This is a genomic window from Pseudoalteromonas sp. GW168-MNA-CIBAN-0100 (genome assembly GCF_040309225.1).
GTDB classification, from domain to species: Bacteria; Pseudomonadota; Gammaproteobacteria; order Enterobacterales; family Alteromonadaceae; genus Pseudoalteromonas; species Pseudoalteromonas arctica.
This window is the reverse complement of sequence record NZ_JBEOOL010000008.1, coordinates 115,344-173,014: the sequence shown is the minus strand read 5'-3', so window position 1 is coordinate 173,014 and position 57,671 is coordinate 115,344. Positions and strand designations below refer to the sequence as shown.

General features: G+C 39.5%; 52 protein-coding genes, 4 tRNA genes and 1 pseudogene (1 of these 57 only partly in view). 25 read left to right on the top strand and 32 right to left on the bottom strand.

Annotation, left to right across the window (positions count from 1 at the left end):
* Window positions 1-166 precede the first annotated feature (166 nt).
* From mdoH to AAEY62_RS07045, 14 genes are all read right to left on the bottom strand, one after another.
* A complete protein-coding gene (gene mdoH / locus AAEY62_RS07110; protein ID WP_024609386.1) occupies window positions 167-2,128 on the bottom strand; it encodes a glucans biosynthesis glucosyltransferase MdoH in 1,962 nt (653 codons plus the stop codon).
* The gene (locus AAEY62_RS07105; RefSeq protein WP_024589477.1) at window positions 2,100-3,719 is read right to left on the bottom strand and encodes a glucan biosynthesis protein G; all 1,620 of its coding nucleotides are present in this window, start codon (window positions 3,717-3,719) and stop codon (window positions 2,100-2,102) included. Before AAEY62_RS07105 ends, mdoH begins: the two co-directional genes overlap by 29 nt.
* A 329-nt stretch (window positions 3,720-4,048) precedes the next feature.
* Entirely contained in the window at window positions 4,049-6,781 is a 2,733-nt protein-coding gene (locus AAEY62_RS07100) for an ExeM/NucH family extracellular endonuclease (protein WP_024589476.1), read from the bottom strand.
* A 128-nt stretch (window positions 6,782-6,909) separates the two neighbouring features.
* Complete coding sequence (hemB, locus tag AAEY62_RS07095) at window positions 6,910-7,920, bottom strand: porphobilinogen synthase (RefSeq protein WP_007579839.1); 1,011 nt, start codon at window positions 7,918-7,920, stop codon at window positions 6,910-6,912.
* A 12-nt stretch (window positions 7,921-7,932) separates the two neighbouring features.
* A complete protein-coding gene (locus tag AAEY62_RS07090; protein ID WP_024589475.1) occupies window positions 7,933-9,786 on the bottom strand; it encodes a sensor domain-containing diguanylate cyclase in 1,854 nt (617 codons plus the stop codon).
* Window positions 9,786-10,571, bottom strand: a complete 786-nt coding sequence (locus AAEY62_RS07085) for a TatD family hydrolase (RefSeq protein WP_024589474.1) — start codon at window positions 10,569-10,571, stop codon at window positions 9,786-9,788. Before AAEY62_RS07085 ends, AAEY62_RS07090 begins: the two co-directional genes overlap by 1 nt.
* Window positions 10,571-11,089: a hypothetical protein gene (locus AAEY62_RS07080; RefSeq protein ID WP_024589473.1), complete on the bottom strand. Its 519-nt coding sequence runs from the start codon at window positions 11,087-11,089 to the stop codon at window positions 10,571-10,573. The genes AAEY62_RS07085 and AAEY62_RS07080 overlap by 1 nt, the downstream gene beginning before the upstream one ends.
* A 1-nt stretch (window position 11,090) precedes the next feature.
* Complete coding sequence (tatC, locus tag AAEY62_RS07075; RefSeq protein WP_024589472.1) at window positions 11,091-11,831, bottom strand: twin-arginine translocase subunit TatC; 741 nt, start codon at window positions 11,829-11,831, stop codon at window positions 11,091-11,093.
* Window positions 11,832-11,879: 48 nt separating this feature from the next.
* Window positions 11,880-12,212, bottom strand: a complete 333-nt coding sequence (tatB, locus tag AAEY62_RS07070) for a Sec-independent protein translocase protein TatB (RefSeq protein WP_024589471.1) — start codon at window positions 12,210-12,212, stop codon at window positions 11,880-11,882.
* A gap of 5 nt (window positions 12,213-12,217) precedes the next feature.
* A complete protein-coding gene (gene tatA / locus AAEY62_RS07065; protein WP_004334954.1) occupies window positions 12,218-12,466 on the bottom strand; it encodes a Sec-independent protein translocase subunit TatA in 249 nt (82 codons plus the stop codon).
* A gap of 80 nt (window positions 12,467-12,546) precedes the next feature.
* Window positions 12,547-14,151, bottom strand: a complete 1,605-nt coding sequence (gene ubiB / locus AAEY62_RS07060) for a ubiquinone biosynthesis regulatory protein kinase UbiB (RefSeq protein WP_024589470.1) — start codon at window positions 14,149-14,151, stop codon at window positions 12,547-12,549.
* A gap of 9 nt (window positions 14,152-14,160) precedes the next feature.
* Complete coding sequence (locus AAEY62_RS07055) at window positions 14,161-14,844, bottom strand: ubiquinone biosynthesis accessory factor UbiJ (RefSeq protein ID WP_024589469.1); 684 nt, start codon at window positions 14,842-14,844, stop codon at window positions 14,161-14,163.
* Between the two features lie 11 nt (window positions 14,845-14,855).
* Window positions 14,856-15,611: a bifunctional demethylmenaquinone methyltransferase/2-methoxy-6-polyprenyl-1,4-benzoquinol methylase UbiE gene (ubiE, locus tag AAEY62_RS07050; RefSeq protein ID WP_024589468.1), complete on the bottom strand. Its 756-nt coding sequence runs from the start codon at window positions 15,609-15,611 to the stop codon at window positions 14,856-14,858.
* An 83-nt stretch (window positions 15,612-15,694) separates the two neighbouring features.
* Entirely contained in the window at window positions 15,695-16,681 is a 987-nt protein-coding gene (locus AAEY62_RS07045; protein ID WP_024589467.1) for a GGDEF domain-containing protein, read from the bottom strand.
* Window positions 16,682-17,039: 358 nt separating this feature from the next.
* On the opposite strand from AAEY62_RS07045, the gene AAEY62_RS07040 reads away from it, so the two are divergent.
* Both AAEY62_RS07040 and AAEY62_RS07035 read left to right on the top strand, forming a co-directional pair.
* Entirely contained in the window at window positions 17,040-18,821 is a 1,782-nt protein-coding gene (locus AAEY62_RS07040) for a DUF885 domain-containing protein (RefSeq protein WP_024589466.1), read from the top strand.
* A 180-nt stretch (window positions 18,822-19,001) separates the two neighbouring features.
* Window positions 19,002-20,483 (top strand): FMN-binding glutamate synthase family protein, encoded by a 1,482-nt coding sequence (locus AAEY62_RS07035; RefSeq protein ID WP_024589465.1) that lies wholly within the window; start codon window positions 19,002-19,004, stop codon window positions 20,481-20,483.
* A gap of 48 nt (window positions 20,484-20,531) precedes the next feature.
* On the opposite strand, the gene mtnK is transcribed toward AAEY62_RS07035, so the two are convergent.
* Window positions 20,532-21,749, bottom strand: coding sequence for an S-methyl-5-thioribose kinase (mtnK, locus tag AAEY62_RS07030; RefSeq protein WP_024589464.1), 1,218 nt, complete (start codon window positions 21,747-21,749; stop codon window positions 20,532-20,534).
* 129 nt (window positions 21,750-21,878) lie between these two features.
* On the opposite strand from mtnK, the gene mtnA reads away from it, so the two are divergent.
* Complete coding sequence (gene mtnA, locus AAEY62_RS07025; RefSeq protein WP_024589463.1) at window positions 21,879-22,904, top strand: S-methyl-5-thioribose-1-phosphate isomerase; 1,026 nt, start codon at window positions 21,879-21,881, stop codon at window positions 22,902-22,904.
* 63 nt (window positions 22,905-22,967) lie between these two features.
* Here mtnA and AAEY62_RS07020 read toward each other — a convergent pair whose 3' ends face one another.
* From AAEY62_RS07020 to AAEY62_RS07010, 3 genes are read right to left on the bottom strand one after another with little or no spacing between them, the layout of a single operon-like run.
* Window positions 22,968-23,510 (bottom strand): 1,2-dihydroxy-3-keto-5-methylthiopentene dioxygenase, encoded by a 543-nt coding sequence (locus AAEY62_RS07020; RefSeq protein WP_024589462.1) that lies wholly within the window; start codon window positions 23,508-23,510, stop codon window positions 22,968-22,970.
* The gene (gene mtnC / locus AAEY62_RS07015; RefSeq protein ID WP_024589461.1) at window positions 23,507-24,193 is read right to left on the bottom strand and encodes an acireductone synthase; all 687 of its coding nucleotides are present in this window, start codon (window positions 24,191-24,193) and stop codon (window positions 23,507-23,509) included. The genes AAEY62_RS07020 and mtnC overlap by 4 nt, the downstream gene beginning before the upstream one ends.
* Window positions 24,190-24,819: a methylthioribulose 1-phosphate dehydratase gene (locus tag AAEY62_RS07010; RefSeq protein WP_024589460.1), complete on the bottom strand. Its 630-nt coding sequence runs from the start codon at window positions 24,817-24,819 to the stop codon at window positions 24,190-24,192. Before AAEY62_RS07010 ends, mtnC begins: the two co-directional genes overlap by 4 nt.
* Window positions 24,820-24,927: 108 nt before the next feature.
* On the opposite strand from AAEY62_RS07010, the gene AAEY62_RS07005 reads away from it, so the two are divergent.
* The 4 genes from AAEY62_RS07005 (at window position 24,928) to AAEY62_RS06990 (ending at window position 28,936) form a co-directional block, all read left to right on the top strand.
* A complete protein-coding gene (locus AAEY62_RS07005; protein ID WP_197237278.1) occupies window positions 24,928-26,070 on the top strand; it encodes a methionine aminotransferase in 1,143 nt (380 codons plus the stop codon).
* On the top strand, window positions 26,058-26,831 hold the full coding sequence (locus AAEY62_RS07000) for an amidohydrolase (protein ID WP_024589458.1): 774 nt from the start codon (window positions 26,058-26,060) through the stop codon (window positions 26,829-26,831). The genes AAEY62_RS07005 and AAEY62_RS07000 overlap by 13 nt, the downstream gene beginning before the upstream one ends.
* A 75-nt stretch (window positions 26,832-26,906) precedes the next feature.
* Window positions 26,907-28,322 carry a mannose-1-phosphate guanylyltransferase/mannose-6-phosphate isomerase gene (locus AAEY62_RS06995; RefSeq protein WP_350634745.1) on the top strand — a complete coding sequence of 472 codons (1,416 nt, stop codon included), beginning with the start codon at window positions 26,907-26,909 and terminating at the stop codon, window positions 28,320-28,322.
* Window positions 28,323-28,360: 38 nt separating this feature from the next.
* Window positions 28,361-28,936, top strand: coding sequence for a hypothetical protein (locus tag AAEY62_RS06990; RefSeq protein WP_165723036.1), 576 nt, complete (start codon window positions 28,361-28,363; stop codon window positions 28,934-28,936).
* 40 nt (window positions 28,937-28,976) lie between these two features.
* Here AAEY62_RS06990 and AAEY62_RS06985 read toward each other — a convergent pair whose 3' ends face one another.
* The 3 genes from AAEY62_RS06985 to AAEY62_RS06975 all read right to left on the bottom strand — a co-directional run bounded on the left by AAEY62_RS06985 (window position 28,977) and on the right by AAEY62_RS06975 (window position 32,545).
* A complete protein-coding gene (locus tag AAEY62_RS06985; RefSeq protein ID WP_024589456.1) occupies window positions 28,977-31,133 on the bottom strand; it encodes a response regulator in 2,157 nt (718 codons plus the stop codon).
* 167 nt (window positions 31,134-31,300) lie between these two features.
* Window positions 31,301-31,957: a helix-turn-helix transcriptional regulator gene (locus tag AAEY62_RS06980; RefSeq protein ID WP_004334929.1), complete on the bottom strand. Its 657-nt coding sequence runs from the start codon at window positions 31,955-31,957 to the stop codon at window positions 31,301-31,303.
* Window positions 31,958-32,176: 219 nt separating this feature from the next.
* On the bottom strand, window positions 32,177-32,545 hold the full coding sequence (locus AAEY62_RS06975) for a histidine triad nucleotide-binding protein (RefSeq protein WP_007579887.1): 369 nt from the start codon (window positions 32,543-32,545) through the stop codon (window positions 32,177-32,179).
* A 92-nt stretch (window positions 32,546-32,637) separates the two neighbouring features.
* Here AAEY62_RS06975 and AAEY62_RS06970 point away from each other — a divergent pair, with 92 nt between their 5' ends.
* Window positions 32,638-33,237 (top strand): DUF2057 domain-containing protein, encoded by a 600-nt coding sequence (locus AAEY62_RS06970; protein WP_024589455.1) that lies wholly within the window; start codon window positions 32,638-32,640, stop codon window positions 33,235-33,237.
* Window positions 33,238-33,296: 59 nt separating this feature from the next.
* Here AAEY62_RS06970 and AAEY62_RS06965 read toward each other — a convergent pair whose 3' ends face one another.
* The gene (locus tag AAEY62_RS06965) at window positions 33,297-35,138 is read right to left on the bottom strand and encodes a M1 family metallopeptidase (RefSeq protein ID WP_101163118.1); all 1,842 of its coding nucleotides are present in this window, start codon (window positions 35,136-35,138) and stop codon (window positions 33,297-33,299) included.
* Window positions 35,139-35,281: 143 nt separating this feature from the next.
* On the opposite strand from AAEY62_RS06965, the gene murB reads away from it, so the two are divergent.
* The 8 genes from murB to tuf all read left to right on the top strand — a co-directional run bounded on the left by murB (window position 35,282) and on the right by tuf (window position 39,834).
* Window positions 35,282-36,292 (top strand): UDP-N-acetylmuramate dehydrogenase, encoded by a 1,011-nt coding sequence (gene murB / locus AAEY62_RS06960; RefSeq protein ID WP_101163117.1) that lies wholly within the window; start codon window positions 35,282-35,284, stop codon window positions 36,290-36,292.
* Entirely contained in the window at window positions 36,289-37,281 is a 993-nt protein-coding gene (birA, locus tag AAEY62_RS06955; protein WP_101163116.1) for a bifunctional biotin--[acetyl-CoA-carboxylase] ligase/biotin operon repressor BirA, read from the top strand. The genes murB and birA overlap by 4 nt, the downstream gene beginning before the upstream one ends.
* Window positions 37,278-37,988: a type III pantothenate kinase gene (locus AAEY62_RS06950; protein WP_101163115.1), complete on the top strand. Its 711-nt coding sequence runs from the start codon at window positions 37,278-37,280 to the stop codon at window positions 37,986-37,988. The genes birA and AAEY62_RS06950 overlap by 4 nt, the downstream gene beginning before the upstream one ends.
* A gap of 126 nt (window positions 37,989-38,114) precedes the next feature.
* A tRNA-Thr gene (locus tag AAEY62_RS06945) sits at window positions 38,115-38,190 on the top strand.
* Between the two features lie 40 nt (window positions 38,191-38,230).
* A tRNA-Tyr gene (locus AAEY62_RS06940) sits at window positions 38,231-38,315 on the top strand.
* 44 nt (window positions 38,316-38,359) lie between these two features.
* A tRNA-Gly gene (locus AAEY62_RS06935) sits at window positions 38,360-38,434 on the top strand.
* 11 nt (window positions 38,435-38,445) lie between these two features.
* Window positions 38,446-38,521 (top strand) — tRNA-Thr (locus tag AAEY62_RS06930).
* Between the two features lie 128 nt (window positions 38,522-38,649).
* Window positions 38,650-39,834, top strand: coding sequence for an elongation factor Tu (gene tuf, locus AAEY62_RS06925; protein ID WP_024589451.1), 1,185 nt, complete (start codon window positions 38,650-38,652; stop codon window positions 39,832-39,834).
* Between the two features lie 246 nt (window positions 39,835-40,080).
* Here tuf and AAEY62_RS06920 read toward each other — a convergent pair whose 3' ends face one another.
* From AAEY62_RS06920 to AAEY62_RS06900, 5 genes are all read right to left on the bottom strand, one after another.
* Entirely contained in the window at window positions 40,081-41,277 is a 1,197-nt protein-coding gene (locus AAEY62_RS06920) for a dipeptidase (RefSeq protein WP_101162985.1), read from the bottom strand.
* Between the two features lie 64 nt (window positions 41,278-41,341).
* Window positions 41,342-41,596, bottom strand: coding sequence for a YheU family protein (locus AAEY62_RS06915; RefSeq protein ID WP_007582257.1), 255 nt, complete (start codon window positions 41,594-41,596; stop codon window positions 41,342-41,344).
* A complete protein-coding gene (locus AAEY62_RS06910; RefSeq protein WP_007582255.1) occupies window positions 41,593-42,585 on the bottom strand; it encodes a hydrolase in 993 nt (330 codons plus the stop codon). Before AAEY62_RS06910 ends, AAEY62_RS06915 begins: the two co-directional genes overlap by 4 nt.
* A gap of 882 nt (window positions 42,586-43,467) precedes the next feature.
* A complete protein-coding gene (locus tag AAEY62_RS06905; protein ID WP_101162982.1) occupies window positions 43,468-43,890 on the bottom strand; it encodes a TIGR02444 family protein in 423 nt (140 codons plus the stop codon).
* A complete protein-coding gene (locus AAEY62_RS06900) occupies window positions 43,874-45,796 on the bottom strand; it encodes an ATP-binding cassette domain-containing protein (RefSeq protein ID WP_024589507.1) in 1,923 nt (640 codons plus the stop codon). The genes AAEY62_RS06905 and AAEY62_RS06900 overlap by 17 nt, the downstream gene beginning before the upstream one ends.
* Before the next feature lie 132 nt (window positions 45,797-45,928).
* Here AAEY62_RS06900 and AAEY62_RS06895 point away from each other — a divergent pair, with 132 nt between their 5' ends.
* Window positions 45,929-46,132: a YheV family putative zinc ribbon protein gene (locus AAEY62_RS06895; protein WP_007378899.1), complete on the top strand. Its 204-nt coding sequence runs from the start codon at window positions 45,929-45,931 to the stop codon at window positions 46,130-46,132.
* A 32-nt stretch (window positions 46,133-46,164) separates the two neighbouring features.
* Here AAEY62_RS06895 and AAEY62_RS06890 read toward each other — a convergent pair whose 3' ends face one another.
* Both AAEY62_RS06890 and AAEY62_RS06885 read right to left on the bottom strand, forming a co-directional pair.
* Window positions 46,165-46,380 carry a SlyX family protein gene (locus tag AAEY62_RS06890; RefSeq protein WP_007378900.1) on the bottom strand — a complete coding sequence of 72 codons (216 nt, stop codon included), beginning with the start codon at window positions 46,378-46,380 and terminating at the stop codon, window positions 46,165-46,167.
* Window positions 46,367-47,365: a WD40 repeat domain-containing protein gene (locus AAEY62_RS06885; RefSeq protein ID WP_101162983.1), complete on the bottom strand. Its 999-nt coding sequence runs from the start codon at window positions 47,363-47,365 to the stop codon at window positions 46,367-46,369. Before AAEY62_RS06885 ends, AAEY62_RS06890 begins: the two co-directional genes overlap by 14 nt.
* 215 nt (window positions 47,366-47,580) lie before the next feature.
* Between AAEY62_RS06885 and fkpA the strand changes: the two are divergent.
* Window positions 47,581-48,328 (top strand): annotated as a pseudogene (fkpA, locus tag AAEY62_RS06880) (FKBP-type peptidyl-prolyl cis-trans isomerase).
* Between the two features lie 65 nt (window positions 48,329-48,393).
* Here the strand turns inward: fkpA and AAEY62_RS06875 are convergent.
* Entirely contained in the window at window positions 48,394-48,864 is a 471-nt protein-coding gene (locus AAEY62_RS06875; protein WP_007582240.1) for an Rsd/AlgQ family anti-sigma factor, read from the bottom strand.
* A 530-nt stretch (window positions 48,865-49,394) separates the two neighbouring features.
* Between AAEY62_RS06875 and hemE the strand changes: the two genes are divergently transcribed.
* Complete coding sequence (gene hemE / locus AAEY62_RS06870; protein ID WP_002961084.1) at window positions 49,395-50,459, top strand: uroporphyrinogen decarboxylase; 1,065 nt, start codon at window positions 49,395-49,397, stop codon at window positions 50,457-50,459.
* Window positions 50,460-50,554: 95 nt separating this feature from the next.
* Here the strand turns inward: hemE and sthA are convergent, their stop codons facing one another.
* Window positions 50,555-51,985 carry a Si-specific NAD(P)(+) transhydrogenase gene (gene sthA, locus AAEY62_RS06865; protein ID WP_007582237.1) on the bottom strand — a complete coding sequence of 477 codons (1,431 nt, stop codon included), beginning with the start codon at window positions 51,983-51,985 and terminating at the stop codon, window positions 50,555-50,557.
* Window positions 51,986-51,998: 13 nt separating this feature from the next.
* On the bottom strand, window positions 51,999-53,132 hold the full coding sequence (locus AAEY62_RS06860) for an acyl-CoA desaturase (protein ID WP_024589509.1): 1,134 nt from the start codon (window positions 53,130-53,132) through the stop codon (window positions 51,999-52,001).
* A gap of 126 nt (window positions 53,133-53,258) precedes the next feature.
* On the opposite strand from AAEY62_RS06860, the gene fabR reads away from it, so the two are divergent.
* The 6 genes from fabR to AAEY62_RS06830 form a co-directional block, all read left to right on the top strand.
* Window positions 53,259-53,882, top strand: coding sequence for an HTH-type transcriptional repressor FabR (fabR, locus tag AAEY62_RS06855; protein WP_007582233.1), 624 nt, complete (start codon window positions 53,259-53,261; stop codon window positions 53,880-53,882).
* Between the two features lie 129 nt (window positions 53,883-54,011).
* Window positions 54,012-55,199, top strand: a complete 1,188-nt coding sequence (locus AAEY62_RS06850) for a hypothetical protein (protein WP_231388426.1) — start codon at window positions 54,012-54,014, stop codon at window positions 55,197-55,199.
* Window positions 55,200-55,208: 9 nt separating this feature from the next.
* Window positions 55,209-55,865: a PGRP and LysM peptidoglycan-binding domain-containing protein gene (locus tag AAEY62_RS06845; protein ID WP_024589511.1), complete on the top strand. Its 657-nt coding sequence runs from the start codon at window positions 55,209-55,211 to the stop codon at window positions 55,863-55,865.
* 1 nt (window position 55,866) lies between these two features.
* On the top strand, window positions 55,867-56,229 hold the full coding sequence (locus AAEY62_RS06840; protein ID WP_024589512.1) for a hypothetical protein: 363 nt from the start codon (window positions 55,867-55,869) through the stop codon (window positions 56,227-56,229).
* A gap of 94 nt (window positions 56,230-56,323) precedes the next feature.
* The gene (locus AAEY62_RS06835; protein WP_024589513.1) at window positions 56,324-57,394 is read left to right on the top strand and encodes a TolB-like translocation protein; all 1,071 of its coding nucleotides are present in this window, start codon (window positions 56,324-56,326) and stop codon (window positions 57,392-57,394) included.
* A 2-nt stretch (window positions 57,395-57,396) separates the two neighbouring features.
* On the top strand, window positions 57,397-57,671 hold the start of the coding sequence (locus AAEY62_RS06830) for an OmpA family protein (RefSeq protein WP_024589514.1). 4,402 nt of this gene lie beyond the right edge of the window; the window shows 275 of its 4,677 coding nt (coding positions 1-275); it begins with the start codon at window positions 57,397-57,399; its stop codon lies beyond the right edge, outside the window.

Below are 57,671 nucleotides of genomic sequence, written 5' to 3'. Positions count from 1 at the left end.
TGGCAACTTGATGATGAAACGCAATCAGCTATTTGTAAAATGTACTGCAATAAGTTAGCTAACAAAATTGAAAATATTAGCGATAAATGCAATGCTTGATCTTTAATTTAGATAGCAAAAAGGAGCGATTAATCGCTCCTTTTTTGTTTTTGTATTTTATAACGCGCTAATTAAACTTTTTTATAGCCTTAGCTTTTAGCGCTTTCATCTTTAGCCTGCGTGGCTTCTTAAAAGACTGGATAGGCATTGTTACCAACTGCTCTTGTGGTAGTGCCGGTATTGTTTGTGGATAAGCACCTTCCTTTGGTACCGAAATTTCTTTTAGATGTATTTTAAGTGCTTCTAGAGTTGAGTCGTTATCAACTTCACTAGGGCAAATAAATATACCTAATTTTCTTAGTTGTACACCGAGTTTAATGCTACTGGTATAACGGATAATCGGAGCGCCTAATACTAAGCCCAGCAATATAGGTGATAACCACCAAAAGAATACTGGCGTGAAGTAGTAAGCCGTACAACCCCATGCAATAGCCACAATAGTTGAGAATAACGTATAACCAAACGCCTCTTTCCACGGAACCATACGACCTTCGCGCGGTTGTGCATCCCACTTCACTTTTTTACCTAAAAACACACAAAGTACAAAGTAAGCATGAAATACCATCATTAATGGGGCAACAATAATAGCAAATACGGTTTCAATGATTGAACCTAGTATGAGCTTAATTGAACCACCAAAGCGTTTGCTTCTATGTATTAAGGTTACTATTATGCCCATTAGTTTAGGCATTAATAAAATAACAATAGTTAAATACAAGAGTGAATCAATCAGATCGGTTTTAGCTATTTGCCATGTAGGGAATAATTGATAAACACGGTTAAAGTACACATCACTATTTAATGCGCGCGTTACTGCATCAATAGTACTTAGCGCTAGCATTGAGAGCCAAATTAGTGATGAAATATAGGCTGTCGCACCAAGTAAAAAGTGCAGCTTACTCATTAATTTTAATTTTGATGATGACAATAAACCTAAGTGCTGAATATTACCTTGCACCCAGCGTCTATCGCGTACAGCGTAGTCTAGAATGTTACTTGGTACTTCTTCATAGCTGCCTTCAATATCTGATAGCAACAATACATCCCAACCAGCACTGTGAAGTAGTGAAGCTTCTACAAAGTCATGACTTAAAATTTCGCCGCCAAAAGGTGCATTACCTTTTAGTGTTGGCAAGCCACAGCACGTTATAAATGCTTCAACTCTAATGATTGCATTATGACCCCAGTAGTTGGCTTTATCAGTTTGCCAAAAAGCAGAGCCAGTAGCGAGCATTGGGCTATATAGCACTGACGCAAACTGTAAAAAACGGCCAAAAAAGGTATCTTGACGAACAGGGATCGGAATAGTTTGGATCAGGCCTGCTTGTGGGTTGTTGAGCATACTTGTAGTAAGCTCTAGCATACATTTTCCGGTCATTACGCTATCTGCATCAAGCACAATCATATGGTCGTACTGGCTGCCCCAGCGCTCACAAAAGTCGGTTAGGTTACCTACCTTACGGTGTTTGTTATCTTCGCGACGACGATAAAAAACGTTTTTAGTCGTATCACCTAAACGTTCACACAATGCATGCCATGCACTTAGCTCGTTTTTAGCTATTTCTGGGTCTTGCGTGTCGCTTAATAGATAAAAATCGAAGTTTGCAAGTTGACCTGTTTCTTTTAACGATTGCAGACTAACTTCAAAGCCCGCGATAACACGGTGGGTGTCTTCGTTGTAAATAGGCATTACAACGGCGGTTTTTTGGGCGTTAATTGCCTCACTATTGAACTCAATTGGTTTAATACGCTTTAGCGTAAGTGGGTCAATTCGTAATAGCTGTAATACAAAGCCGATTGTTCCACTACAAAATGCCGTTACAATCCAGGCAAAAGTGATTGAGAATAATACTAAAAGAGCATACTCAAGTAATGTCATACCGTTTGAGCTTAAAATCTCAAACATAATAGATATGCCGTAGCCAGATGTGCCAAGCGCTGCAATAGCAAATAGCCAAACTCTTAATGTTTTGAATGGCATTGGAGTGCCCTTACCTTTATTACTTGATGTCATTTGGGTACCAAACATAACTCCATACCTCGCTAATTTCTTTATCACGTAGTTTTAACGATAAACGCATATCAACGGGTTGATCGTCCTGTGGTGCAATTTTAAAGGCTACACGCCATCCTCGTGAATCAGGCAGTTTTTGTACATTCACGTCGGTTACTTCGCCTGTTGTAAGTTGAATGTCGGCATCTAGCTTTAACTGTTCAGAGAGTTGATTTATTTCTGACCCAGTAAAATCAACAGTAAATTGGCGATGGCTTTTTGGTGGTGGATTGTCTTCACCTGGTAAAGCGGCGCTACCGATCCTTGTGCGCAGTACTCTCGCTTTCTCGTGCTGAGTTAAAACTGCATTAAAGGTCGTCATTTTGTAGCTTAGCTTTAATGAATCACCGGCTTTCATTGGCTTTTCTGGTACCCAGTAACTTACGATATTGTCGTTAGTTTCTGTATCAGTAGGTATTTCTACAAGTTCTACACGGCCACTTCCCCATTCACCTTGTGGTTCGATCCATAGGCTAGGGCGGTTGTGGTAATGTGCTTCTGTGTCCAGGTAGTTATTAAAGTCTCGGTCTCGTTGAGCTAACCCAAAACCTTTTGGATTATTATATGAAAACGAAGTTACACTTAGCTGTGAAGGGTTGTTAAGAGGGCGCCATACCCATTTATCATCAGCTGATTGAGTTAATAGGCCATCTGAGTCATGAACTTCAGGGCGATAGTCATCAAAAAATTTGGTACTGTTTTCACCGTGGTAAAACATACTCGTTAGTGGAGCTACACCTAGCTTTTTAATATCTTTACGCGCAAATATCTGCATATCAACATCAACTAGCATATTAGTTGTAGGGTCAACACTAAACTTGTATGCACCCGATATAGATGGGCTATCTAATAATGCAAAAATGGTGATTTGGGTTTGGTCGGCCTTTGGTTTAACTAACCAGAATTCTTTGAACATTGGAAATTCTTCACCCGAATTTTCTGCTGTATCAATGGCAAGGCCTCTAGCTGATAATCCATAAACTTGCTGAGGGCCAACGACTCTAAAATACGATGCTCCCTGAAATACCATTACTTCGTCTTTATACTCGTTAGTATTTAACGGGTAATGTAAGCGAAATCCAGCATGGCCTAGTTGAGTATCCGCAACACTTTTAGCTATTTCTTCTTGTAGTGGTGCAGCAGTGCCATCGTATTGGTAAAAGTCGGTACTGAAAGGTAAGCGACTGCGTTTAGAGTCGCTATCAACGGTATTTATTGTCACAGGTGTTTTATATAAAAAACCAGGATGGAATAATTGCAGCTCGTACAGGCCTTCATCTTTCCATACTGCTTTGTCTTTTTTAAATCGAATTGAACGGTAATCTTGATAATCAATATTGTTAAGTGCTTCAAGCTCAATGTTTTTAGGCGCCACGTATTCTTCGCTTGCTAACTTTTTAGCGCGGGCGCTAATTACGTCAAATAAGCTACTTTGTGGGATTGCTACATCAACGGTTGCAGCAATCGCTTGGTTGCTATTGCCCCAAGTCGAAAAAATAATAAGTAGACCCAGTAGTGGTGCTGACTTCTTTTGCCATTTAGGCAGATTTTGGGTTAGTTGTTTCATTCTCATTCCTTTATAAAAACACGACTTATTTTTACGTTTAGGGTAAATATTGATTTTATTTTGTAAGTATCTTCTAAATAACTTAGAGCAAAATTTAAACCTTAATAAAAGTTCATATTTTTCAATAGGTAATATTTATATACATAATTCACTGAGGTTTTGTTGTGTAAAATTCACTCAAATGTATGTAGTTGTTACTGATTAATTACTAGAAGATTCACAGATCGTCTGAACATATTACGGGGGGTTTAATGAAGCTTGTCTGAATTACATTTGTATAAAATAAAAAAGCCGCAAGAGCGGCTTTCAAATGTTTAGATTTAACTTAGTTATTTCTTTTTAAATCGACGCACTATTGATAGTGGTGCTAAAAGAAGTGATAACCATAATAATGAACCTGCATCATTATCATCATCTGAGCGTAAGTTATTTACTTTCACGGCTACTTTTTCAACGTTAGATAAGTTACCCACGCTATCCTGAGCTTGCACTGTTAAAGTAATACGATTTTCAAATTCGTAATCAATCTCTCCAGCAACAATTAGCTGCCCCTGATTGTTAATAGAAACGCTGTCATTATCAGATGTAATAAATTTAACAACTGGTGATTCATCGGCATTTGGATCACTAAAATCGAGTGTGCCGATAATTGTTCCAATTGCGCTGTTTTCATCGACTGCAAAAACTTGATCAGCTTTAATAACTGGCGTTTGTTCTTCAGGTGTTAAAGTGATTTCAGATTTAATATCAATAATTACAGGGTCGTGATCTGATGCGCGGTATGCACTTTCAGAATACAAACTAGATTGTTGACCTTCGCTTTTAAACTCTACATTGTAATCAAGAGAAATAGGTTCATCTGCGTTGATGTGCCAATCTGTTGCTGCGACAATTTTGCTAAGTAGTGATTGGGTAGCTACTGCATGATCTAAACTACCTGCGCGACCAGAAAAACTGTAAGAATAACCAAGCGTATCACCATCAATTTCTGCAACTACATTTTTGTAGCCTTTATCAGCAAATGCACGTATAGGATCTTCCATTGCGTAAGCATTCATATCGCCGACTAAAATAGTATCTTCGTCGTCAACACCGGTTGGTTTGCTATCAAGCCAATTTGCGAATGCATTAGCACCTTCTGTGCGTATTTCATTCCAACAGCCTTGTCCATCACCTGAATCTGCATTGTTTCCAGAAGCACTACCACAGCTTTTAGATTTAAGGTGTGACACAGCAACAGTAAATACTTCATCAGTTTCTAATGATTTAAAGCTTTGTGCAATTGGAGCACGGTTACTAAAATCAAATGGAGCCTCAGTCGTAATAGCAGCAGTACCTATTTCTTCTACTTTGTTAGCACGATAGATAAGTGCGGTAGTAATTGCATCGGTACCAATTTGATCTACGTTAAAATCAACAAATGCATAGTTGTTAGCACTATCAGCGTCATTTAATGCATCTACTAAGCTTGCAATTGCACTAAATTCGCCAAAACCATCATTTTCAATTTCCATTAAACCAACAACATCGGCCTGGATAGCGCTAATGGCACTTACAATTTTAGCTTCTTGGCGAGTAAATTCAGCTTCTGAATCTGCACCTCGGGCTGTCGGGAACCCTCCGCCTTGGCCATCACCATTAAAGTAATTAAGTACGTTAAAGCTAGCTACACGTAAATCTGCTTCAGCATTAAGTTCAGGCGCATTTTCACGTGCATTTGTTGCAATAAACGAAGGTGCTACAGTTGGGTGGATTCTGTAAAGGCTAAAGCTATAAGCAAGTGCCCCCGTAACCGTATTAACTGTATCGCCAGTACGTAATGTATTTTCTGCTGATAAGCCTGGAGTTGGGTAGGCTGTAGGGTCTAAGTTTTGTACTGTAGAGCCATCATCTAGTAAAATCTTTTTAAGTAGATTTTCAGTTTCAACTGCATTAGCTGCATCTCCAGGTAATGCAACTTGGGTACCTTGATACAAGCGTTCTGTTGCTAATTCAACTTCACCATATCGACCAAGGCCAAAGTTATTAGTTACTACTAATGGTTGTTCTAATGTAACTAACATACCTTCAAAAGCTTCTAAATCAGTTGTATCAGCTAAAGGTAAAGTGATTTTTGTAGCTGCTGCAGCTAAACCAGTGCCACATACGGCAACTTGGCTAACACTGCCGATTTGTGTTGCATCAAAATATTCTTCTACAGTACCTTGTACACGTACATGGTCGCCTACGTTTACGTCAATATCTGCAAAATAAACAAATACACCTTCAGAGGTGAGAGGATTTGCATCTATGTCAGCAGCAAGTGAGCTAACAAAAAAGCCTTTTAATTGATCATCATCTTGGAAGTCTGCGGTTACAATACCCTCAAACTCTACTAAAGTATTAACAAGCGGGCTTGCAGAGCTATCGCCTTGTATAGCGTTAATTAGTACTTTTTCTGCGCCACAAACAAGTGGTTCAAGTGGTTCTGGTTCTGGAATTGGTTCAGGAGCACTGCCTTCAGAACCAGAATGAGAACCTAATCCATCGAATGTATCTATATCAAATTGAACCCATTCATCGCTAGGGCTAAACGCTGATGTTGAATCAGTGCGGCCTGTTGTAATACTGTCTTTTCTACGGAGTGTTTTGTTTTGCGTTTGTGCTGAGGCATCAGACCAAAATGACCCTGGATCTACACCCACTTGACCAAAGCTATCGACTACAATACCATCTTTTGTTAACACAAGAGCATCGTCACCGTTGTAAAATGTAACAGTGCTAGTAGTATCGGAAATACTTAGTATGTCTTCAATTGCGCCGGAGTTGGCAATTACGTATGTTGTATTTGCAGCTAATTCACCTGTTAAAGCAATAGAATTTCCTACAGTATCGCTACCGTTTGAATACAGTCCTAATGTGTATCCATCAAGTACTATTGAGGTAGGTGCATTATTATAAAGCTCAATTGCTTTATTATTACTGCTTCCCTCTATGTATTCTGAAATGATTAGATCTGCAGAGGCTGGTGCACTGAGACTTGCTATAACAAGTGCGAGTGGTGTTATTTTTGTTTTAAACATTTTTTTATTATTCCCGTGTATTAATCCCAAAATGGGACACCAGTTTAGAGAATAAATATGACGAAAATAATACAAAAATGTAAACGAATGTAAACAAAAGGCGATTTAACCGCCTTTTTATAAAAACCTTACTTTTTAGCTAGGTATTGTGCGGCTTGCTTAGCAAAATAGGTCAATATTCCATCGGCGCCTGCACGCTTAAATGCAAGTAAAGACTCCATTATAGTAGCTTCCTCACTTAACCAACCGTTATCAATAGCTGCTTTGTGCATTGCATACTCGCCACTTACCTGATATGCGAAAGTAGGTACACCAAACTCGTCTTTAACACGACGTACAATATCTAAATAAGGCATGCCAGGCTTAACCATGACCATATCAGCGCCTTCTTGTAAGTCTAATGCGACCTCACGTATTGCTTCATCAGAGTTTGCAGGGTCCATTTGGTAGGTTTTTTTATCGGCACCTTTTAAGTTCCCAGCAGAACCTATTGCATCTCTAAATGGGCCATAGTAGCTAGATGCGTATTTAGCTGAGTAGGCCATAATACGGGTATGCACAAACCCATCAGCTTCAAGTGCTTCACGAATTGCAGCAATACGGCCATCCATCATGTCCGAAGGGGCAATTACATCGGCGCCCGCTTCTGCATGCGAGAGTGCTTGTTTAACTAAAATTTCGGTGGTTACGTCGTTTATTACATAGCCTGTGTCATCAATAATGCCGTCTTGACCGTGCGTCGTGAATGGATCAAGTGCACCATCAGTAATTACACCCAACTCAGGAAAGGCTTCTTTTAAAGCGCGAACAGTACGTTGCACTAAGCCATCGTCATTATATGCTTCTTCGGCAAATAGTGATTTTTTGTCCGCAGGGGTTACCGGAAAAATAGCAACGGCAGGTACGCCAAGTTCAACAAGTTCTTTTGCCTCAAGCAATAGTAAATCTATCGATAGACGTTCAATACCAGGCATTGATTCAATTGCTTCGCGGCGATTTTTACCTTCAAGTACAAATACAGGGTAAATTAAATCGTTTACGCTAAGTTGGTTTTCGGCCATTAAGCGGCGAGAAAAGTCGCTGCGGCGCATTCTGCGCATGCGAGTATACGGGAAAAGGTCTAATCCTGATTGGGCCATATTAATATGCTCCTACTGTGGTAATGGAAAAGTGATTACTTGATTACGGCCATGTTGCTTTGCGTAATAAAGTGCTTTGTCGGCGCACTCAGTAAAAATTTGAGGATTGCTAACATCATCAGCAATGCTGGTGTATACACCAGCGCTAATTGTAAATTGAATATCATTATTGGCAACCGTTACTGTACTGGCTGAGATAGCTGCTCGTATTTTTTCAGCTATGTCTTGTGCACCTTCGCTGGGGGTATTAGGTAATAGCACCACAAACTCTTCACCGCCATAACGAGCAACTTCATCGAGTGGTCGCTTTAAATGATCTTTTATAAGGTCAGATACAGCTTTAATAACTTGATCGCCAATTATGTGTCCGTATGTATCGTTAATGCTTTTGAATCGGTCTATATCAAGCATAACAATACTAAGCGGCGTTTGTTCACGGCGAGACCGACGAAGCTCCATTATTAGCTTTTTATCAAAAAAGCGTCTGTTTTTTATTCCGGTTAAAGCGTCTTCGGTATTGAGTAACTCAAGTGAGCGGTTTTTTTCTTCAAGTTCTCTGAGTGTAATTTGTAATTCAAAGGTGCGTTCGTCGACTTGTGATTCGAGTTCTTGGCGTGTTTTTTCTTGTAACTTTAAGCGCTCTTTAAGTAGCGTATCTTGAGCCGCATTTTCAGCAATCAAGGTTTGCTGAGCAATTACTTCTTCATCACGTTGCAAAATAAATAACTTCATTACACTGTAGCATAGACAAAATGTGCAGCTAAAAAAGCATGTAAATACAAATGCTAATGTACTTCTGTCAAAGGCGTATAGCCCTATTACTGCAACAATAAAATAAAGCATCACCACCAAGAAAAAAACTAATACGAGCAGTAGCGCTTTATTAGGTTTAGAAGGTGATAAACGTATGCACATAAGTGTAGTTGCAATATAAAAGCCTAAAACGATTGGGATAGTAGTTAAGCAAAATAGTGTCACTATATGGTTTGGAAATAGCCAAATAAATAATAACGAGACACCTAATGCGTTAACTACCACTTTTTGAACCGTTAGTAAAAAAGAGGGCTTTGGATGGCAAATTTGCTTTTGTAAAGGCAAAAACATTAAAGCAATAAGCATAAGTAATACAGGGATCATAACTTGCTGTAATGCTGGCAAATTAGGATGAATATATTTTAGGCCAAAGCCACAAATGTAGGCTAATAAACTACCTAATGTGAGGGTAATTAAACCAGCATAAACAAAATAACGTTTACGTGAAAAACTATATAAAACTAAGCAACTCACACCTAAAGAAAATATAAAACCAATCAATAAGCCATAGAGTAAATTAAGTTTACCTTTATGTGCCAAATAAGCTTCTGGTTGCCACAGCGTTAAAGGGACTCGCAAGCCGGAGCTATTCGTCACTCTCATAATAATAATGGTTTCGCTATTTGCAGGGCTAATTAATTTAACTAATAAAGATTCACTCTTAATCGCACGTTTATCAAGGGGGTATGCATCGCCAATTTGGGTGTGAGAAATTAATTGCGAGTTATGTAACTGATATACTTGAACGTCGTTTAGCAGAGGGTTGTTTAGTGACAACAGTTGTTCGGTATTATAACTAAGCGTGTTTTTTATTTTAAATTTTATCCACACAGAACGCTGCTCTAGTCCTAAATTGAGAGGTTTTCCTGTGTTTTTTAGCCACTGTATATGGCCACTTTGTTGTGCACTTAATAGCGATGTTGGTTCAAAAGAGTAATACAGATTATTGATGTTTTGAGAGTTAAAATCGTGTTTTATTATTACCGGGTTTGCGAAAGAGCAAAAAGTGCAAAGGAATACCAATAGGCTTAAAAGTGCCTTTGCATAGGCCATTAACGATCTTCTAAACCAAAAACACGGTGAAAATTTTCTGTAGTTTTACGGGCTACAACTTCTTCATCTATTTGATAAAGTTGTGCAACCGTTTGACAGATATAAGGAAGCAGGGCAGGTTCATTTTTACGCGATTTAGGTTTTGGCTTAACTGTTCGTGGAATTAAAAATGGCGCGTCAGTTTCTATTAATAATCGATCTAGAGGAATACTAGGCACTAGTTGTTGTAAATCTTTACCACGCCTTTCATCACATACCCAACCTGTTATACCAATATACAGACCTAAATCTAAATATTGCTTAAGAGCTACTGAGTTACCCGTAAAGCAATGAAGCACACCGCGAATATTAAACTCTTTTAGAATGCTCAACATATCGTCACTTGCATCACGTTCATGTAAGTAAACAGGTAAATCTAATTTTTCGGCAAGCACTAGGTGGCGTCTAAAAACACTACGCTGTACATCGCGAGGTGAAAAGTCACGGTTATAATCAAGGCCGCATTCACCAATCGCTATGACTTGCTTATTGTTTGCAAGTGCAGTTAATTGTACTTCTAATTCATTCGTCGCCGATTTAGCATCATGCGGGTGGACACCCGCCGTAGAATATTGAAGATGTTTTATCGCAAGTTCAAGTGATTGCTGACTACTTGCAATATCACAACCTATAATAAGCATATTTGTAACCCCGGCTTCGCTTGCGCGGGTAATTACATCACGATGCTGGTCATCAAATTGATGATTAGTTAAGTTAACCCCAGCATCAATTAACGTATATGACATTACTTAGTACGTTTAACGCGAATAGAGCGGTTTTTACCGTCTTTTTTCAGTAAGAAAGAGCTGAATGCACCGCGACTAATTATAATTGTATCATTTTCTTTTAAACGCATGCTGTCAGAGCCAATTTGGCGCCATTGTTGGCCGTTATCTAGTGAAATAATTAACTCGCCATAAGCAGCTTCATCAATTGATGTAATCATGGCTTTTATTTCAGTTTCTTTCTCTACTTGCTCTTCTATTTTATGCTCTAAACCAAAATTGTCAGCTTTTGCCTTTGCTTGAATTGGTGCTGCAGCTACGACTTGAGGCACATTGTTAGCCGTTGGTGGAGTGAGCGTTTTTGTTATTGTTGGCTTTGTTAGTGATTTACCAGCAATTGTATTGTCATAGCAAAGTAATCGGTTAAAGTCATTTTCAATAAAGCTACATGCTTGCAGGGCCTGAGTATTAAATTCAGTTTGCGCAGCAAAAGTAGGCGCACTTAATAAAACCAATAGTGAGAGTAGTTGTTTTTTCATTTTATTCCTCAGATTCTTTTTGTGGTTTGGCGGTATAAAATTTTGCTAAAATTAAACCTAGTTCAAACAAAAGAAGCATCGGAAATGCTAATAATGTTTGTGATAAAACATCAGGCGGTGTTAAAAACATTGCCACTACAAATACACCCACCACGATATAAGGGCGCTTTTCTTTTAAGCTTGTTGTTGTTGTTGCGCCACTCCAGCATAGCAACATAATTGCCACTGGAATTTCGAAAGCGACACCGAATGCAAAAAATAGTTTTAATACAAACCCTAAATAGCTACTTATATCGGGGGCAAGAGTCATCATCTCTGGGCCGGTACTTGTAAAAAAGCCTAAAATAATTGGCAGAACTACAAAATAACAAAAAGCTATGCCGCCATAAAATAATATTATACTTGAGGCGAGAATGGGCATGAGCATTTTCTTTTCGTGCTGATATAACCCCGGTGCTATAAAGCCCCAAATTTGATGCAATATCCACGGAATCGACGCAAATAAAGCGACAAATAAAGTAAGTTTGAAAGGTGCAAAAAAGGGTGCAGTTACATCAGTTGCAATCATAGTCGCAGTACTTGGCAAATGCGAAACTAACGGCTGTGCAACAAAGGCGTAAATATCATTCGCAAAATATACTATGGCAATGAAAATAACTAAAATGCTCAATAGTGCTTTTATTAGCCGATCACGTAACTCAATTAAATGCGCTACAAACCCCGATTTTACTTCCTCAGCCATTATTTTTTATACCATGTAGTAAGTTGACCACAAAGTGAGAGATAAATTTCACTTTTTTTCATCAAGTTGTTGGTTATTTGATGTATCAGGTTGTGTTTTTTTGTAGCTGTGAGTAACTGACTCCGCCGCTTTTTGTAGCTCTGTTAATGAACTTTGTAGCTCAGGGCTTAAATCTTTTAATTCTTGCTGTTCTGCTTTTTTAAGGTTTTCGTGCAGCTCATGAATACGAAGCTCTTCACTTACTTCGGCTTTTACTGAGTTGGCAAGTGATTTAGCGGTTTTAACCCATTTACTCACTGTTCTAATCGCAACAGGTAAGCGCTCAGGGCCGAGCACCACTAAACCCACAATAAAAATAACAACAAGTTCCCACATGCCCATACTAATTAAACCTTATTGTTATCTTTGTTTTTTTCAGTATCGGTTGAGTTGTCAGCAGTGTTTTTTTCTGATTGTTGAATTTGCTCGGATTTCTCTTTTTCGCTCATTTGATCATCCGACATTGCTTTTTTGAAGCCTTTAACAGCGCCTCCAATGTCACCACCCATACCGCGTAGTTTTTTTGTGCCAAAAAGTAAAACTATGATCGCTAAAACAATTAATAATTGCCAAATACTAATACCACCAAAACCCATGGTTTTCTCCAATATATAAAACGGTTAAATGTTTATTTTAAATACTAATTATACGCTCACTAGCGCAAATAGCACCCAGTTTATGCGCTGCGCCATGCCGCTATAAAGCTAATAGCCGATAAGCTTATTGCAATACTTGCAGCTACTAAATCGTGCTGTAAATAACAAAGTGTTGCCATAATCATTGTAGCACTACCAAATAAACTCAATATTAAAGGTTTATGAGATACCTTTTGTTCTTGAGGTTGATGAGCGTGTGGTGCACGCTTTAAATTTTGGTAAATTAGATCAGGTAGTTCAGGCATTTTTTCAGCCCAAAATGGCAAGTTAGCATACATTTGCTTCAGTACTGATAGCGGTCCAACTTGCTGCTTCACCCAATCTTCTAAAAAGGGTTTGGCTGTTTTCCATAAGTCGAGTTGCGGGTAAAGCTGACGCCCTAATCCTTCAACGTATAATAAGGTTTTTTGTAGCAATACTAATTGCGGTTGTACCTGCATGTTAAAACGACGTGCAGTATTAAATAGATTTACGAGCACGTGACCAAATGAAATTTCAGCCAAAGGTTTATTAAATATAGGCTCACAAACTGTGCGAATCGCAAATTCAAATTCTTCAATGCTAGTATCTGGTGGTACCCAACCTGAATCAACGTGTAGCTGTGCAACTTGGCGATAATCACGATTAAAAAAGGCGATAAAGTTTTCAGCTAAATAGCGTTTATCTTCTTTGCTTAACGTACCAACTATACCGCAATCAATACCGATATACATTGGATTTTCAGGATGCTCGCGAGAGACGAATATATTACCAGGGTGCATGTCGGCATGAAAAAAGCTGTCTCTAAACACCTGCGTAAAAAACACTTCTACGCCGCGCTCAGCAAGTAATTTCATATTAGTGTTTTGCGCCAGTAATGCATTCGTATCAGACACCGGTATACCGTAAATACGCTCCATTACCAGCACATTGCTACGGCTATAATCACTGTAAACTGCAGGGATATATAATGAATCAGAGCCTTCAAAATTGCGTTTTAGTTGAATGCCGTTGGCACCTTCTCGCATTAAATCGAGCTCGTCTAGGAGTGTTTTTTTGTATTCTTTAACCACTTCAACGGGGCGTAGACGTTTTGATTCGTTATGGACTTTTGCAAGTACCTTAGCGAGCTTTTCCATTAACGCTAAATCGGCATTAATTTGCTCGTAAATATTGGGTCTAATAACCTTAATGACTACATCTTGTTCAATGCTTTGCTCATCAATAAGCTTTGCTGTATGTACTTGCGCTATAGATGCAGAGGCCAGTGGAGTTTGTGAAAACTCACTAAACAATTCACTTATATCGTTAATTTCTAGCGCTTTTTCTATGATTTTTTGTGCAAGTTCGCCTTCAAATGGCTGAACTTGATCTTGTAAAAATGCAAGCTCTAAAGCGATATCATGAGGGAGTAAGTCACGACGAGTAGAGAGCATTTGGCCAAACTTAATCCAAACAGGACCAAGCTCTTGTAGTGCCAAACGTAAGCGTAGCCCTGCAGGTTTTTCTTTGTGCTGATTACGCAGCCAAAACAAACTGCCACGAGCTACTCTACCAAACCAAGGGATCTTATGTTTTGGAATTAGCTCGTCTAGCCCATAGCTAAGTAAAGTTTTGGTGATGTTATATAAACGTGCAGTCGACACAAAAAATCCTTAGCGGGTGTTTGAAGGTGAAAAAGAGTTTAACAGGGTATTTATACGCTGCTCAACAGCAGCGACTTGGCCTTTGAGTTCTCTATTTTTTTGTTTAAATTGCTCAAGTTCTAATGGGTGAATAGTAATTGCGAGCTCATCTTGGCATAAACTTGTAAGCATTGTACTTATTTTAGTGTTGGTTTTGCTGCTCTTTTGTTTTAGTTTTTTTAAGTGCAGATATAACTGCTGGGCGGGAGTATCACCAATGTATCTAGAGAGCTGTTCAGGCCAATCAATATCAATGCCTGAAAACGCATTACTATAAGTTTGCGCAATATTTAAATCGCCTTGTAAGTTGAGCTTATCTTGGCGAATTAACTGGGTAAGCATAGCTGGGTTTTTAAGAGCTAAAAGCGTGTCTATGTCTGCGCTGATCATACAATCTGCGTTTTCATTATTTTGAGCACTGTATAAGTGTAATTGCTCAGCGCTATAAACAAGTTGGATGCTTTGTTGCCAATCTCTTACTTCAACCACTAAGCGCTGATATTTAACTGCGCTTAGCTTTTGAGATAATTGTGGGTCAAGGCTAAGTGCTTGATTTAGTACACGCTCAATAAGCGAGAGTACAAAACTAGGTAACATAAAAAATTCAGATGGCATTGCATCATTATTATTTTTTGTTATTTTCTCAAGCGCCATAACTGCTAGCCTTAATATTTAAAACCACGATGCAGCGCAACAATTCCGCCTGTGAGGTTTTGGTATGTTGTTTGCTCAAAGCCTGCATCTTCCATCATCGCTTTTAGCGTGTCTTGATCTGGATGCATACGAATAGATTCAGCTAAATACTTATACGATTCACTGTCGTTAGCAACTAGCTTACCCATTGTAGGCAATAAATTAAATGAGTAAAAATCGTAAGCTTTACTAAGTACGTCATGCTCTGGTTTTGAAAACTCTAAAACAAGTAAACGACCACCTGGCTTTAAAATGCGGTACATAGAGCGTAATGCTTTGTCTTTATCGGTAACGTTACGTAAGCCAAAGGCAATAGTGATCACATCAAAGCTATTATCTGGGAACGGCAGCATTTCTGCATTCATTTGTACGTAGTCTATATTGCCCACTAACCCAAGATTATGTAGTTTTTCACGACCAACTTTAAGCATAGATGAGTTTATATCACCTAAAACAACTTGACCCGTTTCGCCCACTAATTGACTAAATTTTGCAGTTAAGTCGCCAGTACCGCCGGCTAAATCGAGTACATGATGGCCTTTACGAACACCTGAGCTTGCAATAGTTTGACGTTTCCATAAACGATGCACACCAAAAGACATTAAATCATTCATTACATCGTATTTTGCAGCTACTGAGTGAAATACATCAGCAACCATAGAAGCTTTGTCGTTCTCGGCTACTGTTTTATAACCAAAATGCGTGGTCTTTTGTTCGGTTTCGTTCATGATTAATCTCTATCGTGACAATAGAGGTTAGTGTACTTTATTGTACGCAGTAGGTGCAATTTGAATATGATTTATCAGGTAATTTATTGCCCTGCAGTGTAACTACTTTGCCCTAATGAACGTGCTTTAAAAGCCGCATGAGATGCTTTTTTTGCTAACTGATTAAAATCATCTTCTTGTTGATGCTGTGCAATTCCTAGTGATAAGCCAATACTTGGTAGCTTGATACCTGTTTTTGAACTAACAAAGCGTAGCTTTTCGACCCCATTTCGTACTTTCTCGGCTATCACATTGGCCGTATCTGGGTCGATGTCGGCGAGCAAAACAGTAAATTGATCTTTAGCTGTGCGACCAGGTAAGCCACTTTGAAAAACATATTTTTGCACTTGCTTAGCTACCTTACTCAAAATGACTTCACCAATAATATCACCATAATTTTTAGTAAAGTGGTCAAGGTTGTCTATTTGAATCGCTATTGCGCAAATAGATTTTTGTTGATTAGTCCACACTTGGGTTTGTTGCGTTAAATAATGGCGCTTATAAAGCCCTGTTTGGCTATCAATAATATGCTGTTTACGAAGTTGAGTTAGGTGCTTTTGTGTTTTTTCGTGTAGTTGTTTGGCTTTGCTTAGTTCTTGCTTAAATTGCTTATGTTGGTTGAGTAATTCGGCGGTTTGATTATGAAGTACTTCAAGCGCTTGACGGCTTTGTTCTATGTTGTTCTCATCTAGCGAATGTACGCATTCGCTTACTTGACCCGCAAAGCGAATTATTTGCTTTTCAGTAGCTTGAGAATTTTGAGAAAGTGAGTTTATAACACCATCAACATTTTGAATCATGTTAACTTGCGCTTTGTGCCCAGTATTTAAAAACTCAGAATGTAGCTGTTCAATTAAAACGCTATCTATATTGTCTTCAACAGCAATAGCACGGTCTAAAGCTTTATTTAGCTTGAGATTAGTTTGACTGGTATAAGCATAAATAACTTGATAATTCAGCGGCGTAGGTGGGAGCGCATAACGCTCTAAAAAAACACACACTTTGGTCATTTTTTCTTGTGCAATAGCCATGGAATCATGGAACATCATTTTTTAAATACCAACTAAGTACGCATAAGTGCAAATTCGAATATCTCATTCCATGAGGCGGTTATGCGTCCGAGCTTTTTATTATTTTTTACTACAGTAATCGTTATGTGCGTTATTTAAAAGTAAAAACAGATGTTAGGGAACTTAAATTTTACTTTAGCAGCTTGATAGCTGTTTTTCTCATCAATTAAGCTTATTATTAACTCTGTTAGTGTCGCTTTTCACTTTAATACACTTGTTTTTAGTAAGGTTTATTAATTAAAGTTGGTCTCATTTACTTGCTATTTATTTAGCCTGCGATAGCTTTGTGAAATTAATAACACTGCTAAGTTACATTATAATGAATCATTTTTTAATTAAGCCACTTCGCCAATATTTATTTGGCATCACGGTTTTGTGCTCATTGAGTGCATGCCAAATAACAACACCAAATGCCAATAAACAATTCACCCAAGTAGCGAAAAGCATTGTCGATTATAGGCAAAGTACTAATCCTTATAGAAACTTAGAGGGAGTTGAAGGTTACTTATTACCAAATTTATCGCCCGAATTTTTAGCACAAGAATATAAAAATAAAACGCGATTACTTGCTGAATTAGACACTATTAATATTGAAAAGCTAAGCGATGAAAATCAAATTAACTTCGATATTATTCGAGCTCAAGTACAAAACAGTGTCGATGAATATGTATTTAATGCGCACTATATGCCGCTCACCTCTGAATATGGGTTTCATTCTGGTTTGTCGTACATAATAAATAGCTCTCAATATAAAAACCCGGAAGATTACCAAGTGTATCTTGCACGATTGGCGCAAGTTCCGCGCTTTTTTGAGCAAAACATGTATTGGATGAAAAAAGGGCTTGAGACTGGGCTTACTCAACCTAAAGCTGTATTGGAAGGTTATGAAGATTCAATTAATGCTTACATTGTTGACGATGTAACTACATCTGAGTTTTATAAACCTTTTTTAACTAATACAGCGGGTTTGAGCGACAGTGAATTTAAAGCACTACAACAAAAAGCCAAAATCATTATAAAAAAAGAGGTTATAAAATCTTATAAAGGTTACTTAGTGTTTTTTACGCAGCAGTATCGACCTTTTGCACGTACAAGTATTGGCATATCAGAAACACCTAATGGCGAAGCGTTTTATAAAAATAGAGCTAAGTACTACACCACCACCGACATGACACCTAAAGAGATTCACGAACTTGGCTTAAAAGAAGTTGAGCGAATTCGTAGTGAAATGGAAAACGTAATAGCAGAGGTAGGTTTTAAAGGCACGTTTGCTGAATTTATCCACTTTTTACGCACTGATCCACAATTTTACGCTACAACACCAGAGCAGCTTTTAAAAGAAGCATCTTATATTGCTAAAAAAATGGATGCACAACTGCCTAAGTTATTTCATACCTTACCGCGCAAACCTTATGGTGTAGCACCTGTACCGGCCAGTATTGCACCTAAATACACAACCGGTCGATATTCAGGCTCTAATCGAGATGATGAAGCAGGGTATTATTGGGTAAATACTTACGCTTTAGATAAGCGTCCTTTGTATGTTTTGGAAGCATTAACGCTGCACGAAGCAGTGCCAGGTCATCATTTACAGATATCACTTAATGCAGAGCTTGAAAATCTGCCGAGCTATCGTCGTGATGCTTACCTTTCGGCATTTGGCGAAGGTTGGGGGCTTTACTCTGAATATTTAGGTTTAGAAGCAGGCTTTTACCAAGACCCATATAGCCGTTTTGGTCGTTTGACGTATGAAATGTGGCGAGCAGCGCGTTTAGTTGTTGATACAGGTATGCATACGTATGGCTGGAGTCGCGAGCGTGCCATGAACTTTATGAGCGAAAATACAGCGCTTTCGTTGCATAACGTTAAAACCGAAACCGATCGTTATATTACATGGCCTGCACAGGCGCTTTCGTACAAAATAGGTGAGCTAACTATTAAGCGTTTACGCGCTGAGGCAGAGCAAGCGCTAGGAAAAAACTTTGATATTCGTGAATTTCATCATCAAATATTACGTCATGGTTCAGTGCCTTTATCAGTGCTAGAAACACAAGTACGCATGTATATAAAAAATGAATCAGTTAAGCTGGAAAGTAAATAAGTATAATTTTAAAAAATGGGTACTGAGTTGTTTTTATAGCTATTTAAGTTACTAGTTTGTTGGTAAGTGTTTGTATTTGTTATTTTAAGCAAGCAAGTTAGTAAATATAATGAGCCATTTAGTTCATTAAAACGGTCAGTATTTATTAGGTATTATTTTAAAAATCACCAAGGGTCATAAATGAGCAATTTTATAATGTTTAGTATCGATATATTTGCAAGTATGTTTATAGTTGTACTCGGGTTCGTTGTGCTTACTGTTATTATTTTTTATATTCGAGATGTAACGCAAACAAAGCATGCTATTAGACGTAATTACCCTGTTATTGGTCGCTTTCGATATTTTTTTGAACGCCAAGGGGAGTTTTTTAGACAGTACTTTTTTGCTCAAGATAGAGAAGAAATGCCGTTTAACCGCGCAGAGCGAAGCTGGGTTTATCGTGCAGCAAAAGATGTTGACCGTACAGCTGCGTTTGGTTCTACGCAAAGCTTAGAAGTAACAGGTACGGTTATGTTTATGAACTGTGCTTTTCCTACTTTAGATGAAGAAGCACTCGACCCGAGCAATGTTACTTTGGGTCCATACTGTAAAACACCTTACACAACCAACTCGTTATTCAATGTATCTGGTATGAGTTTTGGTGCGCTTTCAAAGCCAGCTGTACGAGCCTTATCAAAAGGGGCAAAACTAGCAGGTTGTTGGATGAACACCGGTGAAGGGGGGTTAAGCCCTTATCACTTAGAAGGGGGGGCTGATATTGTTTTCCAAATTGGTACCGCTAAATATGGTGCACGAGACGAGCACGGTAATTTAAGTACTGAAAAACTTAAAGAAATAGCGGCTCACGAACAAGTAAAAATGTTTGAACTTAAAATGAGCCAAGGCGCAAAACCAGGTAAAGGTGGTATGTTACCAGGGCGCAAAGTCAACGCCGAAATAGCTAAAATTAGGGGTATACCAGAAGGGCAAGATTCTATTAGCCCCAATGGTCATCCTGAAATTAAAAACCCAGCCGATATTCTCGATATGATTGCCACTGTACGTAACGCGACAGGAAAGCCTACAGGCTTTAAAGCGGTAATTGGTGCTTACGGATGGTTAGAAACGTTGTTCGCTGAAATAAACCACCGTGGTATAGAGTCTGCACCTGACTTTATTACCATAGATAGTGCTGATGGTGGTACGGGCGCAGCACCACAACCGCTTATGGATTCGGTGGGTTTACCACTGCGCGAAAGTTTACCGCTTGTAGTTAACATGCTTGAAAAACATGGGCTGCGAGATCGTATTAAAATAATCGCCTCAGGTAAATTAATTGTTCCTTCAAAGGTTGCTTGGGCGTTAGCGCTCGGTGCTGATTTTGTTGTATCGGCTCGGGGGCATATGTTTGCACTGGGCTGTATTCAGGCAATGCAATGTAATAAAGATACCTGTCCGACGGGTATCACTACGCATAACGAGCGTTTGCAACGTGGTTTAAATGTAGCTGATAAAGCGCAGCGAGTAGCTAACTATAATAAATACATTCATTACGGAGCTGGGCTAATAGCTCATTCTTGTGGTGTGACTAGTGCACGCGAATTAAAACGTGAACATGTACGTATAGTGCAAGAAAGTGGTTTATCAGAACCGCTCGATAAAATTTACGAAAACTATAAGTAAGTTTTTAACTAACTAAAAAAGGCGCTAATAGCGCCTTTTTAATGTTTTTTAGTTTAATTGGCTTATTAATAAACTAAAAAATGCTTCTTTGTTGTCGCATGTTTGGGCATTCAAAATAAGTTGCTCGCCTAGTGCTAATGTTTGTTTTTGCACTATAAGACGCGCTTTCTCATCATTTATGCTATCTATATCGGTTACATGTGCGAGCCCTATGGTGCGCCTAATTAACTCAGCACCACAGTAGCCAATGGCGTCTTGTAATACGCCCTTTATAAAGTATTCACCGTAGCCTGTAACCTTTAGCGCACCTTCAGTAGTGTGCTCATTTATAAGCGTAAGCCAATGCTGTTCAAATAAGGTATAGCATTCAACAAGGGTGCTTAATAAGTGGGTTTGGTAATTACGACGAGCCACAAAATCTTCAATATGCCCGTATTGTGCGCAGTAATTTAAAAGTAAATTGCCAATAAAAGAGCCAATATCGAACCCAGCAGGTCCAAAAAAACCAAACTCTGGGTCAATCATCTTTGTATTATTACAATCAACAAAAATGCTACCGCTGTGCATGTCACCATGAAGTAATGTTTGCGGGTTAGATAAAAAATTAGCTTTTAGTTTTGCTATTTCTAACTTTAATACGCTGTTTTTGTGTATTGCATCAACTTCGTTTTGTAGTTGCTTTGGGTAGTTATTGCGTTCGTGCTCAATGTACGGATCGCTAAAAAATAAGTCTTCAGTGATTTGGCAGAGCTCAGGATTAGTAAATTGACTAACGAGTGCTTTTTTAGTTTGTGCGGTTAAATAAAAATCTGAATTATAAAAGCCAGTATGGCTTAAGTAGGTCGCTACATGCTGCGCCAATTTAGGAAATTGCTCCGCATTATTTTGTGCAGTGCGCAGTATTTGTAAATTACCTAAATCCTCTAAAATAGTCAGCGCTTGCATTTCACTATAATGTAAAACCCTAGCAGTATAAGTTGGGCAAATAGCGCCATGATTAAGCAAAACTTGCGCTTCTATACGAGCTCTATCAAGTGTTAATGGCCACGACTCGCCCACACAACGCGCGTAAGGCAGAGCTTGCTTCAAAATAACGCTATTGTTTTGCTCATCAGTAATTCTAAATACCAAATTAAGATTGCCATCGCCAAACTCATATGCCGATAAGGTTTGTCCTTGAGCAAAAAAATTACATTGTTTAGATTCAATTAATGTCGATACGTAATCGATAGCGCGCTGTGCGTTAAAAGCAACATAGTTAGTCATGGTTTAAATCTCAAAAATCAGCTTTTAAGCATTCTATACCTTTAAATGTTTAGATGTCTATAAGTCTAACTTGAGAGTTATTCAAAGTGGTGTAAAATAACGTTACGTATTTTTAATACCTTAAGCATTATGCAAAATTTAATCGCAAGCAGTTTAAAATATGAAAACGGGTCGCTTAGTGTGCTCGACCAATATTTACTACCTCACCAGCAGGTATGGCATCAATGCCATGATGTAGAAACCATGAAAGAGCTGATCATTAGTTTAAAAGTACGTGGAGCTCCACTTATTGGTTTAAGCGCGAGCTTGCTAGTGGCGTATTTAGCTGAGCAAGGGGTAGTTAAAAGTGAGCTTGAAAAAGCAATCAATGAGCTAGAAGCCACTCGCCCAACGGCGGTTAATTTAATGCATTGTATGGCGGCATTGCGTAAAGCTTTAACGCAAAGCGATTATGTTGCCAGTATTGTTACCACAGCCGAGCGGTTGTTTATTGAAGATATTGAGCTGTGTGAGCGAATGGCAAACCGTGGCGCCGAACTTATAAATAGTGGCGACAATGTATTAACTCATTGTAATACAGGGGCGCTTGCAACCGCTGGTATTGGTACTGCACTAGGTGTTATCTATAAAGCGCAGCAAAAACATGGCAACGTACATGTGTGGGTTGATGAAACACGGCCATTATTACAAGGCGGTCGCTTAACTGCCTTTGAGCTTGAGCGCTGGAAAATACCTTACACATTAATTTGCGATAATATGGCGGCAAGTTTAATGGCTGCAGGTAAAGTAGATAAAATAGTGGTAGGGGCTGATCGTATTGCTGCCAATGGTGATTTTGCTAATAAAGTGGGCACCTATAATTTAGCCGTACTTGCGTATTTTCATAACATTCCATTTTATGTGGTCGCGCCTATTACGACGCTTGATACCAACACCGCGTGTGGTGATGATATAGAAATAGAGCAACGTAATCCTCAAGAAGTGCGCGGAGTTAGCGGTAGCTTTGGCGAAGCTTTATGGGCGCCCACCAATGCTAATGTATATAACCCTGCATTTGATATAACGCCGGCAAAGCTGGTCACAGGGTGGGTGTTAGATACGGGTGTGTATAACCAAAGTCAGGTAGAAAATGGCGATCTCATAAAGCTTAAGTAACTTCGCGATATTTTTGGTCCACGTTATGTTTATTAGTGTGGACCAAGGTTTTGAATGACTAACTTACGATAATAGCGGAAATTGCTCTGCAATAGACGAGTCAGTACTTTTTGCTACCCAGCCCTCTGTATTGCTAAATAAGCGAATGGCAGTAAACTCAGGGTCGCTTCCCATATCAAACCAATGCGGGGTAAGTTCAGGTACTGAAATTAAATCGCCTTGTTGGCAAAGTACCTGATAAACCTTATTGCCTAAATGCAGGCAAAATAGCCCTTGGCCTTTTACAAAAAAACGCACTTCGTCTTCATTATGAGTATGTTCAAATAAAAACTTTTTGCGTAGCTCTGAAGCGGCAGGATTGCCTTTAGCTAGAGATATAACGTCTACTGTTTGATAGCCATTTTCGATTTTTAACCGATCTATATCGCTTTTGTACGCACTAATAATTTGCTCATGGGTGGTGTGCTCATTAATATCTGCATTTGTTTGCCACTGTTCAAAACGTACGTTTACTTTAGCTAGTTGCTTTGCAATATCATCAGCATTTGATGTGTTTACAAGTGCTTTGTTTGCATTGTTGTCGGCATACACTGTTAATTGGCTCATACTAATTGCCCCAATTTAAATTGGCTAAAGTCATTAATATAAGGGTGTGCTTTAGTGCTTGCTTGCCCATCACGAATTAAATGTAGTGTTTTTAAGCCTGCAGCTTGCGCGGCATCAAGTTCACCGGCTACATCACTTAAAAAGAGTATTTCTGCTGCTTTAAACGGTAATAGCTTAACAATAGTGTTATAGGCTGTTTGTTCTTGTTTTGCGCCAACTTTGGTGTCAAAAAAGTCAGTAAACAAGCTGCTAATGTCGCCATAATCACTGTATTTAAAAAGTAGCTGCTGCGCTTTTACCGACCCTGACGAGTACACATACAAAGTAATATCGTTGTTGTGTTGAGCTTGTAAAAAATCAAATGCATCTGGGTATAAATGACCTTTAAAATCACCGTGTTCATACCCTGTTTGCCAAATTAAGCCTTGTAACTGCTTAAGTGGAGTGATTTTTTTATCTTCATCAATCCAGGTAAGTAAAGTGCTAATGACTTCTTCTATATCGGCGTTTGGCTTTTCGACAAGGGCTTTCACGGCACTAATTTGCTCGGCTACATCAGGCTTATCAGCATTGGCACGTACAAAGGTAGGTAACTGCTTTGCCGCGTAAGGAAACAACACCTCTTTAACAAACGAGATGCGGGTTATTGTGCCTTCGATGTCGGTTAAAATGGCTTTAATCATTTAGTTACTCCCGCTTGAATACCGATTATTTTCAGGCGCTCTAGTTCGCAACTAAATAAAAACTCTAAGGCTTCTAGGTGGCGACGAACTTCATCAATATTACGCCCTACTGCATATAAGCCATGACCACGTATCAGTACGCCGTGCTCTATCGGCGTATGTAAATGATGGTCACTGACCAGCAGGCTTAATCGGTCAATATCTTGATCGTTATCGAAAATAGGAATGCTCAGCGTTTCTAAATGCGAAGTAAAGCCGCTCAGTGCTTTTTGCATTTCATAGCCTGTTAAATCAAGCTGATGCCTTTGGGTAATTTGCGACAGTACGGTGGCGGCTACAGAGTGAGTATGCAAAACACACTGTGCATCAGGTATAAGCTGATACAAACTTAGGTGTAATTGTGTTTCTGCCGATGGCTTTACAGCTCCTGCTAGGCGCTCGCCTTGGTGGTCTAATTGCAAAAAATGCTCTTGCGTAAGTGAGCCTTTATCGTGCCCACTTGCCGTAACAACAAAGCCAGTGCTAGTACGAGCTGAAAAATTTCCACCTGTTGCGGGTACCCAGCCTTTTTGGCTAACCCATTTTCCGGCTTCAATAAGTTGTGAAATAGCGGTATTGTTTTGCATACATTCCTCACTAATGAGCGTAAAGTTAATTGTTTTTAGACGGCTATACTTCTGTTTTAAGCAATGATAGCATCGCTGTAAGCGCAAAACCATCATTAAGGGCATCACGTGTTTGAAAGTAAATTACCAAATTTAGGCGTTAGTATATTTAGCCAAATGAGTGGGTTGGCTAATGAGTTTTCGGCAATTAATCTCTCTCAAGGCTTTCCTGAGTTTGATGCTCCTGATCTTTTAAAAACGCAGTTAAATTATTATGTGCAGCAGGGCGTTAATCAATATTCACCTTCAAGTGGTGTACCACGATTACAGCAACAAATTGCTGATTTAGCAAAGCGTAAATATGCAGCTGCTATAAACGCAGCTGATCAAGTTACTGTTACCTCAGGTGCAACAGAGGCATTGTTTGTGGCTATTCAAACAATCGTGCGCCCCAGTGATGAAGTGATTGTATTTGACCCTGCATATGACTCCTACCAACCCGCAATTGAACTCGCTGGTGGAAAGTCGGTACACATTGCTTTAAGTGCGCCAAATTACACTATTGATTGGCAAGTAGTGAGCCAAGTAATTACTAAAAATACCCGTGCAATTATTATAAATACGCCTCATAACCCAAGCGGTAAAATATTACAGCCACAAGATATAAAAGAGCTTAAAGAGTTAGTTGGTACTCACAATTTGTATGTAATAAGCGACGAGGTATATGAGCACATTACGTTTGATGAACAACCACATTTAAGCGTATTACGCGATGATGAATTATTTGCCAAAAGCTTTGTTGTATCGAGTTTTGGTAAAACGTTTCACAGTACGGGCTGGAAAATGGGTTACTGTATTGCACCTGCCGATTTAGCTGTCGAATTTAGAAAAATTCATCAGTACGTTACGTTTTCAAGTTTTACCCCCGCACAGCATGCGCTTGCCGATATGCTCGAGCAGCAAGGCGAGCATATAGATGAGCTAAGTGGGTTTTATCAGCAAAAACGCGACTTATTAGCGAGCCATTTAAGTAATAGTCGTTTTAAAATTTTACCTAGCCAAGGCACTTACTTTTTATTATTAGATTACAGTGATGTATCGGATTTAAACGATGTTGAATTTTGCCATTGGTTAGTTGAGCAAGCAGGTGTGGCGGCTATTCCGTTAAGTGTGTTTTATCAAAAACCACCAACCGATAAAGTAATTCGCTTATGCTTTGCTAAAAACGACAACACTCTCATAGAGGCTGCGCAAATATTATGTCAACTTTAACCATTACAGCATTGCAAAGCTCGCTTTATTGGCTTGATAAAGACGCTAATTTAGCCATGTTTAATAAACAGCTTGACGCAATTACGCATCAGCCCGATCTTATTTTACTGCCAGAAACATTCTCGACTGGCTTTGCTATTAATTTAGATTGTGCAGAGCCCGAAAATGGTAAAGTACTGACTTGGTTAAAAGCGCAGGCTCATAAACATAATGCGGTTATTGCGGGTTCGGTACTTGTTGCACAAGGCGATAAAAAAGCAAATCGGTTTTATTGGGTAAAACCCGATGGAGAGGTGAGTTATTACGATAAGCGCCATTTATTTCGCTTAGGCAGTGAGGGCGACTACGTTGTAGCAGGGCAAGCGCGCAAAGTTTTTGAAATCAATGGTTTTAAACTATTACCGCAAGTATGTTATGACCTGCGTTTTCCGGTATTTCAACGCAATAATAACGACTACGATGTAATGATAAACGTAGCAAATTGGCCTGCTGTACGCCGCCATATTTGGGATACGTTACTTATGGCGCGTGCAATGGAAAACCTATGCTACGTAGTAGGCGTTAATCGCGTGGGGGAAGACGGTAATGGTGCCTCGCACAATGGCGGTACAGCGGTATACGACTTTAAAGGCGATGCCTTAACTAAAGCGCAAGATAACACTGAGCAGCTAGTTACTATAACACTTGAAAAAGCACCACTGGATGAGTTTAAAGCAACGTTTCCTACCTATTTAGATGCAGACCCTTTTACATTAATATAGACAGGTTAATTTAGCGCAGAGCTAATAAAGTGTTAAAATAGTCGCTGATATTTTTGTTGGCGGCTAATATACATTATGAACACTTTAATCACTCCTGTAATTTTAGCTGGTGGCATAGGCTCTCGCTTGTGGCCGCTTTCTCGCCAAGCAATGCCTAAACAATTTTTACCACTACTAAATGAAAACACGTCATTGCTACAAAGTACGTTGGCGCGTGTTTCTAATGAGTTGTTTGATAATGCTATTTTAGTGTGTAATGAGCAGCACCGATTTATTGCCGCCGAGCAAGCTGCAAGCTCAACTCCTAGTGCATTATTGCTCGAACCCAAAGGTAAAAATACCGCGCCTGCCATCGCATTAGCCGCCCACTATGCACTGCAAAATGGGATTACCGGTCCGCTATTAGTGATGCCTGCCGATCATCATATTAAAAACTTTGATGTATTAACAGCTAAGCTCCCTGAAGCTGTAAAACTTGCTGAGCAAGGAAAGCTAGTTACATTTTCTATTACTCCTACAGAGCCGCATACTGGTTATGGTTATATAAAACAAGGCGCGGCTATTGTTGGAACTGGTTGTTACGATGTTGCTCAATTTAAAGAAAAGCCTGACTTAGATACAGCGAACCGTTATTTAGCTCAAGGTGGTTATAGCTGGAATAGCGGCATGTTTTTATTTACCCCTGCAGCCTATTTAAAAGAGCTCGAGCGGTTTGCGCCAAAAATAGCAACGAGTGTCGCTGCAGCGGCGCAATTTACTAAAGATTTAGGGTTTACCCGCCCAAGCAACAGTGCGCTTGAACACTGCCCAAGCGATTCAATTGATTACGCCATTTTAGAGCGCAGTAATAACGTAGTTGTTATGCCTGTTGATTTAAAATGGAGTGATGTAGGTAGTTTTTCATCCCTTGATACGCTTACAAAAAAAGATGAAAACGGTAATAGTTTAAATGCTAATTATATGGCTCAAAAAAGTACTAATAACTTAGTTATTAACGAGGCTGAACACACTATTGCCACGCTTGGAGTAAGCAATTTAGCAATTATTCATACTCATGATGCCACGTTAATTGCAAACCAAAATGAGCTAGATTCTCTGCCTTTGTTGCTTAAGAAAATTGCTACAACACAGGCTGATAAACTTAATCATCATCAAGTGGTTTTTCGCCCATGGGGGAATTACCGTACTTTGGTTGAAGGCACTGGCTTTAAAGTTAAAAAAATTACTGTTAACAGCGGTGCTAAGCTTTCGACGCAGCGCCATCAGCATCGCGCTGAACATTGGGTGGTGGTTTCGGGTATTGCAAATGTATGTATTAATGAGCAAGCGTATACGCTAACGCATGACCAATCGTGTTATATCGCCGCAAAACAAATTCATAGCTTGGCTAATAATCAAAAAGAGCCGTTAATAGTTATTGAAGTGCAAACCGGTGCTGTACTTGATGAAAGCGATATAGAGCGATTTGATGATAAATATGGAAGGGGTTAAAAAATCAGATCCATGCCAAAAAGGACGTTTCAATATTAATGAGTAAAATAATTTATAAAATAACGACGGATGTTAATCATTTCAGAGTCATATTTCCTGATAGCGAAGCTTTATGTGAACCTGACCTATGGAAGCCTGATGGTTCATCAAAAGAGTCTACACTGATAAATTTTAGTGCCCATTATAATAATGAAAAAGAGACACCCCTAGGTGATTTCACTGCAATTAATTTACAAGGCCTTGCTATAAGGGATCATGTTGCAAATGAGTTAGCTGAACTTTTCGAAGATTCGGGAGAGTTACTTCCTTTCTATGTAGGTGATGACAACTGGTACTTTTATAATGTCACTCGAAAAATAGAGGGTATATTAAATGTTGAGATGAGTACTTTTATGCTGCCAAGTTTAAATATCGGATTACAAAAAGCGGTGTTCAAAAAAGAAAAACTACCAAAGCATAGCTGCATATTTAAAATGCCAGAAGACCGATTTGAAGGCACTTACGTTTTTGACTCTCGTGTAAATGATAAAGATATTACTTTAAACCTCTTTTGTGCCTTGCGAGCACATGGTTTCACAGGTCTTAACTTTGAAGAGGTAGCGAGATTTGATTAACTTAAAGTAAAATTTAAAAAACCTTAACGCTTTTTTAATTTCACTCTAACTGCCCGCGCACAAACTTTAAATATTGCTCTAAGCTGCGTTGCCACAGATCTAACGCTTCATCAAGCATATCGTTGTGTGGCTTTTTATCGAGTAAACGACGTTCTATTTTTTTAAGCTCAATACCATAGCGATTAAAACCAAGTTGCAGAGCGGTACTTGCTTGGCGATGTAAAAGCTTAATGCATTGCTCTGGTTGTTGGTCAATAAGCTTTTGACAGCGAATTAGCTTGTTACGCGCCGAGAGCACAAACTCATTATAAATCGACGATACTTCATCTTCACTAAATGAGCTGGTGAGTGTTTCGGCCGCTGTTTTGTCATACAAGGTATCAATAAGTTCTACTGCAATACTCGCAGTTTGATTAGATTGAGAGTCGCTAAGTGCTTGGCGAAGCTTTTCGTGCTTAATAGGCTTGCCTACAATGTCTTTTATTCCTAATTCTAAATATTCTTTTACTTCGTCAGGGCTAAGGCTTGCAGTAAATGCGAGTACTGGAGTTCGTTGATTTTTATGATCAATGCGTTTTAGACGTTTAAGTACTTCTTGGCCTGTTAAATCAGGTAGGTTCATATCAAGCAAAACAACATCGAAGTGGTGAGCTTGCATGAGCTCTATGGCGCTTTTCCCATCTTTTGCGAGCTTAATTTTGTGCTCATCGTCGGCCATAAATTCTATAGCAATTTTTTGATTTAAATCTAAATCTTCAACCAGTAGTACATCAAGACCTGTTAAGTAATCTTTAGTTTGATGGCGCTGCTCTACAAGGCTTAATTCACCTAAAGTAAAAGTAACGGTAAAGCTAAATACACTACCAGTACCAAGCTGGCTGGCTATTTCGAGTCGGCTACTGAGCTTTTCAAGCAGGCGACTGGTAATAGCTAAGCCAAGGCCAGTTCCGCCTTTTTCTTTTCCTGCGCTACTTTGTACATAAGGTTCTGTTAAGTAGGCTATCTCATCATTTTCTATACCTGGCCCTGAATCTTTGACACTAATTTTTATAGTGTGCTCAAGTTGTTTTTCTAATACTAAATCAACCTGAATTTTAACGGTTCCGTGGTCTGTAAACTTAATGGCATTACCTACTAAATTAATAATTATTTGCCTAAGTTTTTGCTGGTCGCAGTAATAACAGGCTTGCTCAGGAATATTACATATTAGTTCAAACTTGAGTTGCTTTTGCTCGGCGAGAGGGCTTAGTAATAAGCATAAATTATTAAGCCATGTTTTAAACTCTACATCTTCTTCGTAAAGCGCTTCGTCACTTTGATCTAGGCTCGCGTAATCAAGGACCTTATCTACCAATAAGTTAAGTGATTCGGCAGAATTTATAATCGCTTCGCAATAGGCTTTATTGCGGGTATCACTTGTTTGGTTCATAACAAGTTGGGCGCTGCCTAAAATACCGTTTAGCGGGGTGCGAATTTCGTGGCTTATAGTTGATAAAAAGAGCCCGCGTATTTCTAAATCTTTTTGTGCTTTATCGGCTAATTTATTGAGGTGCTGCTCTCTGCGCTCATTACATAATAACGCCATACCTGCAGCATAAAACATGGGAGCAATTACGCCATTTAAAAATAGCAAAGAGCTAAACCAGCCGTTTACTAAAAGATTTTTTTGTTCAATGTTATCCATAAATAACGAGCGGCCAATAAAGCTTAAAGCAACAAGCGTTAAAATGGTTATGTATACAATACTGCCATTAGGATAGGGTTTGCGTGCACACTTGATAAATATAAACAGTAAAAAACCGGCTTCTGCTATGTGTTGTATATCGGATGCAATCACTCTTTCGTGTAAAGATGGGTCAAAAAAGGTGTAATAGCCAAGCATTACAGTGCAAAAAGCGGTCACTGAGCAGAGTAATTTAAAACCAATACCGCGATAATTTAAAAACTGACTAAGTGAAAGGCAGTGTACTATTGATGCGGCAAACATCATGCTACTGGCAGCGCTAATAATTACTAAATTATGTGTATCACCAACAAGAGTAAAGCCAATAACAGAGCCTAATAGCAATATGGGATAGAAAATGTATAGCAGCGTGCCCGATATTTGTTTGTTTGTTCGCCATGTCAAAAAGTTAAGTAAGGTCATTACGACCATGATGGCGATGCTGGCAAAATAAAGAGTGAAGGAGTCGAGCATTAATATTCCAGCAAAGTAGCTATTAAACTAAGGTTATCAAAAGTATACACTTATACCAATCCTCAAAACAGATTACTTAATTAAGCTAATTGGTATTAAATAAGTGTATAGCACATACAAAAACAGACACCTAAGTGTCTGCTTTTAAATTTAAACTAAATATTTGATTAACGAATTTCATCAGGGATATTTTGTTGTGCCCACGATAGAAGTTCAATACGGTTACGACATTTGGTTTTTCTAAATGCGCTGTATAAATGTGTTTTAACAGTATGTGGACTAATACTTAAATCTTCTGCGATCTCTTTATTTTTCGAACCTTTACTCATTAGTGAGATTATTGCTTTTTCTCGCTTAGTAAGTTTAACAGGCTCAATATCACCTTCGGTTAGTTTATGCAGCGCATCTTTATTAAATTGCAGCATACGATTTAATGCATTACACATAATATCGCGACGGTACCAAAGTTGATCTTCAAGTAGTAAGCGAATACCTTTCATTAATACATCGGCGTTATCTGTTGTGTAAAATACGCCACGAATACCGCTTAACAATGCACGATTAGCAAGCTCAGGGTTTTCGTCTAAATTAAATAATATGATATCGCATTTAATACGTAGGTTTACTAGTTGTTCTTTTAGTTTTCCCCATGCATCCTTGCTTGATGTTTCAATAAACAAAAGTCGAGTCCCTTCAGGTATGTCTAAAATATTAGTACCTGTGGTTACGTCAAGGCCTTGCGTTTTTAACAAAGGTTCTAAAACGTTAATACCAATAGTGTTAATTGGCTCTTGATCTAATAACAAAAAGGCTGAACTGCTCATGTTTTTTATACTCTTTTATAAAGCTGACTGACTAAGTTTACCACGACTTCCACACCTTTTGTATTAGAAAATCGCTGATGTACTCAATAACAAATACGATATTACGATTATTTAAACACAAAATGTTGCAAATAAGTAACTATTTATTCTTTATAACTATGAAAATTATAACATTTGTAACTAATTAATTGAGTGGAACAATTTAATAAAAACTTTTAATTATTTTACTTTTTTTACATTTTGATAAGGTGGCCAGCCCATTTCTTTACCGCCAAGCATGTGTAAATGTATGTGATAAACAGTTTGCCCACCATGTTCGTTACAGTTCATAACTACGCGGTATCCGTCCTCAGCAAAATTATGTTGCTTAGCTAATTTAGCTGCAACTACGTATAAGTTGCCTACTAAATGTGAGTTTTCAGGATTTATATCATTTATAGTAGCAATTGCTTTTTTTGGGATAATTAACACATGAAATGGCGCTTGTGGGTTTATATCTTTAAATGCGAGAGTGTTTTCATCTTCGTAAATAATATCTGCTGGAATTTCACGATTAATGATTTTGGTAAAAATAGTTTCTTGGCTCATAGTGTGTTCCTAATTAAGTGTTGTGAATTTTAAGCTCACTAATGACAAACTTTCAAAGCAGTGTCAAACTGAAATCAAATAAAGGAGTTGATATGCTTAAACCAATTTTAATAAGTAGTGCAGTTGCATTACTACTTAGTTTTTCGGCTAATGCTGAGAATATTCACTTTCCAGAAGAATTTGTACCACTGCAAGTGGGCGATAAAATGCTAGAAAGCTCTTTGTTTAGTCGTATTGATGATGTAGAGCTTGCTCCCGGAACTTATCAGCTTAGGCTAAAGTACACCGATTTATATGAAGATGATTATGACACGCATGAAGTTGTGGAGTCGGAACCATTTTGGGTAAGTGTAACTGTTGAAGCAGGTAAAGATTATACCTTAGTGTTTAATCGTGCTGAAAATTCAGTATCTGCAAAAGTATTTGCAGAAGCACCACAAGTTAGTTTAAAAGCAAAAAGTAGCGCTGTTGCTAAGCCTTTAAGTGTTATTTCTAACACGCAGCTAGCAAGCAATAAACCGGTAATGCAAAATACAATGCCTGCAGGACCTTCACGTCCTAGTCAGCCAATAAAGCCGATAGCACCAATTACAGGTAAAGGAATGCCAAGTGCGCCGCAAATGCTTGATTTTTGGTGGCAACAAGCTACAACTACAGAGCGTAAAGCTTTTTTAGAAAAAGTAACAAAGTAAAATAACAGAAAAACAAAAAGGGCCAAATTTGGCCCTTTTTAGTTTCTAGTTAACGCTATTTATTCAAATAATGCGTCAATAGTACCTTGCGCAAGAGGGTGATACCCAGGGCGTGCTTTTAAGTACACGCTTTGTGCCCAGTCTTTTTTACCGTTAGTGATAAGTGATTTATATAACGGCACAATTAACTTACGACGGCCAATACCTGATAAGTGCTTATTAAGCGCAGGATAAATTGGTTGATAACCATTACCTACTGCTAGCATAAACCAAGCAAACGCACGTTCAGCGTTAGTTGATTGCGTTAGGTTAAATTCACTATCAAGCTCGCTCATTTTCTCTATGCTTAAATCGCGTGGTAAGTTATTTAAAAAGTGTAGCCACTCATGCACAGACCAATCAGCCGTTGGTAGTTGAGCTGCTGTTGTGTCGCCTTTCAACCATGCTGCTGTTGCAGTATCTACTTTATCAAATGCATCAGAAGTAGGGTTTGGCGCATCACTTGGTAAGCCAGGCTCAAAAATCCATTCGTTTACTTTATCCATACTTACAACACCAGGGTACTTCTCAATTAAGTTAGCTTTTAAGTAAGTAACAAATTGCGCGGTAGTAAGTGATTTAAACGAAAATTCTTTAAAGTATGCTTTTACAAACGGGTCAAACTTATCGCGGCCATATTTGTTTTCTAGATAGATTAAAAATAACTGACCTTTAGTGTAAGGCACTGAGCTAAACGCATCGTCTGGGTCGCGGCCATTAAGTTTTAAATTAAGGCGTGTATCTGGTGCATCAATTGTTTTAATTTGTGCGCGTAAAGACGCTGAATCAAGTGCTTGTTCCATAACCGCACGGTCATGACCAAATACTTCTTCCATAATGCGGTTTTCAACGTACGAGGTAAAACCTTCGTTTAACCATAAATCTTCCCACGTTGCGTTAGTTACTAAGTTACCTGACCAAGAATGAGCAAGCTCATGGGCAATAAGGTTCACTAAGCTTTTATCACCGGCAACAACCGTTGGGGTTATAAATGATAAGCGTGGATTTTCCATGCCACCAAACGGAAAGCTAGGCGGTAGCATTAATAAGTCGTAACGACCCCATGCATATTCGCCGTACATAGCGTTTGTTTTGTCGATCATGGCTTGGGTGTCGTCAAACTCAGCAACTGAGGCATCTAAAATAGTAGGCTCAGCAAATATGCCCGTTTGATGCGACATTGCTTTAAATTCTAAGTTACCTGCGCCAATAGCAATTAGGTAAGGTGAAATTGCTTGCGGCATATCAAAAATGTAGTCGCCATCTTTATAAAGCGCATCTTTGTTATCAGCACTCATTACAGCACGTATATCTTTTGGTGTATGAATTCGTGCAGAGTAAGTTACACGCATTGCGGGTGTATCTTGCACTGGGATCCAACTACGCGCATGAATTGCTTGCGATTGGCTGTACATGAATGGGTGCGTTTTACTTGCCGTTTGCTCTGGTGTTAACCACTGCAGGCCAGATGCTTCAGGACGGCTGTTGTAGTAAATACGAACTACCTCAGCTTGGTTTTTAAACACAATGGTAAGCTTTGAGCCTTTAACATCATCTCGCTTAGCTAAATCAAAAGTCGCTTTTTTCCAGTTACCGCTTTGATCTTTGTACATTACTTTATCAATGTCTAAGTCGCGGGTATCAAGTACGAGAGTTCTACTTTTGCTGTTGTTCCACTGAAGAGTATGCTCTACAAAACCTTCTAACTGCTTGTCGGCAAAATCGACATCTAAATCAAGGTTTAAGTGAGTAGTAACAACATCATCAAGGTTAGCATACGAGTTTTGGTCAATCGCATTAGCCATTGCTTGCGAACACATACCCGCCATAGCGAGGCTTAAAAAAAGAGGTTTAATTTTCATCATTACTCTGAACACAAATAAAAAAGTGCTGGTTTTATATCACGATTGACACGGCGGGTTGAGTGATTTTTACAATCTAGTGCCACATTTGCGACGATGAGGTAAACTATTGCGATTAGTTACCGGTATTTTTAGAGAGCTTTGTGGCGCATTCATTACACTCATTACATACATTCGCATTAAACAGCCAATGCCAAAATTTTGTTGAAATTACTCAGCTTGAGCAACTTAAAACGCAAAGTTTTAGTGCACCGTTTTGTTTGCTAGGCGAGGGCAGTAATACCGTATTTTTAAATGACTACATGGGTACGGTTATAAAAATAGCCTTAAAAGGCATTAAAATTACCGAGCGTGAGAGCGACACACTAATAAGTATTGCTGCAGGCGAAAACTGGCATCAACTAGTCAGTTATTTATTAGAGAAAAATATACCCGGGCTTGAAAATCTAGCACTTATACCGGGCACTGTTGGCGCATCGCCGGTACAAAATATTGGTGCTTATGGCGTTGAGATAGCTAAATTTGTTGAATTGGTAGAATACTTCGATATAACCACTAAAACTATGCACTCACTAAATAACGAGCAATGTGAATTTGCTTACAGAGACTCAATATTTAAAAATGCTCTCAAAAATAAAGCGGTGATCACGCAAGTGCATTTAGCGCTCCCAAAAAAATGGCAACCAGTATTAAGTTATGGCCCCCTGCAGCAGCTCTCAAGCATTACCCCGCAAGCAGTATTCGATCAGGTTATAAAAACGCGCAATAGCAAATTACCTAACCCACATACACTTGCCAATGCGGGTAGCTTTTTTAAAAACCCAATAATAACCAACCAGCAGTTAGCTGAGCTATTAAAGGAATTTGCAGATTTACCTCATTACGAATATGGACAAAGCCATCACAAGGTCGCAGCAGGTTGGCTAATCGATAAAAGTGGTTTAAAAGGGCACCGTGAGGCTGGTATAGAAGTGCATCAACAACAAGCATTAGTACTTGTTAATCACGGAAATAGTGAGGGTATTGACCTAATAAAAATGATTAAACACATTCAGCAAGTGGTTTATACGCGTTACAGCATTATGCTAGAACACGAAGTGCGTTTAATAGATGCGCGCAGCGAATGCCATATTAACGCGGAGCCTGAGCAATGAAAGCACCTGATGGAAACAAACTCGCTATTTTAAATGCACTTAACCAAGGGGGCTTTGTATCTGGCCAAGCCTTGGGTGAAAAGCTAGGAATTAGCCGAGCTGCGGTGAGTAAACATATCAAAACGTTACAAGAAATGGGCTTGGATATTTTTAAAGTGACTGGCAAGGGCTACTGTTTGAATAGTCAGGTGGGCCTTTTAAATAAAACACAAATTGATCAGCACTACAAAGCGCTAGGTGCTAATACTGCCTATGTAGAAGTACACCCTATTATTGATTCGACCAACAGCGAGCTTATGCGCCGTATACAGGCTAAAACAGCGCTTGAGTCTGGCACTGTTATTGTTGCTGAAATGCAGCAAGCAGGGCGCGGCCGACGCGGCCGTGTTTGGCAATCCCCATTTGGCGCTAATTTGTATTACAGTTACTTTTGGCGTTTAGATGACGGGCTTCAAGCTGCAATGGGTGTATCAATTGCGGTAGGCCTTGCTGTTTATGATGCAATTAAAGCGTTATACCAAATTGACGTAGAGCTTAAATGGCCTAACGATATTTATATAAATAAACAAAAACTTGCAGGTGTATTGGTTGAATTAGATGGGCAACCGCAAGGACCTTGTCAGTTAGTGATTGGTATAGGTATTAATTTACAAATGCCTGAGAGTTTTAGCCAACATATAGACCAAGCGTGGACCGACTTAAATCAACATACTCAAAAGCTTGATAAAAACCAGCTGGTGGCGTCACTTACTTATTATTTAGAGCAGCGTTTAGTGCAGTATCGTCAAACTGGCTTACAAGATATGTATGAGCAATGGAATTCGCTTAATGCGTTTGCTGGCGATTATGTTGAGCTAAATACAGGGCACCGAAGCTGGCGTGGAATATGTGAAGGTATTGACCCTCAAGGTGGAATACGAATTCGCCAAGATGGTGAAGTAAAAAGTTATTACGGTGGGGAAGTATCCCTCAGAAAGGCGCAAGTATGAGATTACTGATCGACGTGGGAAATACATCACTAAAAGCTGTGCTGTGGCATAACGAGCAAGCACAACCAGCAGATATAAATAACCTGCCTTGGTTACAAATAACTGAAGTGATTTATGCGTGCGTAGGGCGCAGTGATTTACTAAACGATATTCGCGCGCAAGCGGCTAGCAATAATATTACTTGCTTTGAAGCCAAGGTAACCAAAACGCTTGGAGATCTTGTATGCGCTTACGAGCATGTGGGTAACTTAGGCATAGACAGGTGGCTTGCGCTTATTGCAGGCTTTACGTTATATCCAAACACAGCATGTATTGTTGTTGATGCGGGTACTGCGACAACAATTGATGTGCTCGATAGTGAAGGCCTACATTTAGGTGGCTGGATTTTACCCGGGCTTGATTTAATGACCTCGTCGCTTACACAAAACACCCAACGTGTTTTTGATGACGGTAAAACACCGTTTACTAATGAATTGGGTAAAAACACGCCAAATGGTTTAAAAAATGGTGCCTTAGTGGCAACCATCGGGGCAATTGAGCAAGCTAAGCTGAATTTAACGGCTCAAAAAACAGAACAAGCAACACAAATTATTTTTGCTGGTGGCTATGGCTCACTATTGCAGCAGCAATTTGCAGGAAGTATTTTTGATTCATTGCTCGTAATGAAGGGATTGAATTATTGGTACGAATTAACCGAAACAGTATAAAAAAGTGCAAAAAACGCGTTTTCGCGTGAATATTGAGCATTTAAACTAAAAATTTACACTTTTTTTAATTTTATTGTTGCATCCCAATAAACCTTACTCTAATATCTCGCCCCGTACTAAAGCAGTGCCGACTTAGCTCAGCTGGTAGAGCAACTGACTTGTAATCAGTAGGTCAACCGTTCGACTCGGTTAGTCGGCACCACTTTCCTTTTACCGGAAGTGAATTAGTAGAGAATTATCGTGGAGGGGTTCCCGAGCGGCCAAAGGGATCAGACTGTAAATCTGACGGCTCAGCCTTCGCTGGTTCGAATCCAGCTCCCTCCACCACTTTATTCTTGACGGTTAGAGGTAGTTTAAGAACAGATTTTTATGCGGGCATCGTATAATGGCTATTACCTCAGCCTTCCAAGCTGATGATGCGGGTTCGATTCCCGCTGCCCGCTCCAGTTCTTGTGTTGCTGATATAGCTCAGTTGGTAGAGCGCACCCTTGGTAAGGGTGAGGTCGGCAGTTCGAATCTGCCTATCAGCACCAGTCCTAAGAATCTCCTTGATTACTTCCTTTATCTGTCAGAAAATACTATTTGAAAAAATTAACTTAATCTACCTCTGGTGGATTATTTTCATATGTAATTTAGATACACAAAACTGATAGGTTCCGTCATGGCAAAAGAAAAGTTTGAACGCGTAAAACCGCACGTAAACGTTGGTACAATCGGCCACGTTGACCACGGTAAAACTACACTAACTGCAGCAATCACTAACGTACTTGCAAAAGTATACGGCGGTGTTGCTAAAGATTTCGCATCAATCGACAACGCTCCAGAAGAGCGCGAACGTGGTATCACTATTTCAACGTCTCACGTTGAATACGATACTCCTTCACGTCACTACGCACACGTAGATTGTCCTGGTCACGCCGATTATGTTAAAAACATGATCACTGGTGCTGCTCAAATGGACGGCGCGATCTTAGTAGTTGCTGCGACTGATGGCCCTATGCCACAAACGCGTGAGCACATCCTTCTTTCTCGTCAAGTTGGCGTTCCTTACATCATCGTGTTCATGAACAAATGTGACATGGTAGATGACGAAGAGCTACTTGAACTAGTAGAAATGGAAGTTCGTGAACTTCTTTCAGAATACGATTTCCCAGGTGATGACTTACCTCTAATCGCGGGTTCTGCGCTTAAAGCGTTAGAAGGCGAGAAAGAGTGGGAAGATAAGATTGTTGAGCTTGCAAACGCACTTGATACTTACATCCCAGAGCCAGAGCGTGACATCGATAAGCCTTTCATCATGCCTATCGAAGACGTTTTCTCAATCCAGGGTCGTGGTACTGTTGTAACTGGTCGTGTTGAAGCTGGTATCATCCGCATCAATGACGAAGTAGAAATTGTTGGTATCAATGATACAACTCGTTCTACTTGTACTGGTGTTGAAATGTTCCGTAAGCTTCTAGACGAAGGTCGTGCTGGCGAAAACATCGGCGCACTTCTACGTGGTACTAAACGTGAAGACGTTGAACGTGGTCAAGTACTAGCTAAGCCTGGTTCAATCAACCCACATACTACATTCACTTCAGAAGTATACGTACTTTCGAAAGATGAAGGTGGTCGTCATACTCCATTCTTCAAAGGTTACCGTCCACAGTTCTACTTCCGTACAACTGACGTAACAGGTGACGTACAGTTACCAGATGGCGTAGAAATGGTAATGCCTGGTGATAACATCAAGATGACAGTAACTCTAATCGCACCAATCGCGATGGATGAAGGTCTTCGTTTTGCTATCCGTGAAGGTGGTCGTACTGTAGGTGCTGGTGTTGTAGCAACTATCGTAGCGTAATAATTAACGTTAAAGTTAATTGTTAGAAAAAGGTCACTCAGGTGGCCTTTTTTAATGCCTGAAGAAAAGTGATTTGCTCCTAGGTATAGCTTTATTGCCGTAGCTTAGGTTGAGTTTTACGAAACCCGAGGAAAAAGGTTGCTGAAAATAACTGAGCTCTTAGATATAAAAAAAGCACGGCTAGGCCGTGCTTATATTGAGTTAGCTCTTGGTCTTTTAGCCAATTACTAATATATGATAAAAGCTTTAATGCTTTTTCGCATACTCTTCAGCTTGTTTTAAAACTCTTAATAAATTACCGCTAAGAATCTTTTTAATATCTTTGTCGCTGTAATCTCTGTCCATTAAACCTTGAACAAGATTAGGATAGCTAGATACATCTTTTAAACCGATAGGTAATGAATCGCCAACTCCATCATAATCAGAGCCAATACCTACATAATCAATACCAATTAGCTCAACTACGTGATCAATATGGTCAAGTACTTGCTCAAGGCTTGCAAATGGGTATGGGTTTTTAGCACGGTATGCAGCATCAAAATCTTTGCTTAATTTAGTGCCGTCTTTTTTAACGGACTCTTTTTTGCTTTTTAACTGCTTGCCCCAACTGCCTGCTTTAGCGGTAACAAAGCTTGAGCCAAAGTTAATTTGAATAACGCCGCCATTTTCTTTAAGTGCCAATAGCATATCGTCATTCATATTACGCTCAAAGCCAGGCGTGTATTTACGAAGTGATGAATGTGAGGCAATTACGGGTGTTTTAGATAGATCCATAACCTGATAAAACGCATCATCAGAAATATGCGAAACGTCGATTAGCATACCAATATTATTCATTTCAGTGACAAGCTTTTTACCAAATGGGCTCAAGCCTTTCCATTTACGGCGTATATCGTAAGACGAATCCGAAATATGGTTGCTTTGCGAGTGCGCTAGCGTAATGTAGCGAATGCCACGGTCGTAAAAGTGCTGAAGGTTTTTCATATCCCCTTCAATAGGAGAGCCGTTTTCCATACCCATCGCTATAGAAAGCTTGCCTTGTTTAAATTGCTCTTCTATATCAGTACTTGAGCTAGCAATAGCAAACTTATCGGGCGCGCGCTGGGCTATGGCTTCCATACTATCAATCATTTGATTGGCTAGCTGGTAGCTTTTTCCTTTACCTTCAAATTCCAAATGCGCAGGAATATAAATCGACATAAACGGTGCGTTTAAACCGCCTTTTACAGCGCGAGGGTAGTCAAAATCGCCATCAGTTGTCGCTTTAGTTACATCAACCCAGCTTTCGTGAATTCGATAAGGTACGTCGATATGGGTATCAATTAAAATGGTGTCTTTAGCGAGTTTAATTGCCTTGCCAGATGCTGTTATTGTTGGTTCTGCTTGGGCTTGGCTAGTTAAAGCTAGTGATATGGCTACCACTAGAGTGCTGAGTTTTATCATGTTTTGGCTCTTTGGGTAAAAAGCCATTGTGTACGTTCAATTCAAAAGTTACAAGTACTACACCTTAATCAAACGCCTCTGCTTGATGCTCTTCACTTTGCAGCGCTTTAAATTCGCCCTTAGAAATAATAGTAACTGACTCATGTAATTCTGAGAAAAACACCATTGCTTCGCCATTTTTAAGCTGTAGCTTAACTTGGTTAACTTTAGATTCGATGCTTGCTTCTACTTCGCCATAATCGGTGCCTTCGCGCAGCACATAGCTTTCTATTAGGTTGTATAGTGTATCTTTATCGAGTTGTTCAAAAGGGATAATCATAATTGCTCTTTGTTTGCGTTGCCTAAAACATGTTGCCCAAAATAGCATGGCACGGCTTTCTCTAACCAAAATATAGGCTTAAACGGATTTTTACCGCTAATAAAACCAACGTGTCCGCCTTTGTCAGAGATGCGCAGCGTAACATGCTCACTTACGTCTTGCCTACTTGGTACGGCCTTAATTGAGAGCATAGGGTCGTCTTTTGCATGAATAATAAGTGTAGGTATAGCGATATCTTTTAAGTACGGCATTGCACTGGCTTTGCGATAGTAATCGTGTGCGTTTTCAAAACCATGCAGAGGGGCTGTTAACTGATTATCAAACTCTAATAAATCGTCAATTTTCATTAACTGTTTTGGCGTTAATGAAATTTGCTGCTTAATTTGTGGTAGCTTTCGCTGCATTGATTTTTTCATGCGATCGAGCAGATATTTTTGGTAAATTTTACCTAAGCTTTTACGAATAACATCGCTTGATGACGACAAATCATAAGGAGCAGATACCACCGCTGCAGCACTTAGTGGGCATGCTTGTGATTGTTCACCTAAGTATTTGGCCAGTACGTTACCGCCTAACGAAAAACCTACAGCGACCATAGTGCGCTCAGGAAATTGCAGCTTTAAGTGATTTATAAAAAAGGCTAAATCGGCGGTGTCACCGCTGTGATAAGCGCGAGGTAGGCGATTGACTTCAGTTGAGCAATTTCTAAAGTGCATAAGCACCACTGCATAACCTTGCTTTTTTAACGCCTTCATCATGCCTTTAGCATAAAAGCTATTTATGTTGCCCTCAAGGCCATGTAAAACAACGGCAAGTGGAGCGGTTTCGTTATGTGGAAGTGACCATGCTAGCTCAATAAAGTCACCATCAGGTGTATCAAGTTGCTCAAGTTCGTAGCGAGTGTGGTGAAATGGGCGGAAAAAACGCGGCATTATGGTTTGAACGTGACGATTGGTCATCCACCATGCTGGTTTGAACTGAGAGATCATGTTTGTACTACGCACTTTGTATTAAACGAAAAGCTAGTGTACCAAATTTTTCGCTTCAGAAAATAAAAAGCGCCTAACTAGTAAACTAATAAGGCGCTTTAGTGCGTCGTGCTTAATTTTGTTCGGGGATTTCTGCATCATGTATTTTTTTCAAAAAGAAAAAAGCAAAAAATATACACAAAGAAACAACGATGGTTAAAAACCCAAAAGACATAAATAAAACTGGATCTGTAAAAAAGTCTCTAAAGAATACGTTCATGAGTTGTTCCCCTCGTTGTTGATGGGTTAATCATAGGCGGTGTTTGCAGGTCGCAACGTGATCGAGATCAAGTTATTTACATAAGCAGATATAGGGGTGAAGCTAAGTTGATTTAGATCATGCTTTAAAGGCTACTAAGTTATTACCACTGAGAGCTAAGAGAGTTTTTCGCTTGAAATAGTGAGCTGATTGTAATCCATGTTTTTTCACTTTATCTAAAAGCGTAGCGCTTTTAACTTTTTTGAGTAAACCACTTAAAGATTTTTTGCACAAAGAGAAAAGAATGAGAAGTAAATGAGGGTAGAGCAACAAACTGCTCAATATTTATATCTAAGTAATTTAGTTTGTTTTCCTCTAAAAGCGAAGCGCCTCTTAACCTCTTTGTGAGTAAATTACTTAAAGGTCTTTGCGCAAAAAGAAGAAAAAGAGAAGAAAATTAGGGCAGGGTAATAAAATGCTGAGCTAAACAATCGCTCAATATTTATATTTTTATCTAAGTAATCTAGTTTGTTTTTCCTCTAAAAGCGAAGCGGCTCTTAACCTCTTTGTGAATAAATTACTTAAAGGTTTTTTGCACAAAGAAAATAGAATGAGCAGTAGAAGAGGGTATAAAAAGTAGCAGCCTAAGTGGCTTTCATATACAGCTCAATATTGTTTGGTGCTGCATGCTCGATTAATTCAAACTCATTTACTGCTTCAATCAACATATGTTGCTGTTGTTTTTCAAGCTTTAGCTCAGTGCTTAGTAACTCTGCGCGTATTGTGGCGTAATCACTTATCGTATTCTGATTAGCTTTTAAATAGCTACGGGCAGCGCGCAGAGGTTGTAATGCGTGAGTATCAAACTCACTAATTACGTTTATTAATGTATTTAGTTGTTGAGCATTAACACTTAAATTTAATGAATCTAAATAAAGCAGTAATAAGCATAAATTAACATTTTTTCCTTGCTGGTTTTGTAGTGCCAGCAAGGTTGTTTGTTGATCAGGCTTTGCGTACAAGGTGCACGCAAACTGCCAAAAATGGTCGCTATTGAGCAAGTTCATCGGCGAATGCCTGCTCTTTTTCTTCCATTTCTTCAAGTGCCATAAGTAGCTCTTCTTCAACGTCGTTAAGCTTAGGCGTAAGGGTTGCTTGCTTGGCTAATAACTCTTTAAGCTTGGCTTTGTTGTCGTCGTTGTACAGTTCGTTATCACCTAAGGTCACTTCAACTTCACTTAATTCGGCGGTAAATTTATCGAGTTGCTTTTCAAGCTTTTCAATTTGCTTTTTAAGTGGCTGAGTGGCTTTTCTAAATTCAGCCTCTAAGCGCTTTTGCTCTTTTCGGTTAACGCCTGGGTTTGCTTTAGGCTCGTCGGTTTGCTGCGCTTTAACCGCTTCTTTATTCGCGTTAAGTAACCATTGATAATATGCATCTAAGTCGTAGCCAAACTGAGTTACTTTGCCGTCATCTACTAAGTAAAACTCATCGGCAGTATTTTTAAGCATATGGCGATCATGCGATACGGTAACCATAGCGCCTTCAAAGCCTTGTAGTGCCATAACAAGTGCATGGCGCATTTCTAAATCAAGGTGGTTGGTTGGCTCATCCAGTAATAATAAGTTTGGCTTTTGATATACCAACATGGCAAGCACTAAACGTGCTTTTTCGCCGCCCGAAAATGGGGCTACAGGCTCAAGTGCTTTATCGCCAATGAAGGCAAAGCCGCCTAAAAAGTCACGTAGTGATTGTTCAGTGGCTTTTGGGTCTAGTCGTTGTATGTGCGTTATTGCACTGGCTTTTAAATCAAGAGATTCCAGCTGATGCTGCGCAAAGTAACCAATATTTAATCCGTGATGCTGAATAACTTCGCCCGCTTGCGGCTCTAAATCACCAGAAAGCAGTTTAATTAACGTTGATTTACCCGCGCCATTTCGACCAAGTAAAGCAATTCGGCTACCTGGTACAAGGTTTAGCTCTATATTATTTAAAATAGTGACGTCACCATAACCCGCTTTGGCTTTATCTATTGTCATTAGTGGGTTTGGTAATGCTTTTGGCTCTGCAAACTCAAAGTTAAATGGCGAGTCGGCATGTGCTGGCGCTAGTTTTTCCATGCGTTCCAGTGCTTTTACACGGCTTTGTGCTTGTTTAGCTTTACTGGCTTTTGCTTTAAAGCGCGTTATAAATTGCTCTAAGTGTGCAATTTGATCTTGCTGCTTATCAAACATTGCTTGTTGTTGTAGTAAACGCTCTGCTTTTTGGCGTTCAAACTGCGAGTAGTTACCTTTGTACACATTGATAAGTTGCTTATCTACATGCCAAATTTGGTCAACCACCGCATCTAAAAACTCACGGTCATGCGATATAAGTACAAGGGTGCCGGTATAAGCACGTAAAAAGCGTTCAAGCCAATAAACGGCATCTAAATCAAGGTGATTTGTTGGCTCATCGAGTAATAGTAAATCGGCGTCGCGTATTAATGCTTGGGCAAGGTTTAAACGCATACGCCAACCACCCGAAAACGAGCTGACAGGGTTTTCTATTAGGTTATTGGCAAAGCCTAAGCCGTGTAATAGCTCACCTGCGGTTGATTCAATGCTGTAGCCTTTAATGTTTTCAAGCTGAATATGTACTTTGGCTTGTGTGTCGCCATCGTTGTTTTTCTCGGCCTCACGCAGTGCTATGCGCATTGCGTAGTATTCTGGGTGGCCTTGAAGTACATAATCAATCGCGCTTATTTCAAGTGCAGGTGTCTCTTGCTTAACAGAGGCAATAGACCAATCTTTTGGAATGCTGCAGTTACCGGCATCTAGTTGCAGTTCTGATTTTAGTAAACCAAATAGCGTTGATTTTCCACAGCCATTAGCGCCAACAAGGCCTACTTTGTGCTCTGGGAATAACGTAGCTGATGCGTTTTTTAATAAGGCTTTACCGCCACGAAGTAGTTCTATTTCTGAGATTTGGATCATGAATGCGTTACTTTGCTGTGCCCTTGTTAAGTTGGCGCTATCATAACATAGAACTTAATGCTCTTATCAAGCGTATCAACAAGTGAAGTTATACGATAAAATAGCGGCAGTTCAAACCACAGGAAAAATGTTGTGAGACAAAAGAAGCGATTTATTGCTGGTGCATCGTGCCCTGACTGCAAAGCCATGGATACTATGATGCTATACAGAGAACATGATGTTGAAAAAGTAGAGTGTGTTGAGTGTGGTCATAAAATGGCGCAACCCGATAACGCTGTTCAGGCGTCTACTCGCCAATTTGAACAAGTAATTGGTGTATTTAAACCGGGCGACTAACCCGGTTTTTTATTGCCTAATTTTTACCGGTTTTAGTAATGCGGCGGAGGCGGCTCAGGTGCTTCAGACATCATAGACGATGATGACTGCGACTCTTTAATTTTTTCTGCTAGCAGCTCAGTTTGGCGTTTCATTTTTGCTAAAAGTTGCTGGTGCACTTTTATTTCATCATTTAAGACTTCAATTGTTTCGTCTTGAAAAGCCACTTTGGCTTCAAGTTCCATTAAGCGATGTTCAATTGTGTTCATTATTCTCTCGTATAATAAATCGCTCTGCGATACCGCTGGAGCTTTCGGTTAACAACGACTTACCGTTATCTGTAAATGTCACATCTAGCACCACCGCCGATTTAGGCTTACTGCCTTCGCGCGGGGTAACCTGCCAAGTTTGAATTTTTTCACCGCTTGGTATTTGCCACAAATCTACGCGCTTATTTGGTGAGCCGGTTGCAAGCAAAGTGCCTTGTTCGTTAAAACGCACAGCAGTAAAAATTTTCTGACGCGCAATATACTTCAGTTTACTCACAAGATCACCTGTAGTCAGCTTCCATACATTTGCTTGTGCCATACTATCGGCCGTAAACGCATAGCGACCTTGTGGATCGAGCGTCACTTGGGTAACACGCGTTGGGTGATTAAAACGATGAATTACTTGCCCTGTACGTGTATCCCAAAAGTAAGCAACATAATCGTTAGAACCACTTAAGGCGTAGCGTCCGTTAGGTGATAGGTCAACGGTGTTAACTTTATCTTGATGACCTAAAAACTCAATACGACGTCCGGTTTCTAGGTTTACAAATACGACAACGCCGTCGCTACGGCCGTATAAAACACTACGGCCTTGATTGCTAATAGCAATATCGCGAATACTGGCTTTTTGTATTTTGTAATAACCTTTATTTTTGCCTGTGGCTATATCCCACACAGCAAACGTGGTTTTTTCGGCGGTAACAGCCACGCTGTTATCAAAAGCAATAGCAACGGCGTATACCAAACTGTCTTGATCTTGCTGCTGAAACCATTGGTATTTTAGTACCTGCTGTTGATTATCCCACAGGGCGACCCCATGGTTGATAGAGGAGATCAAACTGTATTTACCATCGTTTGAAAGTGTTGATGAAAACGCACCTTGTGCAGCATGTTCGTAACTTGCTACAGCGTGTTGTTTTTTATCGGTACAGGCGATGGCTAAAAAACAGCTAAATACGATTAAAAAAGTACGAAATATCGACATATTACAGGTATTTCCCCTTAACTCTTAGTGACTGAGAGGTTAGACTAGGACGCGTTAAATGCCTAGGTTGTTTGTCTAATCACTGGATATGTTTTTAGTTTAGCTAACAATGTGGAATTTAGTCATTAAACAAGCAGCCTATCATGTGGGCCGTTAATCTTTAACTAGTAATAATACATTAAAATGACAACTGCAAAGTGTGTCGGAGATTTAAAATGAAAAAGACGATTAGATTGTCATTGATTGCAGCGTCAGTTTTAGCGCTTACAGCTTGTAATCAAGAAACAAAAAAAAGAACAAGCTGAAGTTAAATTAGACACTGTAGAACAGCAACAAGCATACGGTATTGGTGCATCTGTAGGTAACTTTTTAAATAAAGACTTAGCAGACAAAACAGAAATTGGTATTGAACTAGACCAAGCACTTCTAATCCGTGGTTTTGAAGATGCACTTGCTGGTAATGCAAAAATTGACGAAGAAAAAATTCGCGAAGTATTAACTGAACTAGATACATCAGTACGCACTAAGCAAGAAGAAAAAGCAAAAGTAGAGTCTGAAAAAAGCAAAGAAGCGGGTGTTAAATACCTAGCTGACAACGCTAAAAAAGAAGGCGTTACAGTAACTGAGTCTGGCCTGCAGTATGAAGTACTTAGCGAAGGCGATGGCGAAAAGCCAGTAGCAACTGATGTAGTTAAAGTACACTACAAAGGTACTTTATTAGACGGTACTGAGTTTGATAGCTCATATGCACGTAACGAACCTACAACTTTCCCTCTTAACCGCGTAATTGCTGGTTGGACTGAAGGTTTACAACTTATGTCAGTGGGTTCTAAGTACAAGTTCACTATTCCTTCAGAACTTGCTTACGGCGACCGTGACTTAGGTAAGATTCCAGCTAATTCAACACTTGTATTTGAAGTTGAATTACTTGAAATTCAAAATGAAGAAGCACCAGCACAATAATAAGTTTATTGTGTAAATGCAAAAAGGGACCTTAGGTCCCTTTTTTAATATGCGTAAATAACATATTAGTTTGCGTGATTAGAAAACAAGTTATCAATAAGCTCATCTTCAAGTGCAAAGCGTGCTTCTAATGCCTCACCAATAACAGACAAGTCATCATCAAAACCCTTTAACAAGTCTTCTTTGTCTACTTCAGCGTACTTATCATTAAAATCTAACGCTATGTCGGTTGTACTGGAAATACGCGGGTAAATAGAGTTTGCAAGCTCTTGGCTCTGTAAGCCCTTTTTTTCACATGCTTTTGCTATATCGTCATACACTTCAAAATGGCCCGCAGATAGGTAATCCATTAAAAGTTGGCAAAATGATTCAATTAGTTTTGGCTCTGGCAATGCTTGATCTTGTTTTTCGTACGGCGTAAAACCTGCAATTTTGCAATAAAGTACAATAAGGTCTTGGCGTTCGTTTAGCCATTTATCAATTACTGTGTGGCTACCACCCCATTTTTGTTGAGCTTTTTCTACACGCGTCAGCATAACTGTTCTCCTAGCTGGGTTGGTCTTTCAATTAGAATATAATAAGTTTATGTACATCAAGATATATTTAATTTGCGAGTATATCAACAAGTAAAGTTGAGCTACTTTGAGGGGTGTACCTTTTTATATAATCTAAGGCGAGGGATTTTATTTTAGGCAAGAAAAAACCACCAGTTACGGTGGTCTAATTTCTTTCAGTGACTTGTTATAACAAGCTTTCTTATTTTTATGAGATGATTTTTATTGTTATTATTTTAAAACATTTATTTTTATTGTTTTAAGATTTTTATTATTGTTTTTGTTAACGCGGGACAAACAATAACAAGGTTTTTGTAATGTTGCAAACATATTAATAAAAAGTTTTAAATGTTATTCTTTTTTGCTTGTTTTATAGTCAAAATGGATTAAAGCACGCCATTATATTGATCTGCCTCTAGGGAATATTGTTTTCGTCCCTAAGCAATAGAGGGTCGGAGAATATGGTGGTACAATCTTGCACAATTTATACAAGTCTTAGGATAATTTACGCCATGAGCGAATTAAAAAACGACCGTTATTTACGTGCACTTGCAAAACAACCTGTTGATGTAACTCCGGTATGGATGATGCGCCAAGCAGGACGCTATTTACCAGAGTATCGCGCTACACGTGCACAAGCGGGCGATTTTATGAGCCTGTGCCGTAATGCTGAGCTTGCATGTGAAGTAACACTGCAGCCATTACGTCGCTACCCGTTAGATGCCGCTATATTATTTAGTGATATTTTAACGATTCCAGATGCGATGGGTTTAGGTCTTTACTTTGAAACTGGCGAAGGCCCTAAGTTTGAACGTCCTATTTCATCACTTGCTGATGTTAAAAAAATTCCAAAGTTAGATCCTACAGACGAGCTTGGCTACGTAATGAACGCAGTAAGCACTATTCGTCGTGAACTTAAAGGTGAAGTACCGCTTATTGGTTTTTCTGGTTCACCTTGGACGCTAGCAACTTATATGGTTGAAGGCGGTAGCAGCAAAGTATTTGGTAAAATCAAAAAAATGGCGTTTGCAGAGCCGCAAACACTTCATTTATTACTCGATAAGTTAGCTGACTCAGTTATTGATTATTTAAATGCTCAAATTAAAGCTGGCGCGCAATCGCTAATGGTATTTGACTCATGGGGTGGTGTATTAAGCCCGCGCGATTACAACGAATTTTCACTGCAATATATGCATAAAATTGTAGATGGCTTAATTCGTGAATACGATGGTCGTAAAGTACCGGTTACTTTGTTCACTAAAAATGGTGGTCAATGGATTGAAGCTATTGCAGCAACAGGTTGTGATGCAATTGGTCTTGATTGGACTATTAATATTAGCGACGCTAAACGCCGTGTGGGTGATAAAGTAGCTCTACAAGGTAATATGGACCCATCTATGTTACACGGTACACCAGAGCGTATTCGTCAAGAAGTAGGCACTATTTTAGAAGACTTCGGTACAGGCAATGGCCACGTGTTTAACTTAGGCCACGGTATTACACCAGATGTAGACCCTGAAAATGCTGGTGTATTCATTAATGCAGTACATGAGCTAAGTGCTAAGTACCATAAGTAATAGCTACTTAAATAAACTTTAAAACTGTTTAAAAGTAAAAAACCCGCTAAGTTGCGGGTTTTTTGTTACCTATTTATAAAGGCTTTTAAAACTACTTATTTAAATAAGCGATTTAAACCATTTAATGCCGCAACACGGTAGGCTTCAGCCATGGTCGGGTAGTTAAATGTGGTATTTACAAAGTAGTCGATATTATTGCCACCATTTTTCTGTTCCATAATGGCTTGGCCAATGTGAACAATTTCAGATGCACGCTCGCCAAAACAATGTACGCCAAGTACTTCTTTGGTTTCAGTGTGGAATAATATTTTTAAACTACCTACTTCAGTGCCCGCAATTTGCGCACGTGCCAAATGCTTAAACTGAGCACGGCCAACTTCATATGGTACTTTAGCGGCTGTAAGCTCTTGCTCGGTTTTACCGACTGAGCTCATTTCTGGGATGGTATAAATACCGGCCGGAATATCAACAATCAGTCTGTCATCACAGTTACCACATGCAATTGCATCAGCAGCTATGCGACCTTGGTCAAACGCAGCACTAGCAAGGCTTGGATAGCCAATTACATCACCTACAGCGTAAACGTTATCAACTTCTGTTTGGTATGTTTCGTTAACTTTTAATTGGCCACGGCTATCGGCTTTTAAACCAATGGCTTCAAGGTTTAATGTATCAGTGTTACCAGTACGGCCATTAGCAAATAAAATACAGTCAGCTTTTACGCGTTTGCCTGATTTTAAATGCATAATAACGCAGTCGTCACGGGTCTCTATTCGGTCAAACTCTTCGTTGTGACGTATCACAATACCGCTGTTCCAAAAGTGATAGCTAAGCGCGTCAGATATTTCAGCATCCATAAAAGCAAGTAGTCGGTCGCGTGTATTAACTAAATCAACTTTAGCGCCTAAACCTTTAAATATAGAAGCGTACTCACAACCAATTACACCAGCGCCGTATATAAGTACGCGGTGAGGGTCGTGTTTAAGACCTAAAATAGTGTCGCTCTCATAAATACGAGAATGCGTAAAATCTACCTCTGGTGGGCGATAAGGGCGTGAGCCGGTTGCTATAACAATCGTTTTAGCAGTCAGTCGCTCAGTTGAACCATCATTTCGTTTTACTTCAATTGTGTGCTTATCTACAAAGCTCGCATCACCTTGAAACATATGAATGCGGTTACGATCGTAAAAGCTACTACGTAAATTAGATTGCTTAGAAATAACAGAACTTGCGTGACGTAAAATATCAGGAAATGTCAGGCGGCTAGGGCGCTCACCAACATTAAATAACGGATTTGCTTTGTATTCAATATAGCGGCTAACAGAGTGGCGAAGCGCTTTTGAAGGAATTGTTCCCCAATGTACACAACCGCCACCAACTGATTCTTGGCGTTCAATAACCGCTACTTTTTTGTCGTTTTTTGAAAGGTTCATGGCGGTACCTTCACCGCCAGGACCCGTGCCAATAATTATTGCATCATATTGGTATGTCACGGGTACTTTTTTTTGTTCTGGTTGTTTGGCCACAGCCACTCCTAAATTAATTAAAAGAGGCTTTTAATAACCTCGCATTAAGTGCTAGCCATGCCTGTTTTTGATTTTCCCAGGCGGCTTCCAACTCATGGTATTGTGCCATTAATGCTGAGCGTTCACACTGCTTTGCCATGTTATTTTTTTTAACTTCTAACACTTGTTTTTGTAGTGAACAATAATTTTGCAGTTTTTTCAGCAGTAAATCGTACTCTTGTTGTAATAATGTAATCTTATCTTGTGCTAAAGGCAATTTTGCAAGACGCGTTTGCGTTTTGCTCATTAGCGTTTCGGCCTTTGCTTTTTCGATACGTTCAACAGGTGTACGCTTCAATTTATTAGCTAAACCAACAGCTGCTAAAGAGCGGATCATCCATTTTGTTGGATCGTAATGAAACCATTTAATACCGTTACGGTAGTCGCTTGCAAAAATATGGTGGAAGTTGTGATACCCCTCACCGTATGTAAATAACGCTAAAAAGCCGTTATCGCGTGCCGTATTTTTTTCGGTGTATGGGCGAGAGCCCCAAATATGTGCAACTGAGTTTATAAAAAAGGTAAAGTGTTGGCTTAGTACTAAGCGTAGTAAACCTGCAAGAATTAACATACCCCACACATCACCAACTAATAAACCAAGTGCAAGAGGCAAACCTACGTTCATAGCAATAGCTAGTTTTAAGTAGTGCTTATGTTGCCACATAACGACTTTATTTCGTTGTAAATCACGACAATTACTATAGTCGTTGTAGCTATCGCCTTGGTAGTCACGTAACATCCAGCCGATATGGCTATACCAAAAACCATTGGTAGCCGCGTAAGGGTCTTTTATTGGGTCGTCAACTTGACCGTGATGTATACGGTGATCGCTACTCCAATGCAGAGCACTGTTTTGTAGTGCAAAAGCACCGCCTAGCGCAAAAATAAATTCAACTGCAGGGTGTGCGTTATAGGTTTTATGTGCCCATAATCGATGGTAGCCGGCAGTAATTGATAAGCCTGCGTAAAACATGCAGCCAACAAAAGCAATCCAATGCGCGCTGGTAAATCCGTAGCTAATGGCGTACCAAGGTACAAGTGTGGCAGCCGCCAAAAAGGTTAGGCTAAAAAATAGGACGTTTGTCCAAATAATCGGTGGTTTATTCATAATTCTCAATCTCAGCGTACAACTGTAAGCTAAAATAGTATTTCAAACTCTCGTCGTCAAGTATTAGACTGTACAATTGAGCTAATATCACTAAATATTCATATAAAATAATTCAGGGAGCTGTTGATGTCGGGTGTTAGAGCGCAACAGAAACAAAAAACACGACAGGCGTTAATTCAAGCGGCATTTAATCAGCTGAGTGCTGATCATAGTTTTTCGAATTTAAGTTTACGCGAAGTGGCACGAGAAGCTGGTATTGCCCCAACTTCTTTTTATCGTCATTTTAAAGACATGGATGAGCTAGGTTTAACCATGGTAGACGAAGCGGGCTTAACTCTTCGCCAACTAATGCGTCAAGCACGCAGACGAATAGCAAACGATGGCGGCAGTGTTATAAATACCTCAGTGGTTACTTTTATGGAGTTTATTGATAACTCAAGTAACCAATTTAGGTTGTTGCTGCGAGAACGATCTGGGACTTCTAAAGCATTTAGAGCCGCTGTAGCCCGCGAGGTAAAGCATTTTATTTTAGAGTTGGCTCACTATCTAGAAAGCGAAACTAAGTGCAACGCTATGCATGCCTATATTCAGGCGGAATCTATGGTAACGCTCGTATTTAATGCGGGTGCAGAAGCGCTCGATATAGAAGGATTGCAACGCGACGAATTGATTGAGCGCGTTATTTGGCAGCTGCGTTATATTACTCGTGGAGCCGGACATTACGTAAGAGAAAACACTGAACAAAGTTAGCAAATTTAAAAATTCATTGTAGATTTTTTGTGCCTATTTCTTTATATTAACGCACTATAATAACGGCATACCTTTTAGCCGTAACTAAATAATAAATAAGTCTCTTATTAAGAGAAAGCGAGGATGCAAATGCTCACCAAGGATCCGGTGAACTTAAATTACCCCCCACTATTTGAACAACCACATAATGAGCCTGAAAATTCAGAGCCTGTGGTTACATTCTCTTATTTAAGTCGTGCTCAGCTTTGCAAACTTCCTAAAGTGTTGCAAAGGCAACTGCAAGACAACCTGTTTGGTGCGCTAGATAAACACCAAGCTGCGCGATTACGCGACGACACTCGGTGCCAATATTGGGCTAAAGACAAAGAGTGGAAAAAGGTACCATATTCTCTGTTTAAGCAAGCTAGTACACGCCTAGCTGTTTACCCAAAACAAACTCAAGCACCAACAAAGTACTCGGGCGCGGTTAATAATGGTTCAATTACATCATCGCAAACAGCGTTGCAAAACAATACTTTTATAAATAACACAGTAATGACGCCAAGCACTTCTGCATTTATAAACAGCCAATCAGCTGCGCAAAATAGTCCGCAATTTATAAATCAGCAAAGTTATAACCAAAAACCTAAAAAAGCAGCGCAACCTATACAACAGCATGCGCCCGCTGTACGTATTTATAAGCCAGAGCTAAACAGCACAATGCTACTAAAAGCGTCTCACACTGTTAGGCAAAATTTTACAACCCATGTACTTAGCGCCGCCGAAACCGTAGAGCAACTCGCACAGCAATATACCGGCTATAAAAATGCCAATTTAATTTACGATTACAACTTAGGCTATAGCGAGCGAAAACCTGCTAAAGCAGGCACAAGCTTAACAGTACCCAGTGGTTGGAAACTCAATATAGAAGGCTCATGCAGTAACAGTCGCAGTGTAGTTATTCAGTGGCAAGGGCCAACAAGTGGTCAAATAACACTACAACTAGAAAAAAAACGCCCAGACGAAGTCTCGTTTTGGCAGCACTACGCTGAGGTAAAACCGGGTCTTTATAATGTTACGGTAACGGCCAGTGGCGCAACCGACACCACCACATTTACTGTTGAACAACCCACTTTAGCCTACGAAATAGAACTACTCGACGAAGCTGGCGAACCACAAGCTAATATGGGCTACAAAATACGCCTACGCAACGGCCACATTATTACCGGGCAACTTGATCAAAACGGTTATGCCAACGTATCAGGCCCCGACTTTGAAAACGCTAAAGTCAGCTTTTTTGAACTCGACAGCGAAGATTGGTCTGTAGGCAAAGTTTAAGGATACACAATGACCCAACAACACACTGTAGCTCAAGGTGAAACGCTATTGCGCATAGCAAAGCAATACGGCTACCAAACATCTAAAGCGCTTTACAACCACCCAAGCAATGCAGAGTTTAAAGCCCTACGCCCAGACCCAAACTTAATTTACCCGGGCGATAAAATTACGATTCCGCCTAAAAAAGAAAAGTTTATACCGCTGCGCACCAACAGTATTAACAGCTTTGTTGTACAAAACGAAAAAGAGTACTTTCGTCTGCAAGTATCGTACGACGACGGCGATGACGTAGTCGGTAAACGCGTAGTACTTAATATTGGTAACCAAACAATAGATACCGTATTGCAAAGTGATGGGCTTATCGAAGTAGAGCTTAATAGTAACGACGCCCTAACCGGCACAGTCGATTTATACCTAAATGAAGGCGATACCACACCAACTAAAAGCTTTAACGTGCAAATAGGCAATCTAGATCCAATAGACACGCTTTCAGGTGTGCAAGGCCGGTGCAATATGCTTGGGTTTGATTGTGGTACGGTTGATGGTGTTATGGGTAAAAAAACTCGCATTGGTGTAAAGGAATTTCAGTACGAGCACGATCTCGACATAGACGGCATACCAGGCCCTAAAACCAAAGCAAAACTACAACAAGTATTTGGGAGTTAGTATGAGTGCCTCGCACAGTATGGCAATGGTAGTAAATAACATAAACCCGTTAACTCTGGTTAAGCCTGCTTTTGTATTTATGTATCAGGTTGATCCAAATACGCCAAAGTACGATAAAGAGCAGCTTATACTTATAAATAAACAACATAGCTGGCAACAGGTACAGTCTATAGCCAGTGTAAGGCTCGATTCTACCTGGGTAAAAATAAAATTTACTGATATCCCTCAAAGTGGCAATTTTGATTTAATGCAAGACCCAAATGATGGTCAGCCAGCTTATTATATTTTCGACAATGTCCCATTCAGTGAGCTTCACGACCAAACGCCAGAAACCGTTTTAATGGCAGAAATAGTAGAAGAGTAAGTGCAAGCACTTTATTTTAATAACACAAGTTTTAATGAATGCACTTATTTATATTACCTCGTAAATAAGTGCATGTAGTAAAAGGATAGTTTTAATGACATTTTTAAAAAATCACAGCATGCTTTGCGCTCTCAGCGTTTGTTTTAGCTTACTGCTAAGCGGTTGCTCAGAGCCCTCATCGCAAAGTTCACCACAAGCAGAGGTTGATGTTGCTAAATACCCATGGGCTAAAGAGCACAAAAACCACCCAGAGTGGCCACTCGAAATACGCGAAGAGGTGTACGGAGATGCAGATACATTTTCAACCCCGCGGTTAATGTTTTGGAATAAATATAAAGGCAGTGAAGTGCGCACACTGTGGTCATCACGGTTAGATGGTTCAGACAGGCGCCGTATTATTCCAGAAGAGGTATTTCAAAAGCTTGAATCTATTAGTATACATGCACCAGCACGCTCACCAGATAACCGCTATATCGCTATTTCGGGCTATATAAATGACCGAGCGACTCGCCAGTTATACGATACTAAAGAGAAAAAGCTAATCACCATGTCAAGCGGTGGCGGCTACCCGTGGTTTAATTGGACCTCAGACAGTGAAAACGTCATTTTTTACTCAGATGGCAAAAACTTTAATTACCATGTACCTACAGGGGAACTCACCTCTCGACCGCAAATTCACCACAGTGGCGCTGCTTTTTTACTGCCTGGTGATAAAGAGTTTTTAGCGGTAAAGCACGATGGCTTTTGGATACATAAGTTTAATGGTGAAGTAGTGCGTAAAGTGAACTTTGGTTTTCCGAGAGCATGGGAAATGAAAAACCACCGTATTTCACCAGACGGCAAGTATTTAGCGTTTATGACGTATGGTAGAGAAGATTTTCACTTCCACTGGGTGAATATTGCAAACCCTGAAATAGAGCACTCAGAAAAAGGGGAGGGTGGTGGAGTGATATTTTCATTGGACGAAAATGTCACGCTTAAATTTGGTTTTAACCCGATGGGCGAGGTTGATGAGCTTGGTAGACCTGTTACTTATAGCATTATCACTAGAGCCAATATTTTAACGAGAGAGAAACGTATTACGCGTACTAAAGAAATGAATATTTGGGGCCTTAACGTTTTAGCACCTATCGCTATTACCAACCAAAAAGCACAGAGTAACTAATTATGCATGATATTAGCAAAGGATCTGCAAGCCCATTGGTTTATTTACTAACTGGATATGTTAAACATAATAAACCGATTGGCAAATTAACGCCGGTAGCAAACCGAATTGTTATTGCTGAACAGCCAAAGTCAGCCACTTATAATACAAAAAAGCCTATTGTGTTAAAAACGAATAAAGCCGGTATTTTATCGACAATAAATAGTGACTCATTAGAAGTACGTCAGCCGTTTCATGCCTACATGGCTAATAATCAACGGCCTATTATTATTCCGCC

Coding starts and splice junctions, on each gene's coding strand:
- mdoH (WP_024609386.1), bottom strand. CDS start 2,128: ATGTTTGGTACCCAAATGACATCAAGTAATAAAGGTAAGGGCACTCCA.
- AAEY62_RS07105 (WP_024589477.1), bottom strand. CDS start 3,719: ATGAAACAACTAACCCAAAATCTGCCTAAATGGCAAAAGAAGTCAGCA.
- AAEY62_RS07100 (WP_024589476.1), bottom strand. CDS start 6,781: ATGTTTAAAACAAAAATAACACCACTCGCACTTGTTATAGCAAGTCTC.
- hemB (WP_007579839.1), bottom strand. CDS start 7,920: ATGGCCCAATCAGGATTAGACCTTTTCCCGTATACTCGCATGCGCAGA.
- AAEY62_RS07090 (WP_024589475.1), bottom strand. CDS start 9,786: ATGGCCTATGCAAAGGCACTTTTAAGCCTATTGGTATTCCTTTGCACT.
- AAEY62_RS07085 (WP_024589474.1), bottom strand. CDS start 10,571: ATGTCATATACGTTAATTGATGCTGGGGTTAACTTAACTAATCATCAA.
- AAEY62_RS07080 (WP_024589473.1), bottom strand. CDS start 11,089: ATGAAAAAACAACTACTCTCACTATTGGTTTTATTAAGTGCGCCTACT.
- tatC (WP_024589472.1), bottom strand. CDS start 11,831: ATGGCTGAGGAAGTAAAATCGGGGTTTGTAGCGCATTTAATTGAGTTA.
- tatB (WP_024589471.1), bottom strand. CDS start 12,212: ATGGGCATGTGGGAACTTGTTGTTATTTTTATTGTGGGTTTAGTGGTG.
- tatA (WP_004334954.1), bottom strand. CDS start 12,466: ATGGGTTTTGGTGGTATTAGTATTTGGCAATTATTAATTGTTTTAGCG.
- AAEY62_RS07055 (WP_024589469.1), bottom strand. CDS start 14,844: ATGGCGCTTGAGAAAATAACAAAAAATAATAATGATGCAATGCCATCT.
- ubiE (WP_024589468.1), bottom strand. CDS start 15,611: ATGAACGAAACCGAACAAAAGACCACGCATTTTGGTTATAAAACAGTA.
- AAEY62_RS07045 (WP_024589467.1), bottom strand. CDS start 16,681: ATGGCTATTGCACAAGAAAAAATGACCAAAGTGTGTGTTTTTTTAGAG.
- AAEY62_RS07040 (WP_024589466.1), top strand. CDS start 17,040: ATGAATCATTTTTTAATTAAGCCACTTCGCCAATATTTATTTGGCATC.
- AAEY62_RS07035 (WP_024589465.1), top strand. CDS start 19,002: ATGAGCAATTTTATAATGTTTAGTATCGATATATTTGCAAGTATGTTT.
- mtnK (WP_024589464.1), bottom strand. CDS start 21,749: ATGACTAACTATGTTGCTTTTAACGCACAGCGCGCTATCGATTACGTA.
- mtnA (WP_024589463.1), top strand. CDS start 21,879: ATGCAAAATTTAATCGCAAGCAGTTTAAAATATGAAAACGGGTCGCTT.
- AAEY62_RS07020 (WP_024589462.1), bottom strand. CDS start 23,510: ATGAGCCAATTAACAGTGTATGCCGACAACAATGCAAACAAAGCACTT.
- mtnC (WP_024589461.1), bottom strand. CDS start 24,193: ATGATTAAAGCCATTTTAACCGACATCGAAGGCACAATAACCCGCATC.
- AAEY62_RS07010 (WP_024589460.1), bottom strand. CDS start 24,819: ATGCAAAACAATACCGCTATTTCACAACTTATTGAAGCCGGAAAATGG.
- AAEY62_RS07000 (WP_024589458.1), top strand. CDS start 26,058: ATGTCAACTTTAACCATTACAGCATTGCAAAGCTCGCTTTATTGGCTT.
- AAEY62_RS06995 (WP_350634745.1), top strand. CDS start 26,907: ATGAACACTTTAATCACTCCTGTAATTTTAGCTGGTGGCATAGGCTCT.
- AAEY62_RS06990 (WP_165723036.1), top strand. CDS start 28,361: ATGAGTAAAATAATTTATAAAATAACGACGGATGTTAATCATTTCAGA.
- AAEY62_RS06985 (WP_024589456.1), bottom strand. CDS start 31,133: ATGCTCGACTCCTTCACTCTTTATTTTGCCAGCATCGCCATCATGGTC.
- AAEY62_RS06980 (WP_004334929.1), bottom strand. CDS start 31,957: ATGAGCAGTTCAGCCTTTTTGTTATTAGATCAAGAGCCAATTAACACT.
- AAEY62_RS06975 (WP_007579887.1), bottom strand. CDS start 32,545: ATGAGCCAAGAAACTATTTTTACCAAAATCATTAATCGTGAAATTCCA.
- AAEY62_RS06970 (WP_024589455.1), top strand. CDS start 32,638: ATGCTTAAACCAATTTTAATAAGTAGTGCAGTTGCATTACTACTTAGT.
- AAEY62_RS06965 (WP_101163118.1), bottom strand. CDS start 35,138: ATGAAAATTAAACCTCTTTTTTTAAGCCTCGCTATGGCGGGTATGTGT.
- birA (WP_101163116.1), top strand. CDS start 36,289: ATGAAAGCACCTGATGGAAACAAACTCGCTATTTTAAATGCACTTAAC.
- AAEY62_RS06950 (WP_101163115.1), top strand. CDS start 37,278: ATGAGATTACTGATCGACGTGGGAAATACATCACTAAAAGCTGTGCTG.
- tuf (WP_024589451.1), top strand. CDS start 38,650: ATGGCAAAAGAAAAGTTTGAACGCGTAAAACCGCACGTAAACGTTGGT.
- AAEY62_RS06920 (WP_101162985.1), bottom strand. CDS start 41,277: ATGATAAAACTCAGCACTCTAGTGGTAGCCATATCACTAGCTTTAACT.
- AAEY62_RS06915 (WP_007582257.1), bottom strand. CDS start 41,596: ATGATTATCCCTTTTGAACAACTCGATAAAGATACACTATACAACCTA.
- AAEY62_RS06910 (WP_007582255.1), bottom strand. CDS start 42,585: ATGATCTCTCAGTTCAAACCAGCATGGTGGATGACCAATCGTCACGTT.
- AAEY62_RS06905 (WP_101162982.1), bottom strand. CDS start 43,890: ATGAACTTGCTCAATAGCGACCATTTTTGGCAGTTTGCGTGCACCTTG.
- AAEY62_RS06900 (WP_024589507.1), bottom strand. CDS start 45,796: ATGATCCAAATCTCAGAAATAGAACTACTTCGTGGCGGTAAAGCCTTA.
- AAEY62_RS06890 (WP_007378900.1), bottom strand. CDS start 46,380: ATGAACACAATTGAACATCGCTTAATGGAACTTGAAGCCAAAGTGGCT.
- AAEY62_RS06885 (WP_101162983.1), bottom strand. CDS start 47,365: ATGTCGATATTTCGTACTTTTTTAATCGTATTTAGCTGTTTTTTAGCC.
- AAEY62_RS06875 (WP_007582240.1), bottom strand. CDS start 48,864: ATGCTGACGCGTGTAGAAAAAGCTCAACAAAAATGGGGTGGTAGCCAC.
- hemE (WP_002961084.1), top strand. CDS start 49,395: ATGAGCGAATTAAAAAACGACCGTTATTTACGTGCACTTGCAAAACAA.
- AAEY62_RS06860 (WP_024589509.1), bottom strand. CDS start 53,132: ATGAATAAACCACCGATTATTTGGACAAACGTCCTATTTTTTAGCCTA.
- fabR (WP_007582233.1), top strand. CDS start 53,259: ATGTCGGGTGTTAGAGCGCAACAGAAACAAAAAACACGACAGGCGTTA.
- AAEY62_RS06850 (WP_231388426.1), top strand. CDS start 54,012: ATGCTCACCAAGGATCCGGTGAACTTAAATTACCCCCCACTATTTGAA.
- AAEY62_RS06845 (WP_024589511.1), top strand. CDS start 55,209: ATGACCCAACAACACACTGTAGCTCAAGGTGAAACGCTATTGCGCATA.
- AAEY62_RS06840 (WP_024589512.1), top strand. CDS start 55,867: ATGAGTGCCTCGCACAGTATGGCAATGGTAGTAAATAACATAAACCCG.
- AAEY62_RS06835 (WP_024589513.1), top strand. CDS start 56,324: ATGACATTTTTAAAAAATCACAGCATGCTTTGCGCTCTCAGCGTTTGT.